The sequence below is a fragment of the Vibrio sp. Of14-4 genome (genome assembly GCF_022347625.1).
Classification (GTDB): domain Bacteria; phylum Pseudomonadota; class Gammaproteobacteria; order Enterobacterales; family Vibrionaceae; genus Vibrio; species Vibrio pristinus.
In genome coordinates this window covers 115,343-173,013 of record NZ_JAKRGI010000006.1, presented here as the reverse complement: position 1 = coordinate 173,013, position 57,671 = coordinate 115,343, and the positions used below count along the sequence as shown (strand labels likewise).

Sequence of the window (57,671 nt, the reverse complement as noted above, 5' to 3'; positions counted from 1 at the left end):
GCATTTTGTCTAAGGCTAAGCTTCAGTCAAATATGCTAAAACTCTCTGGTGGGGTTGACTTCACACGTTTTAATCACACCGACATAGTGGTTGAGGCGGTATTTGAAGATTTGGAATTAAAGCAGCAAATGGTGGCTGATGTTGAGGCGAATGCCAAGGATAGCACCATCTTTGCTACTAATACTTCGTCTTTACCTATCCATAAGATTGCTGAAAAGGCTCAGCGTCCAGAGAAGGTGGTAGGCCTACATTATTTTAGCCCTGTTGAAAAAATGCCATTGGTGGAAATTATCCCTCATCAAAGCACCTCAGATGAGACTATCTCCACCGTGGTTGAATTTGCTCGCAAGCAAGGCAAAACGCCTATCGTTGTCAAAGACTGCGCTGGCTTTTATGTCAACCGTATTCTTGCTCCTTACATGAATGAATCGGCTCAAGTTTTGATGTCTGGCGAGCCGATAGAGCATTTGGATAAAGCCCTATTGAACTTTGGATTCCCGGTTGGTCCTATCACCTTACTCGATGAAGTCGGTATTGATATTGGCGCTAAAATTATGCCTATTTTAGTTGGTGAGCTAGGCGAGCGATTCAGAGGACCGGATGTGTTTGATACTTTGCTTGATGACAATCGCAAAGGGAGAAAGAGTGGTAAAGGATTTTATACCTATAAGGGTAAGAAGAAAGAGGTAGATAAATCCGTCTATAAGCTGTTGAGTTTGACCCCCGATGCCAAATCAGGCGAGAAAGACATTGCTCTGCGCTGCGTATTACCCATGCTAAATGAAGCGGTTCGATGCCTTGAAGAGGGTATCATTCGCAGCCCTCGCGATGGTGATATTGGTGCTATTTTTGGTATAGGATTCCCTCCATTCTTGGGTGGACCTTTCCGATATATGGACCAGCTTGGTTTAGAGAAAGTAATAGAGCTGATGAACCAACATGCACAGAAGTATGGCGATCGCTTCGCTCCGTGTGATGGTCTATTGACTCGCGCAGGTTTGAACAAACCATTCTACGAATAATTGTTTACGAGTGTAAAAAGGCGAGCGGTAACGTTCGCCTTTTTTGTCACCTAAGGTTATGATCGGCTCACATCAGAACTCACTAGGAATTTCAAATGGATGCTTTAGATCTGCTGCTTAATCGCCGTTCAATCGCCAAGTTGTCTCAACCCGCTCCAGAGGGCCAGGCTCTTGAGAATATCATTCGATCTGGCCTCAGAGCCCCTGATCATGCGGGTCTCACGCCTTGGCGATTTGTCATTTCTCAAGGCGAAGGACTGACGAAATTGGCGGATATTTTGGTTGCGGCGGCAAAAGCAGAAAATAGTGATGAAAGCGTGCTGGAAAAGCTGAAAAACGCTCCATTTCGAGCGCCTATGGTAATTACTGTCATTGCTAAAGTGACTCCGCATGAGAAAGTGCCAGCGTTAGAGCAGCACCTTTCTGCTGGGTGTGCAGTACATGCAATGCAGATGGCCGCAGTTGCACAAGGCTTTCAGGGTTTTTGGCGCTCTGGTAAGTGGATGTTCCATGACAGTGTTCACCGTGCGTTTGGCCTAGAAGGTGAAGATGAGATTGTTGGTTTTCTGTATCTTGGAACGCCGGGCTGCACTCCAATGAAAGTGCCTGAGCGTGACTTGAGTAAATTTGTGGAATACTTGTGATCTCAGCCCCAAAGCTTAAAGTCAGCTTTGGGGCTAAGTTTTTGTCATCATTGTATGTGTGACAAATTAGCTATCTTTATATTCAATCACAAAGTCTATCAATAGACGGACTTTTTCAGGCAGATGGTCCTTGTGATTGTATAGCATGTAAATATCACGAGGGTTCGCGCTCCATTCTTGTAAAATCCGGGTAAGGCTTCCATCCTCAATATGTTCCTTAAGCATAACGTCCGGCATCAGTGTGATCCCCAAACCATCTGAGCATGCGCTTCGGACAACATCTAGCGCATTGGCTTGGAAACGACCTTTATCATTATTAATCACTGTCTCGCCGCTACTATTGGTGATTTGCCACTTTAATAGTGGAGCGCCTTTCAAAAGAGAGTGATTTTGAAGATCTTCTGCATGCTTTGGCTCTGGATGACTGGCGAGATAGTCGGGGCTCGCCACTAAAATATCTTCAACTGAGCCGATTTTGCGTGCAATCAGGCTTGAATCTCTTTGCGGCCCAACGCGAAAAATAACATCCCATTCCGTTGGATCGAGCTGATCAGCATGATTACTGGTTGTCAGTTCAAGGTTGATATCCGGAAACTTGGTCATGAATGCGCTGAGTATTGGCATCATCATGCGTTTGGTAAGGTTTGAGGGAGCAGATACACGAATTTTGCCCGCCGCTCCTCGGCACTCATCGGTAATTTCTTCTGCTGCTATTGTCAGTCGGTTCAGTAGGGGAGAACACTCACTGTAAAACCTTTCGCCCGCTTCTGTAAGAGAAAGTTTACGTGCATGACGGTTGAGCAGTCTGAGGTTAAGAGCTTCTTCCAACGCTTGTATGCGTCGGGTAATTGTCGCAACCGGAATCATAGTTTTGCGAGATGTCGCAGTATAGCTTCCGTTTTCAACAACGAGCCTAAAAAGGTTGAGATCGTCTAATTTCATTATTTCCGACACATTTTCTGCAAATTGGGTGAACTTATACAAATATCAGATGCCAAAGCCTGAGTATTATCAACAAGCTTTATGATCTTTAACTCTAGCTACATATAGTATTCAACATGCGCGAAAAGTGGAAGATTTGTATAAATACACTTTCGCGGCTATTTTTAAATGAGTGTTTGAAACCGTTTACAATTACAAAAATAATACTAACAGTTGTACGTTTATAGTTGTGTGAGGCCAAGGTGTATGCATAAATCTTATGAAGTGGCGACAACGCCCTCAACCCAGCCGGCTACTGGGACAAAGCTTATCATGATCGTTGATGACGATCCTGTGTTTCGAAAGCTCACAGGTGGGTTTATTGAAGCGCAAGGTCATGAGGTCGTGGAAGCAGAGAATGGACTAGAAGGCCTCAAAAAGCTCAGAGAAACTGAGCCAGACCTAATTCTGTGTGACCTCTCAATGCCTGTACTTGACGGCATAGAGTTTGTCGAAGAAGTGAGTCTGGAGTATCCCTCTCTCCCGTTGATTGTTGTATCAGCAACTGATGAGATGGCTGATGTGGCGCAAGCGCTGCGCTTTGGCATCAAAGATTTCCTCCCCAAACCGATCACCAATCCAGATCATTTGGCCAGTGCCATAGAAAATACCTTGTATGATTCCGATAACCACTTGTGTGATCAGCGAGATTTTGCCAGTCAGTGGTTCAGAATTGACAGCGGCGATATGCCAGAAGAGCAAGAATTGCATTGGCATTTAGAGTATTTGCAGGATAATCCCAGCGCTGCCAAAGATTTGCTGCATGCTCTGTTGCCCGATAAAGACACATCGCAAGGTGACTGGAAATGCAGTTACCGTTTATTGCAATCAACCGATGTCATGCCTTTAGTCTACGATTATGCCTGGCTGATGAATGGTCAGTTTGCTTTCTATATCGTTGATTCGGCCAGTGAAGGACAACATGGTGCGGCAACAACCTTACTGGTTCGAGCGTTATTCCATGATTACTTGCGTAATTTAAAGAGCTTTAATGCCGATTTGAAAGATATTGCCGATTTACTTGAAAAGGGCATGGAGTGCGCAGAATGCGCCAGCCCCGTAAAAGCAATGTTTGGAATCGCTGATGTGTCTGAAGGAACCTTATCACTGCTACCAGCTGGCCTTGATGCTCAATGGTCAAATGGGTACTTCTCCCAACATATTGCAGCAGGAACCAAACTCGGTGAACACTGTATTAAAAACTTTATAACGCCTGACTTGCCCATTCAGGCAGCGTGTCAGCTAACACTAGGCTGTTTGGGTTCAAGCAGCTTTAGTTTGGATATATTCCGTGGCGGTAGTGCTTAGCTCAGAGTAACATTAAATAACCTTATGTTTTTACGGTGTTTGTTGTGACTTTTTTGAGTTATAGTCCGCCACACAAAAATGTTCCAATACGTTAACGAAAGATTAACGAAGGATAAAATACACTGTATTAACACAAGAGAAGCAATCCTATGGCAGACGAAAATTTTAAAGAGCCGTATAATATCTTTTATTTTTTGGGATTTATTGCGGTTCTCCTCATTCCCACCCTTCCTGCAACCCTTACTTGGATTCGAGTATTTAACGGATATACAGGTTTTTAAACATTAACCGGAGCGCATCATAGATATTCGAAGATTGGGTTTAAATATTGTCGGTAGTGTGAGTTTGGTGCTCGGCTTTTTTGGAATTTTCTTGCCCCTGCTTCCGACAACACCGTTTGTTCTTCTCGCCAGCGCTTGTTTTATGCGCAGTAGTCCAAGGTTTCATCGTTGGTTACACGAACATAAAACCTTTGGCCCTATTCTTGATAACTGGCATCAACACCGAGCGGTGACCAGCAAAATTAAAGTGCGTGGCGCCCTGTGCATGGTGGCCAGCTTTTCCTTTTCTATTTGGATTGTTTCTCAAGTCTGGTTAAAGGTTGCCCTTATGGTGATGCTGATGACTTTATTGACTTGGTTTATTCGTTTACCCGTGATTGATCACCTTGCTGATAGGCAAGAAAATCACTAAGATTGCATACACGTGTCCTGCTGCTTTAGCAGGTGATTATTAGTTGCATAGCGCGAATGAGTTTAGCAACATCGTTAAACAGTATTCGCGTTAAAGCCGTTGCTGATGCTTGTTGTTAAATACTTTGTAAATAATAAGCTTAGCCAATCTAAGAAATGAATTATGACAACTGAAACCATTACCCTAATCAAGTCAAGCATCAAAAGCATTCCTGATTATCCTAAACCTGACATTGTATTCCGTGACGTGACAAGCCTAATGGAAAATGCGGCGGCTTATAAGGCGGCAATTCAGGTGCTAGTCGAAAAGTACCAAGGTATGGGCTTTACCAAGGTTGTTGGCACTGAAGCTCGCGGTTTTTTGTTTGGTGCGCCACTGGCTTTAGAGCTTGGCATTGGTTTTGTACCTGTGCGCAAGCCGGGTAAGCTGCCGCGTCAAACGATCGCCCAATCTTACCAACTTGAATACGGCACGGATACGCTTGAAATTCATACTGATGCGATATCCCAAGGGGATAAGGTTTTGGTTGTCGACGATTTGCTTGCCACAGGTGGAACGATCGAGGCGACCACTCAACTTATTCGCCAGCTCGGTGGTGAGGTTGAACACGCTGCGTTTGTTATCAATCTGCCAGAAATCGGTGGAGATGCACGTCTCGAGAAACTTGGCCTCAAGGTCTACAGTATTTGTGAGTTTGATGGCCACTAATTGGATACAGTCATGAGTTATTTAGCACTGGCTAGAAAATGGCGGCCTGCACAATTTAATCAAGTGGTCGGCCAAAGCCATGTTCTGACCGCGTTGGAAAATGCACTGGCGAATAATCGGCTCCATCATGCTTATCTATTCAGCGGAACTCGCGGAGTCGGAAAGACCACCATAGGTCGTTTGTTTGCCAAAGGATTAAACTGCGAGACAGGTATAACCGCCACGCCTTGTGGCCAGTGCGATACCTGCCAAGAAATCGATCAAGGGCGCTTTGTTGATTTATTAGAAATTGACGCAGCGTCAAGAACCAAGGTCGAAGACACCAGAGAGCTGTTGGATAATGTGCAATACAAACCAGCCCGAGGTCGCTTCAAAGTTTATCTTATCGATGAAGTGCATATGCTCTCAAGACATAGTTTTAATGCTTTGCTTAAAACCTTGGAAGAGCCGCCTGAATATGTGAAGTTTCTTCTTGCCACCACGGATCCACAAAAGTTACCTGTCACCATATTATCGCGTTGTTTGCAGTTCCATTTAAAGCCTATCAGCGTTGATAACATCCATCAGCAACTCGATTATATTTTACAGCAAGAGAAGGTTTCATCTCAGCCCCGAGCTTTGGGCATGATTGCTCATGCTGCCGATGGCAGTATGCGTGATGCATTAAGTTTGACCGATCAGGCGATTGCTTTAGGTAATGGTCAAGTGGTGACGGACAGCGTCGCTCATATGCTGGGAACCTTAGATACGGATCAGGCATTACATTTACTTGAAGCTATTGGGTCAAAACAGCCTCAAGCGGCGATGGATTGTCTTACAGGTCTAGCTCAAAACGGCGTTGATTGGGATGGTTTACTCTCTCAGCTTTCTGCTCAGCTGCATCGCCTTGCTATGTATCAAGCGCTCCCTGAAACGCTAGATAAATCCTTACCCGATGCCGAAAAAGTGGTGTTGTTAAGTCGAGTGCTTTCGCCGCAAGATATCCAGCTTTACTATCAAATTGCGCTGAAAGGGCGGCAAGACCTAGCACTGGCCCCGTCTGAGCAAATCGGTGTTGAGATGGTCGTGCTACGAATGATGGCATTTCGTCCCGTGGCTCAGCCTCAAGCGAATGTGATCACCAATCAGGTTATTCAGCCAGAGCCTGCTCCCTCAACGAGTGTGCCTCCTGCTCCTATTCAGAGTGCATCGATGCCAGAAGCTCAGCCTGCACCACAGCCACCTGTGCCTGAACAGCCACCTGTGCCTGAACAGCCATCTGTACCTGAACAACCACCACAAATGGACATGGAGCCTGCTCAAGCTCAGATGCCAGAGGCTCCAGAGCAACAAGCCAATGCTCAAATTCAGGAGCAGCCTCAATCACAGGTATCTCCTGTAAGAGGTCTAAGACACCAGCTTCGTTCTCAACGCACTGGCAAGAGTCAGGCTAGCACGCCAAAAAAGACTAATGCGACATCTGCTCAACCATCATCGGTTCTCGATCGCGTTGCACAGCGCAACATGGGAACTATGCAGGTGTCGCCAGTGTCCAACTCAGTGGATGTAGCAACGCCTGAAGATGATAAAGCAGAGCCTTATCAATGGCGTCCAACGTTGCCGCAAGAAAAAACAGTAGCGCAAAATCATGCACTCACGCCTTCTCAAATAAAGAAAGTGCTGGAGCATGAAAAAACGCCGGATATGGCGAAAAAGCTTACTCAAGAGTGTTTGCAGCAGAGCCAGTGGGCTCGTTTGATTGAACAGCTGGATGTGGCAAAAATGACCCAGCAGCTGGCGCTTAATTCACATTATGAGCAGCGAGAGGGTTTTATTGTACTCACGCTTCGCAGCGAGCAAGCTCATCTTAATAGTGATAGAGCTCGTCATGAACTTATCACTGCGCTTAACTCAGTGTTAGGAGAGCAATTCGAGCTAAGTGTTGAGGTTGGTGAGTCTGGTGAAACCCCCTTAGAGTTGAGAGAGAAACTCTATCAGGAAAAGTTACAGCAGGCGTTTACCAGCCTTGAAAACGACAGCAATGTTCAGTTTATTGAGCAGCGATTTGCAGCTGAGCTAGACAGTGATAGTGTCAGGCCTATATGAATCAAATTTGGGGTTGAAAAAACACACTTTGACCTCAATCTATTAACAAAACTAGCTAGACAACCAGAGAGAAAAACATGTTTGGTAAAGGCGGAATGGGCAACTTAATGAAGCAAGCCCAGCAAATGCAAGAGCGTATGCAAAAGCTTCAAGAAGAAATTGCGAATATGGAAGTCACTGGCGAGTCTGGTGCTGGCTTGGTAAAAGTGACGATTACCGGAAGCCACAGCGTTCGTAAAGTAGAGATCGACGAAAGCTTGATGGAAGATGACAAAGAAATGCTTGAAGACTTGATTGCTGCTGCATTTAATGATGCGTCACGCCGCGTTGAAGAAACACAAAAAGAAAAAATGGAATCAGTGACTGGGGGGATGCAACTTCCACCTGGCATGAAAATGCCTTTCTAACAAAGGGCTAGCGAATGCGCACCAGTCATATGCTGGAGCAATTGATGGAGGCCTTACGTTGTCTGCCTGGGGTTGGCCCCAAGTCAGCTCAGCGTATGGCCTTTCATTTGTTACAGCGCGATAGAAAAGGCGGTTTACAGTTGGCTGACTCACTTAGCCAAGCAATGACAGAGATAGGTCATTGCAATGAGTGCCGCACTTTTACTGAACAAGAAACTTGTCACATCTGCACTAACCCTAAGCGTCAGGAAAATGGTCAAATCTGCGTGGTTGAAAGCCCTGCAGACATCGCTGCGGTGGAATCAACTGGTCAATATTCAGGTCGATACTTTGTGCTTATGGGTCATCTATCCCCTTTAGATGGCATTGGCCCAAGTGATATTGGCCTTGATGTGCTGGATTACCGTCTACGTCGCGGGGATGTGACAGAAGTTATTTTAGCCACTAACCCAACCGTTGAGGGTGAAGCGACCGCTCACTATATCGCAGAGCTTTGCCGCGAGCATAAGGTACAGGCAAGCCGGATTGCACACGGTGTGCCTGTAGGAGGTGAGCTTGAGCTTGTCGATGGCACCACACTTTCCCATTCATTACTTGGCCGGCAAAAACTATAGTTGCTAGATAGTGCCACTCGATTGAGTGAATGTTGTTTGGACAAGCAATGTCCATCATCCCAAAATGACATAGAGCTGTGACAGAAAGGACCTAAGGTGAAAACCTTGGGTCCTTTTTTTATTTGGGTGTTATCCTTTTTGAATTTTAATAGACTTTTCAATATATATACGATTTGTGATAATAGGTTTGAAAACCGCGCATACGCACTAATAAAATGGACATAAAACGCTTGGCTTGTGCTCTTTCGTCGCTAATTTAATCCAAGCATTTTTCCGTTTCTTAGGCGGGAGTTATAAGCTAGGAGGATGTTTCAAATGGAATACATCATCAGATCTGCTTCAGAATCGGATGCTGCTGGTATTAATAAAGTCTCAGAACACCTTAAATGCGGAGTTAGGCAAACTCAGGGCTTAGTCATTGAGGTATAAGTAAGTATGGGAAATTCGCTTAAACATATTGGAATCGTTGGATGTTCTGCTGAAGGGGCCGCACTTTGTTACAAAACGATATGTACTGAAAGCCCAAAAACCTTAGGTCAGCATGTTCATCCTGAAATATCTATGCACACTCATTCACTAGCCGATTATGTGGATTGCTTGAACTCAAATGATATAATCGGAATTGGTGAGTTAATGCTTTCTTCGGCCCAAAAACTGAAGAACCAAGGTGCAGAGTTTCTCATTTGTCCAGACAATACAATCCACCAGGCTTTCAAATATGTTGAAGAACGCTCCCCCCTGCCTTGGCTTCATATCGCTCAGGTTGTCGTAGAAAGTGCAAAACATCAAGACTTTAGAAAACTAGGGATTTTGGGAACGAAGTGGTTAGTTGAAAGCAATGTCTATCCAGAAAAAATAGCAGCTATGGGGCTTGCTTGGGAGCGCCCATCGAATGAAGAAAGTGATGAGATTGGGCGCATAATCATGGCACAATTGGTTTATGGTATCTTCAAGACAGAATCAGTAACCTATTTTCAGAAGGTGATACGGAGATTAAAGGATAAAGGCTGTGATGCAATTATTCTTGGATGTACAGAAATACCATTAATTATCGATGACTCAAATTCAGTGCTCCCAACACTAGATTCAAATCGTTTGTTGGCAGAGGCTGCGATTAGGTTGGCATCTGAGCATACAAGCGTTTAATAAAAATATAGGGTCATTTGCCTACCCTAATCTTATCTATAAGCTTGTCGATGGCACCATGCTACTTGGCCGACAAAAAGTATAGTTGCTAGACAATACCACTCAGCTCGTTTTTGCCCCATTTCGTGCTGGCAACTAGAAAGAAACACTTTTCAGTTGCTTTCCAACTCATAAGTATTATTCGCAGTTGAACTGTTACTATATTTACAATAGTTGCCTGAACGATGAAAAATTCAATTGCTGTAAATTTTACAACAACTCCCACCGGCTCCGATTTTGGAAGTAGCTTATTGCACCATTTGTCTAAACACTTATGCCGTAAAACGTGTTGGCATCGATCATTATGCATATTTTAGTGAACTGTTTTGCATTATTGGAACTGCGGTAAAACAGTAAGTAATATTTAACTCTGTTCGCATTGTACTGGCTATTAAATTGATCTCTTCAAAAACGAGCATGAAAAACGAAGCTGTATACCTAAAAAATTAAAACAGATTCACTATGCTTGGCACTTTGGGGCGTAAAGCTATTTGCAAGGAGGCTAAGTCACACCAACAATATTAACTAATATGTATATAAACACATTGCATATTATCGTGGGAGTTTATAAAATACTCAGATTGCTCATGTAGTTTATAGTTTTTTTGAGGATTAAATGGAAGTTTTTGATATTGCAATCATTGGTTTCGGTGCCAGCGGTGTTGGTTTATTAAATGAAATACAGAATGAGGTTTTTACAAAACGTCACCTAAAATCAAATATCGCCATATTCAATAATCAAAATAGTTTTGCTAAAGGAAAAGCATTTGGAGATGCATCGCCAGTACATATAGTTAACACACCACCAGAGTTAATGTCACCGTCAGTTGTAGAACCTACTGGGTTTTGGCATTGGTTACGTGAGCAAAAGACAATGGATTCAAAGTGGCCTACCAGGGGCACGTTTGCTAAATACCTAGAGTCTGTTTACAAAGATATCCAAGCGGCTGAATTACTCAATATCCACGAGTTTCAGCAAGATTTGCTTTCTTTAGAATACGTTAATGGTTCGTTTGAACTAGCTCTTAAAAATGAAGAATTGGTTAAAGCTCGTGAGGTAGTTTTATGCATGGGTGCTCTCAATTCTTCCAATTTCTCCGATCTAGAGGAGTTATCAGGTTTTATCAATCATTACACCCAGTATAATCAGCCAGTTCATGGACCCATTCTAATAGCGGGCACTGGTCTTACTGCAGTAGATGCATTCAAGCATATTGACAGGTCAAAGAACGCGAAGGCAAAAATGTTTTCAAGAAATGGATTGGCGCCAACTTGTTTGAGTGAGAAACATCAATATGTACCAAAATACTTAACTTGGAGATCCCTAATTAGAGAAAGTCAGTTATCTCCGCTAAAAGCCTTTAAAAAATTACTTTTGAAAGAACATAATTCACTTAAAAATGAAAGTGAATTCAAGACATCGAACCAATTGTTGCGCGCTGGAAAACAAAAAGAATACTTCAGGTATTTGGAGGATCGAGCTTCTAATGCCGACTTACCTTGGCAAGATGTATTAGTCTCCACAAGGTACTGGTTCCATAAATTTTGGAAAGCGATGTCAATAACAGAAAAACATGAATTTATCTCCAGTTTTGGCTCTTTATGGGCAGCGTGGCGTCATCCAATTCCGATGAGTTCTTTTGTTCAGTTAGGTAGTGCTGTTGGCGAGGGAAGACTCGAGTTCTGTATGTCAACATCTAAACCAACTTATGAGAATGGTGTATTTCGGGTTTCTACGACAGGAGGTACTTTGGAGTCACGAATCCTCTGGGATGGGACTGGCGGCAGTCCCATAATAAACAATTCACGCAGTCCTTTGTTAAAACAGTTGATTAACGAAGGATATGTTGAACCGCACCCATGTGGCGGTATTTTTATAAATCCTAAAACCTTCGAAATCTCTTCCAGTCGCAAAGAGGTCAATGGTTTGTATTGTATTGGCCCATTAAACAAGGGAGTTTTATTCTCCACGAATGCCTTTTGGTTTAACGCTCAATGTTCAGAAAAATGGGCTTATCAGTGGGCGAAGCGAGTTGAAGCAAGAGAAGGTGAGCATAGAGTGGTAGTTAGCTAATGGAGATTTTACTCCCTTTTGTCTATTTGATTTTTGGCATTCTTGTCGGAAAAAAGCAGTTAAAAGTCAAAACATTTTCATCGTTTGTTCTTACTAAAATGGTGATACCTTTAATTATCATCTGGAATATTTCCCTCAATTCTGAGGAAATGGTTTTGGTTATCGTATTAGCGATGATATTTATGTTGTCGATATTTTTTTTTCGGCACTGGATGGAAAGAGATGTAATTAATAACTTATGTTTTTGCTATCTAAATATAGGTTGGCTGGGTTTGCCAATTGCTCATGCTTTGCTAGGGGATACAGCAGCTAGGTTCGTGTTGGGCGCGTATATTGGAAGTTCAATTGTTGGTAATTCTATTGGTGCAAACTATTTAAAGAAAGAGGTTTTTTCAATTAAAAATATTCTGACTTCGCCTCCTGTGATTGCTTTTATTATTGGTTGTTTATTAATTCCATTTGAGAGGAGTGTTGAAGTATTTGGACACCATATATATATGATATCCAAATTCTTAATGAGCTTTCTGGGTATGATGATACTTGGTATCTGGCTGTCTGAAACCAGTTTAGATAAAAGCGACTTTTTTGTTTATGCTAAGTCTTATGCATTTAGAATTTTGATGTTGAGTACAATTGTTCTCATCGCTTTTGTCATCAGCCAAATATTAAACTCAGAGTTTGTGTATCAGCAATTACCGTGGCTATTTTTAATCTGTGTGCTACCTCCCGCAGCTAACATTATCGTTCTAGAAACTTCCTATCTTGGCACAGGAATGACAGCATCAAAAATTTCCGTAGAAACCATTTTAAGTATTGCAGTGATTGTGGTTTACGGCATCGTAATACACTCGTTGAGCTTATAATGAAACATTTGATGAACGTACCAAAATAAATAATTGTGAGATTTGTTACTAATACTGTAATCTGTCTAAAGCCAAATTACAGTATTAGTAGTGGCATTGATATGAATGTAAAGGAACCATAGAGTAAATCCCTTATTATAAGGTTTTTGATTATATAACTACCGTACTAATCATGTTGAATCCTGCTTTTAACACATGAGCGACAGCCACACCCATGATAATGTTAAAGAGTATTTTTGATATCGATTCTGTTCCAACTCTTAATAGGTACGTAAATATTGTTGAATAGTCTCATCTTTTCCTGTTTTTGATAGTCGAAATAGGGTAAAAGCCTAAGTGGTTTCTGTCACATATAAGTGTGTATAAGAAAAATATAGGTTTGAGAATTTTGAAATTTTAGATACTGAAACCGAGACATTAAATATGTGTGATTGTTTGATTGATGAGTACTCGGAGTTTAGTGAATACTTAGTTGAAAAAATGAACTTACCTTAAACACACTTAAAAAACCTCACCGAATGACAAAGGTATCAAAAAAGTTTATGAAGATGATGAAAAATTTGTGGGTCTGGTTAGTTATATTTTTTTCAGTTTCTGTGAATGCAAAGAGTTTGGATAACACCCAGCTATACACGGTTCCTTCAGGTAAAGTATGGGTTGTCAACGATATTCAGAGAAACCTCTGCGATGTTTGTACTTCCGATGTTTATGTCCAAAAAGGAAGTGTGCAGCTCAACGAAGTTTGGGTTTCTGGCTCTTTTGACTTTTCACTAATGCCAAACACTAAAGTCTCGTTCGAAAGTAATAAAGTCTTGGCTTTAGGGGATGTGGTCAAGAGTATTAATGTAGATGTCATAAACTAATGAAAATAAATTGAATTTACAGTAAGTTAATAGTGCTTTCATTATTAATTCAGATCGCACCAAAAGTGCTGGTGATATGGAAATTATTAATATGAAATTTCACATCTAACCAGTCAGCGCAGGCAGGAACTTCTGATAGTTGGCTGAGTTCCGCTTCGCTTCACATTGTAGCCATCAAGGAATGTATGAGACTAATCTATCTAACCCTTATATTTATTTCTTCGTATTCTTTTGCGAACACGAATAGCTTTACGTTTTTTTCAGGGACCATCAATGAAGAAGTAACCCTTCAAGTATCTTTACCAGATACATACGAACATTCTAATAGTTTTAAATACCCTGTATTGGTCGTTTTGGATGGTTCGACTCAATTTGAGTATATAGCGGGAAGTGTCCGGTTTTTAAGTACTTATGCAATCATTCCAGAGATGATTGTAGTGGGTGTAAGTACCCCTTATGAACGACTAAAGTTTTATACTCATACCGAGTCCGAAAAGTATCGAAACCATTCAGGGCAAGCTGAGTTATACAAGAAATTTTTACAAGATGAACTGTTAAATAAGATAAGAGAGGATTATCGTTTAGCACCCTATCAAATCATTTCTGGACATTCATTATCGGGTTTATTCACCAGTTACTTAGCTTTAAGTGAAGGGTCGGAATTTAATGCTGCGATTTCAATAAGTCCGAGTTTGTGGTGGGACAAGGCTACGCTTATGAATGAGTATTCACAATATCAAAACTTAGAGAGAAAAAAGCCGATAAAGTGGTTTTTGAGCTTAGCAAATGAACCTGATGAAATGGAAGATTCATTTAATTCAATGATAGAATTACTTAACAAAAAGTCGCCAAACAATGTAACTTGGTCTTATTCAAAGTTCCCGAATGAAACTCATGACAGTACTCCCTTGATAGGTAATAGCCATGCACTCAAGGCTATTTTTTCTGGATGGAATGCTGTACCAGAGCTAGACGTGATGTCATTAGAGAAATTGGAAGATTTTTATTTGGCGAAATCAACCGAGTATGGCTACACATTTCCTATGTCTGTTCACCAATTTAATGTCTATGGATTAAAGGCAGCTTATGAAAACAAAGTTGATTGGGGAATAGCGATATTAGAGCGAGGAGTAAAGACCTTTGAAGGATCTGAAATTCTTTGGGATAGTTTGGCGACAGCATACTCACTTAATAATGAGTTTCAAAAAGCATTTGATTCATCTGAGAAGGCATTGCTTCTTGCACAACATAATAAATCCCGGTTTCTTAGTGAAATTGTCTCTCAACACAAAGTGTTGAAGGCTAAAGTGGCTGACAAAACCTCAAATTCGGGTTCGTAACTATTGACTCAATTTTGCTTAGCTTCACATTTAGGTCAACTGCTACTCAAGGCTTAAGGAGGGCGTTATGCCTATGACTAAACAATTGAGCTCTGAAGACTGCGAAATATGTATTCGCTATTTTCTGGATAGGTCTGAAGATGCAAATACTCGAGTTGCTGCTGCAGAAAGGCTAATGTACTGCATTGGGCAAACTCCAAAAGATGCACTTTTTAAAGTGCTGGTAGATGACTCAGAGCCTGATTATATACGGGAAGAAGCGGCTGGTTCACTAGGATCTCTGTGGGCTGAGTCAGAGGTAGAATATGAGCGTCTTATCCAAATTCAACCTCCGCTTTTAGATGAGGTTCTATGTGATTTTGACTTGTATGAAGTCAAACTTAACAAGTCTAGACTGGGCAAGTCACTAGATTTATTTATGGAGCGCTATTTTACTCGTAGCTTTATGGCATGACAAAGCTGTTTACTCTAATAGCATTTCTTCATTGCAATTTATATTAAACTGGCTTGAAAATGTTAAATCTAAAAGGATATCAAGCGTAGTCAATACGTATGATTTTCAAACATAAAAAATCCCCATCAACATAGTTGATGGGGATAATCAGTTTACCGGTTCTATTGCTCTAAACGATGAGCTTCACTCGTTACTTTTTCTTGGTGTGGAACTGCTCACAGGCAAGCATGGTGTTCTCGATCAGGCTCGCAACCGTCATAGGGCCGACGCCGCCAGGGACTGGGGTAATAAAGCTTGCTCGCTCTTTGGCGTTGTCGTAATCCACATCACCAATTAACTTGCCCGAATCTAAGCGATTGATGCCGACATCAATCACCACGGCACCTTCTTTAATCCATTGTCCCGGAATAAAGTTAGGCTTGCCTACTGCAACGACCACAATGTCTGCTTGTCGAACATGGCTTTCAAGATCTTTAGTGAATCTGTGGCATGTGGTTGTGGTGCAGCCAGCAAGCAATAATTCAAGCGTCATTGGGCGGCCGACAATATTAGAGGCACCTACAACAACCGCGTGTAGACCACGTAAATTAATGTTGTAGCGATCAAGTAATGTGATGATCCCTTTTGGTGTACATGAGCGTAACTTAGGAATTCTCTGAGCTAGGCGGCCGACATTATAAGGATGAAATCCATCGACATCTTTTTCAGGGTGAATACGCTCAAGAACATGAGTAGCATCAATACCAGCTGGTAAAGGCAGTTGGACAAGGATACCGTCTATTTGATCATCATTGTTAAGTTCATCAACCAGAGCCAGCAGCTCTTGCTCGGTTGCCGCTGTGGGGAGATCATATGACTTAGATACAAAGCCAACTTCCTCACAAGCGCGGCGCTTACTCCCAACATATACTTGTGATGCTGGGTCTTCACCAACCAATATTACCGCGAGACCAGGTGCTCTCAAGCCTGCATTAAGGCGTGCTTTTACGCGCGCAGCGACTTCTGAACGGACAGTTTGAGAAATAAGAGTTCCATCAATATTTTGAGCGGTCATGACGTTCCTTTAAAACAGAATGGCTATTTTGCTGGGCGCATTGTCGCAAATTATCCAACGAACATCTATAGGCAAACGTTTGCTTTGAGTTGTTTTTAATCAAAACTCAACCTGGTGGGCTTTTTTTAGTCATTCAGTTCATAATGTTACGAAAAGGTCTTGTGTTAAGACGCTGAACTCGTATAATCCTTTCCCTGTAGCGCGCCCTTAGCTCAGTTGGATAGAGCACGTGCCTTCTAAGCATGTGGTCGCAGGTTCGAATCCTGCAGGGCGTGCCATTTATTTAGAAAACCCCAGCATCACCTGATGTTGGGGTTTTTGCTTTTCGGGCCGCAGTCTTAATTCTAACTGACATGCATCTTCTCTCTCATCACACTAGGCGATACGGAAAAAAACTCTTTAAAACATCGACTAAAATGGGTGGTTGAAGAAAAGCCTGTCGATGCTGCTATGGTTGAGATGGAATCCTCTGACTGGAGCAGTAATTGCCTTGCATAGGTTAATCTCAGTTCTAAATAGTACTTAGAAGGCGAGGTTTGAATATGCGTCTTAAACAGTCTTTCTAATTTTCTGCGCGATATCTTGAGGTAACGGGCTATGTCTTCGACATGGAGCGGCTCGTCAAGATTACTAACCATTAATAGATTGGCTTCTTTCACAATCGCTGGCGCAGAGTCTGGTAGGCAAGTGTGAAGCTGTGGCGTTGAATTTTGGGGAATTGAACGGTCACAAGAAAGGATTTCTCGCACCGCATTAGAATTGGGCTGATTGGTGATTTTTTGCACTAGCGCTAACATCATATCGAGAGTGCTACTTGCTCCAGAGGAAGTGAAGATATTTTCGTGTTCAACGTAGGAGCTTGAGGATAAAAGGCTGCGGGGGAATCTTTCTTTTGCATAGGCATGATTGTCTGGATGAAGGGCATAGTGGTTTCCATCAAGAACCCCTGCATGGGCTAGAAAAATAGCCCCATTCCAAATCCCCCCAAGAATGGTGCTGCACTTACTACTTAATGCAATCAGCTTTGACAACTGAGGGTGTTCATTCAGGCTAGTTCGATAGCCTCCGCAAACGACCACAGCATCGATATCTTGTAATGCCTTTACTTCGTCTAATGAGTGATCAGGCGTAAGGCCAATACCAAGATCGCTGAGCACCTCGCCATTGCCTAATCCAACCGTAGCAAAGGTGAATCGCATCGAACCTTCCACCAAATTTGACGTCACTAAACAATCGACCGCACAAGTAAATGACATTAGGGAAAAATGCTCAAGCACAACAAATAGCACTGAGGTTTGTTTACATGTGGTTTTTTCTTTCGCGATAAAACATTGGTTGGTATCTCTCATTGGAGCTGAGAATTTTCTTATTATTTTCATCACCATGCCTTGAGGTTTGAGTGCCATGGCAGTGTCTCAGGTAAGCGACTTGTTACAAGTATTCTCAATATAAATTTATTACTCACATCACATTATTTTCAATATCCAACGCAATGATTCGGTGATTTGTCGCAAAAGCAACAGTTCTTGACGCACACAGTCGGTCATTGAACAGGGATGCAGGATATTTTGTTAACACTATTGTTACATTAATGTGCTGAAGGAGAGACGCGTGTTCTACCAAAATGACACCATTGAAGGGTTTGATGATGAATTGCTTAGTGCAATTAACAGTGAAGATACCCGTCAGCAAGAGCATATCGAATTAATTGCCTCTGAAAACTATACCAGCAAGAGAGTGATGCAAGCGCAGGGAACACAGTTGACCAATAAGTATGCAGAGGGCTACCCAGCTAAGCGATACTATGGGGGGTGTGAACATGTTGATACTATCGAGCGGCTTGCTATTTCACGCGCAAAGAGCTTGTTTGGTGCCGATTATGCGAATGTGCAGCCTCATTCCGGTTCACAGGCGAATGCGGCCGTTTTCATGGCTTTACTCAACCCCGGTGATACGGTTTTGGGAATGAGCCTTGCCCATGGTGGTCACCTAACTCATGGCGCTAAAGTCAGCTTTTCAGGAAAAATCTATCATTCTGTCCAGTACGGTTTAAATGAGGAAACTGGTGAAATCGATTACGATCAAGTCGAGGAACTGGCCAAACAGCATCAGCCCAAAATGATCATTGCTGGCTTTTCTGCTTATTCTCGTGTGGTTGATTGGCAGAAGTTTAGAGATATCGCTGATTCGGTCAATGCCTATTTGTTTGTTGATATGGCACATGTCGCCGGACTGGTCGCTTCTGGTCATTATCCAAACCCACTTCCTTATGCGGACGTTGTCACGACCACAACCCATAAAACACTCAGGGGACCACGAGGTGGCCTTATCCTCGCCAAATCTAATCAAGAGCTTGAGAAAAAACTAGACTCAGCGGTTTTTCCCGCTGGTCAAGGTGGACCACTCATGCATGTCATTGCGGCTAAAGCCGTAGCATTTAAAGAGGCTTCATTGGCAGAATTTACTGAGTATCAAGCTCAGGTTGTGAAAAATGCCCAAGTGATGGCAAAAGGATTTATTGAACGTGGCTATGAGGTTGTATCTGGTGGAACGGACAATCATCTGTTCTTAGTGAGTCTGATAAAGCAGGGTATCACCGGAAAAGATGCGGACTTGGCCTTAGGTAAAGCTTGCATCACAGTCAATAAAAACTCTGTGCCTAATGATCCTAGGTCGCCCTTTGTCACCAGTGGGCTTCGAATTGGTACGCCCGCTATCACCACTAGAGGTTTTAAAGAAACCGAGTCAGCCATGCTTACCGATTGGATTTGCGACATTTTAGATGACTTAGACAATGAAGAGAAGATCAAGTCTGTGCAAGCCAAGGTAGCTGCATTGTGCGCAGAGTTTCCCGTTTATCGATGATCTCAGCCAATAGGCGCTTAACAATACTCAATTAAAAATCGATGCGCCTATGACAAGACGCTTGGACTTTAACGTTTTTTGGAAGGTAAACAATGAAGGATTACTCAGGGTTTGGTCTATTTAAGCATGCCTTAACCTATCACGAAAACTGGCAGCGAATTTGGCGAAATCCCACACCCAAGAAGCACTATGACGTAGTCATTATAGGTGGTGGCGGACACGGCCTAGCCACTGCCTATTATCTGGCGAAAGAGCATGGTATTACCAATATTGCTGTGGTTGAAAAAGGCTATCTAGGTGGTGGCAATACTGCGAGAAACACCACCATAGTGCGCTCCAATTACTTATGGGATGAGGCTGCTCATCTCTACGAGCACTCAATGAAATTGTGGGAAGGTTTGTCTCAAGAGCTCAATTATAACCTTATGTTTAGTCAAAGAGGCGTGTTAAACCTCGGCCACACATTACAAGACATGAGGGATATAGAAAGGCGAGTGAATGCAAATCGGCTCAATGGAATAGATAGCGAGGTGCTGAGCACCAAAGAAGTACAAGACTTAGTGCCAATATTAAATTGCTCGCCAAATGCCAGGTATCCAGTGTTGGGAGCAAGCTGGCAACAGCGCGGTGGAACTGCCCGTCATGATGCTGTGGCTTGGGGTTATGCGCGAGCAGCCGATAAGTTAGGTGTTGATCTTATTCAGCAAAATGAAGTGACTGGTATTCGAGTAGAAAAGGGTTCAGTGGTTGGTGTCGAGACCAAGAAGGGCTTTATTGGAGCAAGTAAAGTGGCTTGTGTTGCCTCAGGCAACTCTGGTGAGCTAGCCAAGATGGTCAATATGAGCCTACCATTAGAATCTCATCCGCTACAAGCTATGGTTTCTGAGCCTTTAAAACCCTGTCTAGATACCGTGGTGATGTCCAACCATGTCCACGGATACATGAGCCAATCTGATAAAGGCGATTTGGTGATTGGAGCCGGTATTGATGGCTACCTTGGCTATGGACAAAGAGGCTCTTTTCCAGTCATTGAACATACCATAGCAGCCATTATTGAGATGTTTCCCATCGTTAGCCGAGTCAGGCTCAATCGCCACTGGGGAGGTATTGTTGATACCACGCCTGATGCTTGTCCAATCATCAGTAAAACTCATATTAAGGGTTTGTATTTTAACTGTGGCTGGGGAACAGGAGGCTTTAAAGCAACACCAGGATCTGGTCATGTATTTGCGCACACCATTGCTAACGATCACCCACACCCTCTCGCTGATGCCTTTAACCTCAATCGATTTGTGACTGGGCATTTAATTGATGAACACGGCGCAGCTGGCGTTGCACACTAGTTCTAGGAGAAAGAGTAATGCTGCAAATCTATTGTCCGTATTGCGATGAAATACGAGAAGAAGATGAGTTTCACTACGCTGGAGAGGCGCATATTGTGAGGCCTCTTGAACCAGAGGCAGTGACCGATGAAGAATGGGGTAACTATCTGTTTCACCGAAAAAATAACAAAGGCTCGCATCAGGAAATGTGGTCGCACAGTGCGGGGTGTCGTAAGTTTTTTAATGTTGTCCGCAATACAGTGACTTACCAGATAGAAGAGGTGTACAAAATGGGCAGTAGCTCTGCTTTATTGAACAAAGAGGAGCAGCGAAATGACTGAGCTTAACAGGCTTGAGAAAGGCGGTCGTATAGAGCGAGCACAAAGTATCACATTCTCATTCAATGGTAAGCGCTACACGGGCTGCAAAGGCGATACTATTGCGTCGGCCTTGCTAGCCAATGGCGTTGATGTAGTGGGAAGAAGTTTTAAATATTCTCGTCCAAGAGGAATTTTGGCAGCTGGAGCAGAAGAGCCCAATGCCATTTTACAAGTAGGCAGTAGCCCATCGACCACTATTCCCAACATTCGTGCTACTCAGGCTGAGTTATATCAAGGCCTGACGGCGATTTCCGTCGCGGGTTGGCCAAGTGTGGAATTGGATGTGATGGCAGGGGTTGGGAAGGTAGGTGGTGCCATGATGCCGCCTGGCTTTTACTACAAAACTTTCATGCAACCTGAAAGCCTTTGGCCAACTTATGAGAAATACATCAGAAAGGCCGCAGGTTTAGGTAAAGTTCCAGCAGATCAAGACCCAGATCAGTACGATAAGCTTAATCATCATGCCGATGTGCTGATTATTGGTGCAGGGCCCGCTGGACTTGCGGCCGCAAAAACCTTGGTCGGTTCTGGCCTGCGTGTGATTATTCTAGATGAGCAAAACGAATTTGGTGGCTCGCTACTGTCTAGTACTGAAAAGCTTGATGGTAAACCTTGCATGGACTGGGTAGCTGAGATTTTGGGACTTTTGTATTCAGATCCTAACTTCACCTTGTTGGCGAGAACGACGGCTTTTGGTTACTACGACCATAATTTTGTCGGAGCGGTTGAAAGGCGCAGCGATCATTTAGGCGAAAACGTATCGGGAATTCGCCAGCGTTTGCATCGCATTCGCGCTAAGAAAGTTATCTTGGCGACGGGGGCTTTGGAAAGACCACTGGTTTTTGCCAATAACGACGTGCCAGGGTGTATGTTAGCGTCTGCGGTCTCTACTTACATTAATCGCTACGCCGTAGCTCCCGGAAGTAAGCTTGTGTTGATGACCACCAATGATCACGCGTACCAAACGGCGATTGATTGGCATAATGCAGGACGGGAAGTCGTGGCTGTGGTTGATACTCGGCAGGAATCAAACGGCGATCTTGTTTCAAAAGCGCGCAGCTTGGGCATCAAGATACTAACGGGTAAAGCTGTCATAGAGGCTTCTGGTAGCAAGCGAGTGACAGGGGTTAAAGTCGCTGCCCTTAACTCTGACGGTAGTGAAGTTATCGGCAAAGCAACCCAGCTGACTTGTGATACTGTCGCAAGCTCTGGTGGCTGGAGTCCTGTTGTTCACTTATCCTGCCACACGGGGAGCAAGCCTATCTGGAACCCAGATATCGCAGGCTTTGTTCCAGGTCCTGCCTCTCTAAACCAACTGTTTGTTGGCGGAGCAGTGGGAACCTACTCATTAGGCACCGCTCTAGAACAAGGTGCTGGGGCAGGGCTAGTCAGTGGTGAAGAATTGGGTGGATCGCTAATCGAGGACAACTTCATTACCCCTAAAGCTCATAAATACAATGAGTCACAGCCAATGGCGCTATACCATATTCCTCATATTAAACCGACCAGTCGAGCGCCTAAGCAATTTGTTGATTTTCAAAATGATGTAACCGCTGCGGGTATCGAGCTTGCCACAAGAGAAGGCTTTGAGTCGATTGAGCATGTAAAACGTTATACCGCGATGGGATTTGGTACCGATCAAGGGAAAACGTCCAATATCAATGGTATGGCTATTGTAGCCAAAGCGTTAAATCAAACCATCCAAGAGACAGGCACAACCATTTTTCGCCCTATGTATACACCAGTAACCTTTGGTGCGTTAGCTGGAAGAGATACGGGCAAATTGTTTGACCCTGCAAGGTTTACCGCAATTCATGAGTGGCATGTTGCTCACGGGGCAAAGTTTGAAGATGTGGGGCAATGGAAGCGGCCTTGGTATTTTCCTAAGCAGGGTGAGAGCATGCAGGAAACACTCACGCGAGAGTGCATGGCAACTCGCCAAAGCATAGGTATTTTAGATGCTTCTACGCTTGGAAAAATTGATATTCAAGGTAAGGATGCAAGAGAGTTTCTCAACCGAATTTATACCAACCCTTGGTCAAAACTCGCTCCGGGCCGCTGCCGATACGGCGTTATGTGTAAAGAAGATGGCATGATCTTCGATGATGGCGTGACTTCTTGTATCAATGACAATCACTTTATTATGACCACCACGTCAGGCGGAGCTGCGGCTGTACTCGAATGGTTAGAACTATGGCATCAAACAGAATGGCCAGAGCTAGAAGTGTATTTCGCCAGTGTGACAGATCATTGGGCAACGATGACAATATCTGGTCCGAATAGCCGTTTTTTGCTCGAAAAGTTGGTGGATGGTCATGATGTGTCAAATGACGCGTTTCCCTATATGAGTTGGCAGTCATTTAAGGTAGCTGGCGTAGATGCGCGAGTATTTCGGATCAGTTTTACTGGTGAGCTGTCTTTTGAAATTAACGTGCCAGCCAATTATGGCTTATATGTTTGGGAACAAGTCATGGCTGCTGGTGAGGAGTTTGGTATCACGCCTTATGGCACCGAAACTATGCACATTCTTCGAGCCGAAAAAGGCTTTATTATTGCAGGGCAGGACACAGATGGTTCGGTATCTCCGCAAGATATGGATATGAACTGGATCGTCGGTAAAAACAAGACGTTTAGTTATATCGGTAAGCGCTCATGGGAGCGTGAAGACAACCAGCGGCAAGATAGAAAACAGTTTGTTGGATTGCTAACTAAAGATCCAAGTGTCGTGTTACCTGAAGGTGCCCAAGCGGTCTTTGACCCAAGTGAGCCAATCCCAATGACAATGGTTGGGCATGTCACATCAAGTTATTACAGCCCACTATTAGATCGTTCTATTGCATTGGGCGTTATCAAAGGCGGTTTGTCTCGGGTGGGCGAAAAGGTGTATTTCCCGCTACCTGATGGAGCATCGGTAGAAGCTGAAATTACCACATCTGTATTTTATGATCCAAAAGGAGAGCGCCAAAATGTCTGATATCACTCTTGAAGCTAGGGCTGACAATAACGTTGCCTCTCCCAGCCCTAAAGAGCAATGGATGCCCCGAGAGGCTTCACCTCTCGCCCATGTTGAATTTATAACACCTGACCAATTATATCAGGAGACGAGCGTCGACATCCGTGAGATAAAAGGTTTAAGCCATTTTATCTTGAGGGGAAAAGCAGAGAATCCCGCTTTTACTTCAGGGGTTGAAAAGGCGCTTGGCGTAGCGCTTCCAATGGCACCGAGAACGTCCGTTCAAACCGATAGTCTGCGTGTTTTCTGGCAATCTCCTGATGAATGGTTGATTATTGGAGAGCCTAACTCAGCGACGGCAATCGAATCGGCATTGCATCAGCATCTAGAGGGGCATTATGCGGTCACTGAAGTGAGCAGTGCTCAGACTCTTTTGACGTTGAGCGGGGCAAATGCTGAAAATGTAATAAAAAAATCAACCTTGTATGATGTCCATATTCGTCAGTTTCCGATAGGCCATGTGGCTGGAACCACGTTTGCCAAATCACAAGTTCAAATTCGGCGTATTGGTGAGCAGGCATTTGAGCTTGTGGTTCGTCGAAGTTTCGCCGACTACCTATGGATGTGGCTAATGGATGCAGGGCGTGAGTATGGTGTGGTCTTTCATAAAGACTAGCCAGGCAACCAGTCGCCAAACCGATTTGGTATTGGCGACTTATAATAACAGTCTTAAGGTGACTTAATGAATCAATCAAATTCCAACTACATTTTAACCGCAAGCTGTCCAAGCCGTATTGGGACAGTGGATGTAGTGACCCGCTTTTTATGTGAATCTGGATGTTATATCTCTGAGTTAAACTCTTTTGATGATGAGTTGAACCAGCGCTTTTTTATCCGAGTCGAGTTTGCTCAAGAGGGCAGTGGAAAGTTTGATGAGAAAGCGTTTAAGCAAGGCTTTGGTGAACGCAGCAAAGCCTTTGATATGGAATGGGAGTTGACCGATAAGAGTTACAGGCCATCTGTGGTGATCATGGTGTCTAAATATGATCACTGTTTGAACGATTTACTCTATCGCTATCGCACCCATAATCTGCCTGTTGATATCAAAGCCGTGATTTCGAATCATGAAGATCTGAGGTCATTGGCACAATGGCATGATATTCCTTACCACTGCTTTCCTATTTCTCATGAGACCAAGTCACAACAAGAAGCACAGGTGCAAAAAATATTGGATGATGTCGGTTGCGAGTTATTGATTCTTGCCCGATACATGCAAGTTTTGTCCGATTCAATGTGCGAACAATGGTCACGAAAAGCCATCAACATTCATCACTCTTTGTTACCCGGTTTTAAAGGCGCAAAACCTTATCACCAAGCTTATGATAAAGGCGTGAAGCTCGTTGGAGCCACTGCGCATTACGTCAGTAGCGATCTAGATGAAGGGCCCATTATTACTCAAGGTATGGCAAACGTTAATCATACCTATTACCCCAAAGATCTGATCAAAAAAGGTAAGGATATTGAAGCGCTAACGCTCGCCAAAGCCATTCAATATCATATTGAAAAGCGCGTATTTTTATTTAACGACAAAACGGTAGTTTTTGAACGTTCCTAACTTGTTTTATCGTCTATTCGGCTAAGGCCGGTATTTTCGCACTGTAAGTTCAAGAAAAACTAAAGCAAACGATAGCTCGACCTGTCATCTCAGTGACAACAAAAGTCGAGCTAGGCTTTTTGCACCCAAAATTTCGCATTCAAACGAGAAATAAGGAAGATTCGGTATGACGAAAATAGATAAAACCTCTAAGCCTAGCTTAGCCATGGCGATAGCACCTATCGCCATTACTCTTTGTATTTTGGCGATACAACTTTTTGTTTTTAATGATTTTACGCCTCATATACCACTGATTGTTGGTATTAGCGTTACCGCTTTTCTGGCTTGGTTTAGAGGTTATCGTTGGCATGATATTGAAGATGGCATTTTGCATACGGTTCGTCTTGCAATGCAATCTCTCGCTATCTTAATGCTGGTCGGTATGATCGTTGGTATTTGGATTGCCAGTGGCACAGTGCCTTTATTGATACAATATGGTCTGACTATGCTTAATCCGCAGATATTTTTGGCAGCAAGTATGGTGTTGTGCTCTATCGTTTCTTTGTCTCTTGGCACCTCTTGGGGGACGGTCAGTACAGTTGGATTAGCCTTGGTGGGTATTGGCGCTGGCTTTGATATTCCGATTTATTGGACGGCTGGAGCGGTTGTTTCAGGTGCGTTTTTTGGCGACAAAATGTCTCCCTTATCGGACACAACGAATTTAGCCCCTGCTGTAATAGGCGTAGACCTCTTTCAACATATAAAAAACATGTTGCCCACCACAGTTCCTGCCATGTTAATTGCATTTGGTATTTATCTATTCGTTGGTCTCAATAACGGTCCTTTGGGGGACGATGCATTAAGTCAGATACACCTGATTAACACCAATATTGAAGCCAATTTCAATTTATCTGCTTGGCTTTTAATTCCGCCTTTTTTAGTGCTCGCATGTTCTTTCTTTAAGCTACCTACATTACCTTCTTTGTTTGCTGGTGTGGTGAGCGGCGCTGTCATTGCACATTTTATGCAGAACGTGTCTTTGCATGAGTTATTTCAATATGCACAGAGCGGATATCAAATACAAACTGGGGTGTCAGAGCTTGATAGTCTGCTTGCAAGAGGGGGCATTCAGTCAATGGCATGGGTGATCACTTTGATCATGATATCGCTTGGTTTTGGTGGTGCACTGGAAAGAACCCGCTGCTTGGAAACTATCGTTGAGGCGATACTGAGCAAAAGCTGTTCGTTCTTTCGTCTCCAAGCCTCAGCATTGGGTACATCAGTAGCAACCAATTTAGTGGCTGGTGATCCATATTTATCCATTAGTTTGCCTGGACGGATGTTTGTGCCTGTGTATGAAGCAAAAGGTTACTCCAAGCTTAATTTATCTCGAGCTGTGGAAGAAGGAGGAACGCTTATTTCGCCGCTTGTCCCTTGGAATGCTGGTGGCGCTGTGGTGATCAGCGCATTAGGGCTTGGGGTTGCTGAGGGGAATATAGAAAACTTACTCTACATACCTCTCGCGTTTGCTTGCTGGGTATCGCCAGTCATTAGCCTGATATACGCTTCGACGGAGCGATTTGTTATGCGAGAAACAAGTTATAGCTGAGTTTATTTAGCTCTACTTCTAATTACTTTGATCTATTTTTACTATTAAGGTGCTTGACCTTACCCTTAGGGCAAGGTCTATCCTCAACCTTCAAACCGAAGGGATACTATGCAGCACACACTTAAACACACATTGATTACGTTACTCAGTATCTTAGCAATGCTGATGACAAGTTATGTGTCTAGTACAATGGCAGCAAATAGTATGTCTTCTGCTTTGATACCACCGAGTGATATGCCTTGTCATACTCAAAAAGCTGGTTCTTTGGACACATCAACCGAAATCAATCAACTAAGTCCAAATGAAGACTGTCATTCGATGGCTAGCTCGTCATTTGGTAGCCCTGATAAATCAGTCTCAGATATCCTGTCTCATTGTCAGGAGGCAAACTCATGTATTGATAGCTGTTGCCCTTCTGTTAGTTCCAGCGTGCCATACCCAATAGATACGCTCAGCTCGCTGGGTATAGTGCCTATCTCGTTAGCTCTTCATCAATCACTGAAATTAGATCTGGCTGTCGCACATATCGATGGCTTACTGCGCCCACCTTCCTTGTAGTTCAATCCTCATCTTTGTTCGTACGTAAACTCACGCGCTCTGCTGTTCAGATATTAGCGTGCATGACATCACATATATACATATTCCAAAAAGGAAAAATAATGAAAAAGACATCTATTTCACTACTTTTATTGGCTTTAACAAGTTCGGTTCAAGCAGACACTGGCCACTCTCAGGCTGGTGCGAAGGACATGTCACAAGTTGGTATGCCTGCAAAGGGAGCTCAGCCAGACAAAGTCATTCATGTTGTGCTGAATGATGACATGACGATTCAATTTAAAAAAGAGGTCAATATAGATCCTAATGATGTGGTCCAGTTTGTGGTGATGAATGTTGGAAAAATTGACCACGAGTTCACTATTGGCTCAGCGAAAGAGCAGTTAGAGCATAGAGAAATGATGAAGTCCATGCCTCACCACATGCATGATTCAGGCAGCGCTGTGACTGTTAAGCCAGGAGAAGCAAAACAGCTACTTTGGCACTTTCATGGGGACAATAAGGTGGAATTTGCTTGTAATATTCCAGGGCATGCTGAGGCGGGTATGGTGAAAAAGTTGACCTTGTAGGTCATGTCAATGACTGAGTAGCGTCGTAACGTTTGAGTTACTGGTTTACTCTTTAATACATGATTCAAAGTGAAACAGTACTTGTTTAAATGCGCTATAGCCGATGATGCTATAGCGCTAATTAAGCTAAAACATTAGTCTAGCTTTTTCCATTGTTGCTCGACCCAAGTAGGATCGGCAGCCACGCCCGGTGCATATGTTGAGTCAGAGCAATTTGCTGCCCAAGCTCCGTAGCATTGCCAAATACCTTCTGTACCAAAATCAACTATGGTTCCTTCGGTATAGTTTTCCAGTCCTTCTGGATAAACGTAATCGACGTCACTGTTACCACCGCCATTACCACTGTCTAGATCGTGTACGTTTATGACCATAGAACTACGATTACTTTCTCCCTCAGAATCGGTTACTTCAAGAGTGACTGTTAAATTGGTATCTTCATCAACATCAGGGGCAATAAAATGGATAGAGTGCCCATTGTCGATCTCTTGGAATTCAACGCCCTCCGATACACTCCAGTTATAAACAACTTGGCTGTTATCACCATCTGGATCATTCACTTCAGAATTGACAGTAACCTCACCCTGCTCGTCAACGGAGTCTTGTGATGTTGACAGGCTTACTTCTGGGGGAAGATTATCACCGCCATCACCGCCATCACCGCCATCACCGCCATCACCGCCATCACCGCCATCACCGCCACCAGTGCCATCCAATTTCACCGGTTCGTGGCTATATTGTTCAATCTTGTCTGCCATCCAGTCACCATCGCCAGAATTGGTGGAGATCGGTGAGACAGAGGTCGTTGAGCCGCCACCCCATAAAATTGCAAAAATATTATGGCTAGGGAGGGTGTTGATCATCGGCTCTGACCAATCATGTATATCCGCGCTGAGAAACTGTTCGACGTTGGATGAGTTACCATAGTAATAACTGGCGTCCATTGGTTTATTAAGTAATGATGAATCAATAACGGAAATATCAGTTCCAATACGGGAGTCACCCATAAAATATGGACCTGATGAGGATTGTTGGTTTTCACTTATTAGAGCGCTGCCCTCATCTTTGGTCGGCATATGGCCTGCTGATATTTGCCACAACATTGCAGGTACTTGTGCATCACTGCTGATATATTCAACATACTTGAGGTATCTATCCCAGTTGGTAGCATTGGCAGCATGCAACAAATCAATGGTTTGTACCTGATCAAACCCATCTCTCTCCCATTTATCAAAGACAATATAGTCGGGTTTGTAGTCACCATTATAAACTTTAAGTTCTTTTAAAAAGTCATTAACAATATCGGCTTTCTCTTGAGAAAGATCATTATCAGCTTGTAGCCACAATGCAGAATCACCTGCCCAGATATTCATTTGCCAACCATAACTGATATTTGGTGCAAAGAGTTCCATGATAAAGTTAATCGATGCGATATAACCGATAATATTATTTTCAAATATAGGTTGTGAGGGGATGGTAACGTTGGGATAAGTAGTTCGAATATAGTCGATTGCTTGTGTCAATTGTGTATTAACATGAACGCTACCTTCTTCTTTGAGAGAGTCTTGATCCCAATATTTTTGAAATTCTCCTAAGAAATCTGGGTTAAGAATAAATGACATTGGTGTCGATTGACCATCACTATAGTCTTGTGCAGCTACGGCTTGAGTAATGAAGGTAGCATAATGTTTATACAGTGCTTCATCGTTTTGCAGATCCTGTAACGTTCCTGACCCGTCTGCACATTCGCCGCTCGCACCGATATAGCCCATCCCGCCGCTACCATTCGCCGTATAGACGACCATAACCGGTAGTACCTCTTTTCCTGAGGCGTTGGAAATATTTTGGGCGTTGATTATGGTGTCATGTAAGGGCAGTTCGTCGTAAGCCAATATTTGGCATGGGTCACCATTACCTCCAAACCCAGCATATTTAAAAACCGAGTCAACTTGAGTGTCAACAGCAATATTGGCTTGGTTATCCGTTATCGTTCCGTGTGAAACATAATCGGGAAAACCCGCTACCGTTAAGTTATCGACTGATGCGAAAGAAAGAGAAGATACACTACAAAGTGCGCATGCGATCAATGTTGGTTTTAAGTTTGGTTTTATGTCCTTCATTACTTAATCACTTATCCATTAGTTTATTTAAAATAAAAACACAAACTAACATTATTTAAGATATGATTTATAATATGTATTTGTTTTATAAAAGCATTAACTTAAATTGTTATTCTATGAATTCCAAAAATAATACTAATACTTTATCCCCTTTCTCTTTGTGAACTTTCTGTTAATTTGATATTTATAGTTTTTCATGATAAATCTTGTTAAGATTCAATGAATATATCAATTAATACCATTGAATATACATTTGAATAATATTTATTTTTTGTATTGATGGATTTATTTAAAAATAATTTTTTTGAATTTAACTATCGAATTTATACTTTATTTTTCCTGTTTTTTAACTCTACTAAATATCAACCAGAAAAGTGAGTGGTAGAGGCTGAGCCGTTATTTAGGTATTTTCAAAATGACCACATAGTAAAGATGGGCTGTCATATGCCATATCATGCTGAGGAAGGTATGGTGAAAAAATCACATTATATCAAAAGCAAACCAGCTTTCAGCAACACCAATGATGTAAGTCAACGAATAGCAGTGTTATTGCCAGTTACAATGGAAAACGGTTCGCAGTGTGAGTACCAAAATCTATTTAGGTAATGGTGACTCGGGCTGTCTATTCCCATTATTAGTCCAAACTTGAAGTTGTGATATGTACTGGCGAAAAAGGGCAAAAAAGTATGATGTGTGGCTAAGGCAGCGATTGATAACCTTAGCGGCGCTATGGTTTGACTACCGGAGTGTTTTACACGCCCTTAGAACGACAACAGCATGTGTGATTGCTTTTTGTATTACCCGCCTTTTTGATATTCCTCATTCGAGTTGGGCATTGGTCACTATCATTGTGGTGATGGGGCCTGCTTCTTATTTTCGAACCACGCTTTCGAAGGCAAACCAGCGTTTAGTCGGGACCATAATTGGAGCGCTCGCAGGTTTATCACTTCATCTTATCCCAGCCGAAAATACCGCAACTCATGGAACACTGCTAATAGGGTTACTGGCTCTTGCATCCTATTTCTTCTGGAGCCGCTATTCCTACACCGCTATTTTGGCAGCGGTGACTCTTGCCATTGTTTCGGATGTTGCAATTGGTGATCTCTCTGCTCTAGAGTGGAGAGTGTTTAATGTAATCCTAGGTACGAGCATTATATGGGTTTGTAGCAGGTTTGTGTTTCCTGAACGTGCTTTGAACCATTTCCAAATGATGGTTTCTGAGTTTTTACAGCTTATAGCAGATTACTATTTACTGCACTTGCCCGAGCATCACAGTGATAGTTCTAACCTCAATTTGAGTATGGACGTGTTGAGTCAAAACCTAGCCCAGCAAAGGGCAATTGCGACTCATGTAAAAACCGAGTCAAACGGACAAGCAGACAAAATCTCTGAAATATTGACTTTAGAGCATCGTATAATAGGTTTGGTTGAAAGTTTGTTAACCGAAAAATGGCCACAATCAATGCCAACTATGTCGGATCATAGTCATCAACTGTTTGAATCCATGAATCTTCTCAGTTTGGAGCTAGCTGAAGGGCGGGTCAGCCGCTATCCACATTTCAACTTTCTTCAGCATTATCAAAATCTAGATCTGCAATATTTAAACCAGTGCACTTATGTATGGCTTAATCACCAACTCAGTCAGCAGATAAGCTGCTTATCTGTCGCACTAGGGCAAATATACGATAACGCTGATTGAAGATCTGACTCACGACAAGGCATTAATTATCTATATATTGAATGGAAGAGACCCTTGTTCAGAGAAAAGCTGTGATACGCAACCTTTTTTCTAACTGTACATAAGCTGCGCTTTTCGGTAGCATGTCGCTCCTTCTTAATTTCCCTAACTGACAAGGCTTGGACGGCATATAAACGTTCGGACATCATGCGTAGTATTCACACCAACATAAAACCCGAGTTTGAGCCTTTATTGTCTGAGTTAGCGATACACGCTTTACTTCATCTAAGAACCAATTACAGTGCTAAAGCATTAGCGCACAAATCTCGCTCTGAAATTAATGATATTCTCTCTGCTTGGCTAAATAAGGCAGGGAATAGCAAGAAATACAAACCCTTTAAGAAGAAAATACGTTCTCTAGTGACTCATGCTCGTTCACAGCGCTTAGATATGGAGTCGATGCTAGATAATTTATTATCACCTTTGTACGGTGATGAACTTCCTCATTTGGATAGTTTCCTTCTGCTTATTAATATGCTTGAAAAAGAACTCAATACGACGGTATTGGTATCAAGCCCAGAGAGTGTTGATTTATCCTATAACTCAACGAGCTGTTTACTTTGTGTTTTGTCACCAGATCTTAATGTGCATTTTGATAACAGAAATCACTTAGTCAAGGGTATTTCAATGTTATTTCGTGGTTCTAGAGGGGAGAAACACGCCATATTACGTATCATATACGCATCTTCGATATTTGAGCATAACGTCGATTATGAAGATGATAACTTTCTACGCTTCTGTCTAACCCTTAAGTAACCTATTGTTGCTATTACATAATCTAATGTGAAAAATAGTGTGTTTTTGTGCGCCGAAAAAGCGATTGTTTGTTTTGATCTGGCTCGCCTAACTACGGATACCTTTCTTTAAGTGATAAATAAAACAATAGAGTCTATGCTTGTTATATCGGCATGGAGTATTTTGTTTAATCCATGTTTGCGCTTGGGAATGAAAGGCAGTTCTGTCTCCTTTATGACTTTCACTTCCCACCTTATAAAACGGCAGCCGTTAGCTGCCGTTTGTTTTGCTCAATTATGTAGCGATTTTGGTAAGTGTTAATTCCCCCATAGTCTCTTTACCCTTCAAATTTCCACCCATTTATTAACTTTTGTGTAACTAGATGTGGTTTTTGCTCATTTGTCGCACTAAAGAGACAGTAATTGTTATCTGCTCGGACCACTTTTTGTTTATTTTCGTATCTAATACCACGTCCTTAACAAATTGTTGACATCAATCTGATTGGGGCGCTCAGAGGCGTTTAATCCTTCTAGAGAGCAATATAATTATAGTTTTGTTACTAGTGTGACTATTTCCTATTGAATCCATCATTTTGATAATAAATCTTGAGGTGATTAAGCGTAAAAACGCATCACCATATTATGTCTAACTCTATCCATAAAAAGAGGCAAGAATGAACACAAAGCAGTGCTCCTTGTTAGCAGTGTCCATCCTACTCGCCAGCCAAGCACACTCGGCAGGCTTTCAAGTGGCGGAGCATTCCGCATCCGGTTTAGGTCGAGCGTTTTCAGGCGAGGGCGCCATTGCCGATAACGCAAGCGTGTTGGCTCGCAATCCTGCAGCCATGATGAGGTTTGAGCAAGCAGCCTTTTCAGGCGCTATCTCCTTTATCGACCCAGAAATTGATGTCAAAGATGTCAGCAATAATGAGCAATCCAATGATATCGCGCCTTTTCAGGTGGTGCCTGCGAGCTACTACATCGCGCCAATTAATCAAAGCTGGGCCTGGGGTCTTGGTTTATTTACCAATTATGGCGTTGCCACCGACTACCCAACTGATATCTCAGCGGGTGATATGGCGGGTAATACCTCGCTGCGTTCGGTCAACCTAAACCCTAATATTGCCTATCGTTTGAATGAATCTTGGAGCTTTGGCGCAGGTGTGAATTTGGTATATGCCGAAGCCGAACTAACCCGCTACAAAGGCGTGATGACATCTGCATTTAGTGGTAGTCCAAGCGATAAACTGATCAGTATGACAGGGGAAACCTTTGGTTATGGTTGGAATATCGGTACCTTATACGAGCTTGATGAGGATAACCGTTTTTCTTTGGCTTATCGCTCTGCGGTTAACCTAGATTTTGATGATGGTAAGTTCAAACCTTATGACACACCAATTGCCACAGAGCCTACCGTGACTGGGCGTCTTAAAGTTGAGTTACCAGCGATTATTGAGCTGTCCGGTTTTCATCAGTTGAACCCCCAATGGGCTGTGCACTATAGCTGGCAGCGTACGGATTGGAGCACATTTACTAAGCTTGAAGCCACTAGTACCAAATGTACTAATAACGGTGTTCAAGGTCAGTGCTTCTACAAGGCAGAAGACTATAACGATAACGACCGTTTATCGCTTGGCGCAACATACCAACTCAATAAAGAGTGGACTTTAAGAGCAGGTTACGCTTTTGATGAGCAGGCTGGTAAAGCGACATTGAGCATCCCAGACAGTGACCGTCATTGGTATAGTACAGGTTTCACCTATCAATGGAGCCCAGCGTTATCCTTAGATGCAGGTTTTGCGCTGGTATTAAGTGATGATGGTTCGTTTAAAGAAACCAGCTCTTCAGGTGACGAGTTCGCTTTTGAATCTCAAGGCCGCGCCTTTATTTCCTCGATACAAATCAATTATCTATTTAACTAAGGTCAGTGGAATGATAAGTAAGAAAAATATTCTTAGCTTGGCTGTGCTGTTGGCGACAGCCGCTCTAACTGCTTGTGGTGATGGCAAAGGCAGCTCTGGAACAGAGCCAGAAGCGTATATTGCAGAATCACTATCTCGTAGCACCAGTATTCGAACCGTGTTGTCCGGTCCAAAGGCACATGTCGCCCTGAACAATAATCTGCTTTTTGATCCGAACACAGGTAGGTTAAATATTCCAGTCCCCGAAGATGAAGACCAGAGTATTCTCAATCCTAAAGTAGCGATGAACTATGCCGATGGGTTTTCTACGTCTATGCCTATATACATAGCTGTTGATGGCAGAGGTTTTGGCGCGGGAGTACCTGTAATAGAGGGAGTTAGCTTATTTAATGTTAACACTTCTAGCAAACTAACTTACGGCGTTGATTTCGTAGCTTCAACTTTGAAGGATCAAATTATCATCGTTCCGCGTAAGCCTTTTGAACCCAGTTCAAACTATGTTTTGGTGCTAACTAATCAAATCAAAGATATGCAAAATGAGCCGATTGGTATGTCTGGCTCTTATGCTGGGTTAAAGTCTCATACTTATACTCAGGGTAAGTTAGCTCAAGCTCAGCAACTAATGCAAAAACAAGAGCAGGTTGCTCAAGCTGGCGGTATTGATCCTCAAACCATCGTTTATTCATCTATGTTTACCACTGGCTCAGTGGGCAATGTGATGACTGAAACCGCGAAAGAGCTGTTAAAGTTAAAAACTGCCGACACGGCTAACTTTAGGGCTAACCCAGATAATTTAGATCTCACAGATGCTTATTCGCTGACACTAACAGGAGATAGTGATGGTAAGAATGTGCAACCATTTAGTGTTGGCTTGGAAGCTGTAGAGGCTTTTAAAAAGCCTGCCAAAGAGGGTAATTCAGATAAGAGTAATGAAGTTAATGCAGTCACGACTGAGGAGACCAGTATTGCATCTGATTCCAAAAAAGATAAGAAACCGCACCAAGGAGAGTTATTCAAAGCTGCATTTAAACATTATTATGACCGCACCGATTCTACTACAGATCTAGAGCGAGTTAATGTCACTAAAGGTACAGTCAAGCTGCCTTACTTTTTGGAAACAGGTGCTAATTTCAACACAACACCGTTTGAGCCTGCCAATCCAGAGGCTTCAGCGGTTACTCGCTATAGCCCGCTTCCTAAAATCAAATCCTTGCAAGAGGTGAAATTTATTCTCTTCACGCCTAAACAAGATGTACTTAATGGTTTAGACGGCGGCAATCTTAAAGGTTTGGTGATTTATCAGCATGGGGTCACCTCGATAAAAGAAGATGCCTATTCTTTTGCTGCTGACCTTGTAAATAAAGGGTTAGCCGTTATTGCTATTGACCACCCTATTCATGGCGAAAGAATGGTTAATGGCGCGGTGAAAGCTCATACGGATGATGCTACGCCTTACCTTAATCTAGCCGCACTGCCCGTAGCCAGAGATAATATGAGGCAAAGTGTTCTTGATATTCTTGGTCTGCGTTTAGCTTTGGAAGGACAGTATCTTGACATATTGCCTGATGGAGTAGTCCTTAGTTCAGGCGATAATGTTAATACCGATAGCGCTCTAAAACTTGAGTCTGCCAGCATTAAGTTTCTAGGCCACTCATTGGGCGGTATTTTGGGTAATACGGCGATGGCTATTGCCAATAAGACAGGTGCCTCAGAATATCAGTTTGGCTCAGCGGTATTTGCCAAATCGGGTGGGCATATTGCTGAATTGTTATTTGCTTCAGAAACGTTTGGTCCCCTTATTAAGCACAACTTAAATAAATCAAACCTTGGTTACCAAGATTATGTTAGTGGTGTTTGTGAGAAGGAGAAGCCTACTCCACTTAAAGAAGGAGAATGTTATAATCATTTTGCAACTGCAAACAAAGAAGCTGCTAAGTTGATTGAGAAAACACTTGTACCATATAAAATTATTGCTCAAACCTTAATTGATACCGTAGATCCTCATTCAGTGGTCAGTGCAGGTCTTTATCCAAATGATTTACCGACCCTTCTGATTCAAGTCGAGAATGATGATACTGTGCCAAACCATGGTTATAAGGATGATAGTAAAACGACAGTTAAAGCGGTGACAGCACACTTTATTGGGACGGAAGGTTTACGCAGTATTCTAGAAGGTCCAGATGTTAGTGCTAATAGCCGCTTCGCCGAGTATGCAACAGGAGATCATAAATCACTGTTAATTCCCGACATTGGGAAGAGGTGCCTAAATGTTGTGGGCGATGCAGAAAGTGGTTTTGACTTACAATGTGTAAGGAAGCAAGATGCCAATACAGGGTCAATGCGAAAATTAGTGGTGGATTTTCTATCGAATGATGGTAAAGAACTTAAAAATATAGATTCAGACCTTGTAACGTTGTCAGCCTTAAAGACGGGAAATAGCCCACTGACTTTAAGTGATTAACCACAGTGCAACTTGGCATTCACTCAATTGATCTATAATAACACTACAGGCGGCGGAAACGTCGCCTTATTTTTAGTCAATATATTGAGTGAGGCGGATATGGAAATGCACCAGCACTCGATGCCCGATTTGTTTATGCAGCTTGGACTCGAGAGCTCTGACGACAACATACGTGAGTTTGTGAAAACACACAGCGGCTTGGTGGTGGGCACTGCACTTCATGAAGCTTTTTTTTGGTCTCCTTCTCAGGCGGCGTTTCTGAGACAGGCCATAGATGAAGATGCCGACTGGGCAGAGCTTGTTGACCAGCTTGACGCCATGCTAAGAGCTTAGGCTAAGTTTAAAAGCTAGCTGGGCCTAAATCATTTGAGGCTTATTGCACTGTGTGATAAGCCTTTTTCAGTAGTTTACTTTGCGCTTTTCTGTGTTAAGTCTTGATATCAAACCCTAAATCTTTCCAATTGACCTTGGTTTTTCATATTAACCTTAAGGTGAAAAATCGGACTTAGATCGTATTTTGCCACTTCTTTAAGAAAATAATCGTCTCTGACTTGAAAAAGTGACTAAAGGCCCCATTTCAAATACTGTTGTCTGATTGACGTTTTTTTTAGCGGTTAGTGGAGTTTTTAGGTCAGAAGGCGAAGTGATGTTGGGTATAGGCTCGACAGTGACCGAACAGGTCGGTAGAATGCGGCGTCTGAATTTTATCCTGAGGCTAATCGGAGATAGCTTTTGAGATTAAATCGATAAAGATATCACTAATTAGTCCGGTGACTGACTCGTTTAGTTATCGATTCTCGATTTACAAGTAGTGCTCTTTGAGCACCAATAAAGATGAACTTTTTACTGGGTTCATATGCTCAGTTTCAATTCTGAGCCAGTTTTGAGGTTAATGAATAATGCAAGTTACTGTTGAAACGCTAGAAGGCCTAGAGCGCCGTCTTAACATTACTGTTCCAGCTGCCAACATCGAAGATGCTGTGACAGCTGAACTGCGCAACATCGCTAAAAACCGTCGTTTCGATGGTTTCCGTAAAGGTAAAGTGCCATTGAAAATGGTTGCTAAGATGTACGGCAAAGCGGTACGTCAGGACGTGATGGGTGAAGTGATGCAGCGTCACTTTATCGAAGCGATTGTTAAAGAAAAGATCAACCCAGCGGGTGCACCTGCGTTCGCACCTGTAGAAAATAAAGAAGGTGAAGATCTTGTTTTCAACGCAACTTTCGAAGTTTACCCAGAGGTTGAACTGAAAGGTCTAGAAAATATTTCAGTTGAAAAACCAACCACTGAAGTTCAAGACTCAGATGTTGAAGAAATGATCGAAACTCTTCGTAAGCAGCAAGCTGCTTGGGTTGAAGTTGAAGAAGCGGCTGAAGAAGGTAAGCGCGCGACTATCGACTTTGTTGGTTCTATCGACGGTGAAGAGTTTGAAGGTGGTAAAGCTGAGAACTTCCCACTAGAAATGGGCGCAGGTCGTATGATCCCTGGTTTTGAAGATGGTATCACAGGTAAAACTGCGGGTATGGAATTCGAAATCGACGTGACTTTCCCTGAAGACTATCACGCTGAAAACTTGAAAGGCAAAGCGGCTAAGTTTGCTATCAAAGTTATTAAAGTTGAAGGTCGTGAACTTCCTGAAGTTGATGACGAGTTTGTTGCTAAGTTCGGTGTTTCTGAGGGCGGCATTGATGCACTAAAAGCTGAAGTACGCAAGAACATGGAGCGTGAGCTTAAGCAAGCGGTCAAAAATCGCATCAAAGAGCAAGCTCTAGAAGGTCTAGTTCAAGAAAACGAAATCCAAGTGCCAGCAGCTCTGATCGACCAAGAAATTGGTACTTTACGCCAGCAAGCAGCACAGCGTTTTGGCGGTAACCCTGACGCAGCAGCTCAGCTTCCACGTGAACTGTTTGAAGACCAAGCTAAGCGCCGTGTAATGGTTGGCCTGCTGCTTGGTGAAGTGATCAAGTCTGAAGATCTAAAAGCTGACGATGACAAAGTCAAAGCCTTGATCGAAGAAATGGCGACAGCTTACGAAGATCCTTCAGAAGTGATTGCTTACTACGAGCAAAATACTCAGATGATGGATAACATGCGCAATGTTGCTCTTGAAGAGCAAGCGATTGACGCCATTATCTCTAAAGCTCAGGTGTCTGAAAAAGCAGTGAGCTTTAACGAGCTAATGAACCAACAGCAGCCTGCTTAATAAGCAATATCTTGCCTATAAGGTTGACGGAACGTTAACTCTTCTGCTAACAATGGTCCGTGTGGTATTTATCATCCGGACCATTTATTTTAGGGACATAACAATATGAGCTACCAAGAAAAAAATGCAATGTCACCCATTCTAGACGCACTGGTACCCATGGTGGTTGAACAGACCTCTCGTGGTGAGCGCTCTTACGATATTTATTCTCGCTTGTTAAAAGAGCGTGTGATTTTCCTAACAGGTCAAGTAGAAGACCACATGGCAAACCTTGTGGTGGCGCAGTTACTTTTCTTAGAATCAGAAAATCCTGACAAAGATATTTTCCTCTACATCAACTCGCCTGGTGGCAGTGTTACGGCTGGTATGTCTATCTATGATACTATGCAGTTTATCAAACCGAATGTGAGTACAGTATGTATGGGACAAGCATGTTCTATGGGCGCGTTTTTGCTCGCAGGCGGTGCACCTGGCAAACGTTATGTGTTGCCTAATTCACGAGTGATGATTCACCAGCCACTTGGCGGTTTCCAAGGGCAAGCATCCGATATTCAGATCCACGCTCAAGAAATATTGACTATCAAACAAAAGCTCAACAAGTTACTTGCTGAGCATACAGGTCAACCTCTTGATATTATTGAACGTGATACCGACCGAGATAACTTTATGGCAGCTGATCAAGCTGTTGATTACGGTTTGGTTGATGCTGTACTGACTCATCGCAGCGAGCAATAATTGCCAGAGCATTTTGGCTATAATTGATATACACTCAAATCATAATGAGTAAAGGCTAAGAGGTTAGCGAATGACAGATAAAAGCAAAGAGAGCGGTAGTAGTAAACTTCTTTACTGTTCTTTCTGCGGCAAAAGCCAGCACGAAGTTCGCAAGCTAATCGCCGGCCCATCCGTATACATCTGTGACGAATGTGTTGACTTGTGTAACGATATCATCCGAGAAGAAATTAAAGATGTGTTACCGAAGAAACAATCTGAAGCACTGCCTGTGCCGAGAGAAATTCGTGACCATCTCGATGATTATGTGATTGGCCAAGATTACGCTAAGAAAGTGCTTGCTGTGGCCGTATATAACCACTATAAGCGTTTACGTAATGGAGATACGACCAGTGAAGGAGTAGAGCTCGGTAAGAGTAATATTTTGCTTATTGGTCCTACTGGTAGCGGTAAGACTCTGCTGGCTGAAACGCTAGCTCGTTTCCTTGATGTACCGTTTACCATGGCTGATGCTACAACGCTTACTGAAGCAGGTTATGTCGGTGAAGATGTTGAAAACATCATCCAAAAACTGCTGCAAAAGTGTGATTACGACGTAGCGAAAGCCGAACGCGGCATTGTCTATATCGACGAAATCGACAAAATTTCACGCAAAGCTGAAAACCCTTCAATTACCCGAGATGTTTCCGGAGAAGGTGTTCAACAAGCATTACTGAAATTGATCGAGGGAACGGTGGCTTCTGTTCCACCTCAGGGTGGCCGTAAGCACCCTCAACAAGAGTTTCTTCAAGTAGACACCTCTAAGATCCTCTTCATCTGTGGCGGCGCGTTTGCCGGTTTAGATAAAGTGATCGAACAGCGTGTTGCTACAGGCACGGGCATTGGTTTTGGTGCTGAAGTCCGTTCTAAGGACGAAACGAAAACCGTTGGTGAACTATTTACTCAGGTCGAGCCAGAAGATTTGGTGAAATATGGCTTGATACCAGAGTTCATCGGTCGCTTGCCAGTGACAACAACATTAACAGAGTTGGATGAAGAAGCACTCATCCAAATCTTGTGTGAACCTAAAAATGCACTAACGAAACAATACGCAGCATTGTTTGAGTTAGAAGATTCTGAGTTAGAATTCCGTGAAGATGCACTGCGCGCCATAGCGAAAAAAGCGATGGAGCGTAAAACTGGTGCTCGCGGCTTACGTTCTATCTTGGAAGGGGTTTTACTTGAAACCATGTATGAACTGCCATCAATGACAGAAGTTAGTAAAGTTGTTATTGATGAGTCGGTTATCAATGGTGAGTCTGAGCCTCTATTGATTTACAGCAACGCTGACAATCAAGCAGCAGGTGCAGAATCTTAAGTGAGATTCACATAAATTTAGGATTAAATTGAGGAGGTAGTGATTTACCTCCTTTTTTTTGTTCTTTCGTTGAATCCAACCAATTAGCCCCCATATAATCCTCATAAGACTAAGCGGAAGAGAGAAGAAGAAGAATATGAACTTGGAACGTTCCGAACGTATCGAGATCCCTGTACTACCTCTAAGAGACGTAGTCGTTTACCCGCACATGGTAATTCCTTTGTTTGTTGGACGTGAAAAGTCAATCGCTTGCCTTGAAGCTGCGATGGATAACAACAAGCAAATACTGCTGGTTGCCCAGAAAAAAGCGGAAACTGATGAACCAACTAAAGATGATCTATTCAGCGTAGGCACGGTTGCGACCATTCTTCAATTACTCAAACTCCCTGACGGAACCGTTAAGGTGTTGGTTGAAGGCCAGCAACGCGCAAAAATACATAGATTTGCTGAGGAAGAGTTCTTTACAGCAGATGCAGAATATTTAATGACTTCTGAGCTTGATGAAAGGGAAGAAGAGGTCATTGTTCGTAGCGCGATCAATCAGTTTGAAGGTTTTATTAAACTGAATAAAAAGATCCCTCCAGAAGTATTGACATCACTCAATGGCATTGATGAAGCCGCTCGCCTTGCCGATACCATTGCAGCTCATATGCCTCTCAAACTTTCGGATAAACAAATTGTTCTAGAGACTCTTGATATTACAGAACGTTTAGAGTTTTTGATGGGGCAGATGGAATCTGAGATTGACTTACTGCAAGTTGAAAAGCGCATCCGTACTCGCGTGAAAAAGCAGATGGAGAAATCTCAGCGAGAGTACTACCTTAATGAGCAAATGAAGGCTATCCAGAAGGAACTTGGTGAAACTGAGGATGGCGTAGATGAGTTTGAAGCACTTAAGCAAAAAATCATTGACTCAAAAATGCCTCAGGAAGCCAGAGAGAAAACTGAGCAAGAACTGCAAAAGCTTAAGATGATGTCTCCAATGTCTGCCGAAGCGACAGTAGTACGCGGATACATTGATTGGATGTTAGGGGTTCCTTGGTTCAAACGTTCGAAAGTGAAAAAGAACCTTGCTAAAGCTGAAGAGGTTCTAAACGAAGACCATTATGGTCTTGAGCGAGTCAAAGAACGTATCCTTGAATACCTCGCTGTGCAAAACCGGATCAATAAACTAAAAGGGCCAATTCTTTGTTTGGTTGGCCCTCCGGGTGTGGGTAAAACCTCTCTAGGACGTTCTATTGCGGCTGCAACAGGTCGAAAGTACACACGCATGGCGTTAGGTGGAGTGCGTGATGAAGCTGAGATTCGCGGTCACCGTAGAACTTACATTGGTTCAATGCCAGGTAAGCTAGTGCAGAAAATGTCAAAAGTTGGGGTGAAAAACCCACTGTTTCTACTCGACGAAATTGATAAAATGTCTTCGGATATGCGTGGTGATCCGTCGTCAGCATTACTTGAAGTGCTTGATCCCGAGCAGAATAATGCATTCAATGATCATTATCTAGAAGTTGATTATGACCTATCAGATGTAATGTTTGTGGCAACCTCTAACTCCATGAACATTCCTGGGCCTCTACTAGACCGTATGGAAGTGATTCGTCTATCTGGTTATACAGAGGATGAAAAGCTCAATATCGCTAAGCGTCATCTTGTTGATAAGCAGATTAAACGTAACGGACTTAAGCCTGGTGAGCTAGAAATCGAAGACTCAGCCATTATTGGTATTATCCGCTACTACACCCGTGAAGCAGGCGTACGTAACCTAGAGCGAGAAATTTCAAAAGTCTGCCGTAAAGCAGTGAAAAATATTTTGCTCGACACCAGTTTGAAGACTGTCACAGTGACCATGGACAACCTAAAAGATTACTTGGGTGTTCAACGTCATGACTTTGGAAAAGCTGATGACAGTAATCGTATTGGACAAGTAACGGGGCTTGCTTGGACAGAAGTTGGTGGTGATTTACTGACGATCGAAACCGAAGCTATGCCAGGTAAGGGAAAACTCACGCAAACAGGTTCGCTAGGGGACGTGATGCAGGAGTCTATACAAGCTGCAATGACGGTTGTTCGCTCGCGAGCGAGTAGACTAGGCATCAATAATGACTTCTACGAGAAACGCGATATCCATGTTCATGTTCCTGAAGGTGCAACGCCTAAAGATGGTCCAAGCGCCGGTATTGCTATGTGCACAGCGCTAGTCTCAAGCTTGACAGGAAACCCTGTGAGAGCCGAAGTGGCAATGACAGGCGAGATCACTTTGCGGGGAGAAGTGTTACCTATTGGTGGTTTAAAGGAAAAGCTTCTAGCAGCACATAGAGGTGGCATCAAAACAGTGCTTATCCCGAAAGATAATGAGCGAGATTTGGAAGAAATCCCAGATAACGTCATTGCCGATCTCAGAGTTATACCTGTGCAATGGATTGATGATGTCCTTAAGGTTGCCTTAGAAAAAGACCCGTCAGGTGTCGAAATTGCTGCTGTAAAATAGTGATGTGCAGCAAAAATAAATAAAAGATTAGGCTGATAAGCACAAAAAGGCTTGTCAGCTTTTTTTTTGAGAGCTAACGTTACCCACATAGCCTCAGGCCTTGTTGGGTAAGGGATGAGGTTAGTTTTAAATTGGAATGGAACGAAAGCTGCCTTTAAAAATTACCATTGGTGGCGCAAAGGGGAATTACAGTGAATAAAACACAATTAGTAGAAAAAATTGCACAAAACGCTGACCTTTCAAAAGCGTCAGCAGGTCGCGCACTAGACGCGTTTATTGAAGCAGTGGGTGATACACTTCAATCCGGTGATCAGGTCGCTTTAGTGGGCTTTGGTACGTTTAGTGTACGTACTCGAGCGGCACGTACTGGTCGTAACCCAAAGACTGGTGAAGAAATTAAAATTGCGGCAGCTAACGTACCCGCTTTTAAAGCAGGTAAAGCGCTGAAAGATTCTTGCAACTAAAGCCTGCTGGTCTTTAATGCAGATTATTAGTTGAAAAATAGCCAATATCGGCAGTTCTATCGAACCTTTTTAAAATATGCGCATCATACTGATGCGCATTTCTTTTTCTGATATCATCGCGCTATCTGATTTTTATTTGTAACGTATGTCGTGATAGTTTTCGCTCTAACTAGAACGGACTGCACGTGGAGAGTGTTTAAATTATGATGGATCGATTACGCGAGGGCGCAAGCAGCATCGCGGTTAAAATTATCCTTGGGATTATTATCCTGTCTTTTGTGTTTGCCGGTGTAGGCAGCTATATCGTCGGTGGAGGTAACAACTCTGCTGCGAAAGTTGGTAATACTGAAATTGGTCGTGGTGAGTTTGAACAAGCTTACCAGAATGAGAGAAACCGCATGCAAGCTCAGCTTGGCGATTATTTCTCAAACTTGCTGGCCGATCCGAGCTATGTTGCGTCTTTCCGCAAGTCTGTGCTTGATCGTATGGTTAACGATTTGCTTCTAGAACAGCACGCTCAATCGTTAGGTTTACGTGTTAGTGACCAACAGGTTAGAAACATGATTGTGGATATGCCTCAATTTCAAGTTGAAGGAAAATTCGACCAAGAAGTGTATCAAGCTACTTTGCGCCGTGCTGGATTCAGCCCTGATAGCTTTGCTGAGTACTTACGTCGTGATTTAGTCAGAAACCAATTATTGAGCGCTATACAGGGCAGTGACTTTTCTCTAGAAGGTGAAGTGGAAGCTCAAAGTAAACTGCTGACCCAAACACGTGAGATTAAGAAAGTCACTCTGTCACTTGCAGACTTTGCTGCCAAAGCAGAATTGTCTGAAGACGAAATTAATGATTATTACACGCAAAACTCTGACAAATATACTCGTCCAGAGCAGGTTAAACTTTCTTATGTTGAGTTGTCAGCTCAGCAATTAAAAGACGCGATTGAGATTTCTGATCAGCAGGCAGAAGAATATTATCAGCTACATTTAGACAAGTATTCCTCAGAGGAACAACGCCGCGTAAGTCACATTTTAGTTGAAGGTGACGACAAAGCGAAAGCGCAGACAATTCTAGATAAGATAAACTCAGGTGGTGACTTTGCTGCATTGGCTGAAGAGAGTTCTGATGATATAGGCAGTGCTTCAGAAGGCGGCTCTTTAGGTTGGATTGAGCGTGATGTCATGGACCCAGCGTTTGAAAAAGCCGCATTTGCTATGAAAAAGGTTGGTGATGTAACGGGCTTGGTCAAATCAGACTTTGGTTACCACATCATAAAATTGGATGAGCTCAAGGGCTCTGTTACCAAGCCTTATAAAGAGGTTGCTAAAGACATAAAACAAGAGCTGCAAGATCAAGAAGCGATTGACCAATTTTATGCATTGCAGAGCAAATTGGAAAAAGTAGCTTTTGAATATCCAGATGCTCTTGATGATGCTGCTAAAACGATCAACGCCAAGATTCATACCACTGATTTTGTCTCTGAATCGGATGTTCCTGAATTATTGAAAGGGCCTGAGGTATTACAAGCAATTCAAAGTCCTGAAGTCAAAGAAGATGGCCTTAACTCAGAAGTTATTGAAGTAGCACCCGAACACGTGGTTGTGGTTCGTGTAGAAGATACACGTGAAGAAAAAGTGTTACCCCTAGATGAGGTTCGTGAACAAGTGGTAGCGTCTTTATCTAAAGTGAAAGGAGAGCAAAGCGCGATAGAGCTGGCTGATAGTCTTGTTGCTGACCTTAAGAAAGGCAGTCAAGACTTAATGAAGACGAATGGTCTTGCGTTTGGCGATTCAGAAAGTATTGATCGCAGCTCTCCTCTTGCTGAAGTTGTCTTCGCAATGAAGAAACCAGAACAAGGTAAAGCCGAGTTTGGTCAAGCAAAAGACTTTAATGGCGACATTATAGTCGTAGAGTTGACTGAGGTGAAATCTGATGTGGATGAGCAGTACAGTCAACAGATTGGCACTCAATTGACTCAGATGAATGCTCAGCAGGATTTATCCGGGCTGATCAGCATTCTTCGTAAAACAACAGACATCAAATATTATGCGGTTACCCAGTAACACTGCTGGATGAAATTGATAGTATTGATACCAAGGGCTGCTTTCGCAGCCCTTTTCAATTTTGTGGCATGCTCCTTTTGTCTAGTCTGATATGACTTATCGTATCTAGTGCTTGATTAAATTTAAGGAGAAAATTCTATGATACGTAACTTCACGACCACTATTTTAGTGATGTTGGCGTGCTACAGCTCAATAGTGTACTCGCAGAATGCGCCAGCAAATGAAAAATATTCACAGATAGAAATCACGGTAAATATCAATACCGCTCAAGCTGATGAATTGGCGACCCTTCTCACTGGCGTAGGCCTGAAAAAAGCGCAAGCAATTGTTAAGTACAGAGATGAAAATGGGCCATTTCAGCGGGTTGAGGACTTGGCTCAAGTTAAGGGGATAGGAGATTCTCTGGTAGACAAAAACCGAACTCGTATCCAGTTATGAGACACAGGAGCGCTTAGCGCTCCTTTTTAATTGAATTACCTTTATTACCTCTGGTACAGCTAGATGAGAACCACTATAATTTTACGCCAAATGATAAACTGCGCTGGTGCAGTTGCTTTCAATTAATGTGGAGTAATACATGTCGTCTCATACGCCAGTCGTCACTGTTGATGGACCAAGTGGTGCGGGTAAAGGTACTCTTTGTATGCTGTTGGCAAATAAGCTAGGTTTCCAACTACTAGACTCGGGAGCCATCTATCGAGTTTTAGCTCTAGCAGCAATTCACCATGGCGTTGATCTCGAATCAGAGGATGCATTGGTTCCCTTGGCTACTCATTTAGATGTTCAGTTTATTGCTGAGGGTGAGTTGGTGAAAGTAATTCTTGAAGGCGAAGATGTCTCTGGAGAGTTACGCAAAGAAGAGACAGGCATGGCTGCGTCAAAAGTCGCTGCTTTCCCAAGGGTTCGTGAAGCTTTACTTCGCCGTCAAAGGTCATTTGCCATTGGCGCAGGTCTAATTGCTGATGGCCGAGATATGGGGACTATCGTATTTCCGCACGCAGAAGCCAAGATATTCTTAGATGCGAGTGCTGAAGAGCGCGCACATCGCAGGCTTAAACAGTTGCAAGATAAAGGTATAAATGTTAAATTTGGCGACCTTTTGTGCGAAATACAAGAGCGTGATGACCGCGATCGCAATCGCCCTGTGGCGCCTTTGAGGCCTGCAGATGATGCGCTCTTACTTGATTCTACTACTATGAGTATCGACGAAGTAGTAGGAAAAGCGCTACAATATATCGAATCTAAGTTGGCAGTATAAATTGCCAAGTAAGGACGTTGGTCGCATGGATGATGATCAGCGAAGCTAATAACCCCATGTGGTAGGATACCCGTGGACGTTTAATTTATTGAAGATTAAATAAATGACTGAATCTTTTGCTCAACTCTTTGAAGAGTTTCTAAATGAAACCGAATTTCAACAAGGTACTATTGTTAAAGGTACTGTAGTCGCTATCGAGAACGGTTTCGTTCTTGTTGATGCTGGTCTTAAATCTGAGTCTGCAATCCCTGCAGAGCAGTTCAAGAATGCAGCTGGCGAACTAGAAGTAGAAGTTGGTTCTGAAGTAGATGTAGCGCTAGACGCTGTTGAAGACGGCTTTGGCGAAACTCAACTTTCTCGCGAGAAAGCTAAGCGTCACGAAGCGTGGATTGTTCTTGAGAAAGCTTACGAAGAAGCTGAAACTGTTGTTGGTATCATCAACGGTAAAGTTAAAGGTGGCTTCACTGTTGAACTAAACGGTATTCGTGCTTTCCTACCAGGTTCACTAGTAGACGTTCGTCCAATTCGCGACACAGCTCATTTAGAAAACAAAGAGCTAGAGTTCAAAGTTATCAAACTTGATCAGAAGCGTAACAACGTTGTTGTTTCTCGTCGTGCAGTTATTGAATCTGAGAACAGCGTTGAGCGTGATGAGCTTCTTGAATCACTACAAGAAGGTGCAGAAGTTAAAGGTATCGTTAAGAACCTAACTGACTACGGTGCATTCGTAGATCTAGGTGGTGTTGACGGTCTTCTACACATCACAGATATGGCTTGGAAGCGTGTTAAGCACCCTTCAGAGATCGTAAATGTTGGTGATGAAATCCAAGTTAAAGTTCTTAAGTTCGACCGTGACCGTACTCGCGTTTCTCTAGGTCTTAAGCAACTAGGCGAAGATCCATGGGTTGCAATTGCTAAGCGTTACCCAGAAGGTCACAAGCTATCTGGTCGTGTAACTAACCTAACAGACTACGGCTGCTTCGTTGAAATCGAAGAAGGTGTAGAAGGTCTAGTTCACGTTTCTGAAATGGATTGGACTAACAAGAATATCCACCCATCTAAAGTTGTTAATGTTGGTGATGAAGTTGAAGTTATGGTTCTTGAGATCGACGAAGAGCGTCGTCGTATTTCTCTAGGCCTAAAACAATGTAAAGCTAACCCATGGCAATCTTTCGCTGAAGCACAAGCTAAAGGCGATAAAGTGACTGGTAAGATCAAGTCTATCACTGACTTCGGTATCTTCATTGGTCTAGACGGTGGTATCGATGGTCTAGTTCACCTATCTGATATTTCATGGAATGTTGCTGGTGAAGAAGCAGTACGTGAATACAAGAAAGGCGACGAAATCTCAGCAGTTGTACTAGCGGTAGATGCAGAGCGTGAGCGTATTTCTCTAGGCGTTAAGCAAATGGAAAATGACCCATTCAATGCTTATGTTGCTGACAACAAGAAAGGTGCTCTAGTTAACGGTACTGTTACTGCAGTAGACGCTAAAGGTGCAACTATCGAGCTTGAAGAAGGTGTAGAAGGTTACATCCGTGCTTCTGAAGTTTCTCGTGACCGCGTAGAAGATGCTTCTCTAATCCTAAGTGTTGGCGATAGCGTTGAAGCGAAGTTTACTGGTGTAGACCGTAAGAATCGCGTAATCAACCTATCTGTTAAAGCGAAAGATGAAGCGGAAGAGCAAGAAGCGATGGCAACTCTAAACAAAGCAGATGAAGCTTCGTTTGGTAACGCAATGGCTGATGCTTTCAAAGCGGCTAAAGGTGAGTAATAACTCTCCTTTATGAAAAAGGGAGCCATTAGGCTCCTTTTTTATCAATTGAGCTAAAATAGTTTTAATACCAATCTCATCAAGTGACTCAAAAAATACGATTCTTCACTAAGCAAAGCGTCGTTTTTATGTCTAGAATAGTTACCAAGTGTTTGTTGGAATTGGTATTACTTACTATAATAAGTGATAAAATACTCTACGAGGGAAACTATGACAAAGTCTGAACTGATAGAAAGGCTCTGCGCCGAGCAAACCCATCTTTCAGCTAAAGAGATAGAAGATGCTGTGAAAGACATTTTGGAACACATGGCTTCGACACTAGAAACTGGCGATAGAATTGAAATCCGTGGATTTGGTAGTTTTTCTCTTCATTATCGTGAGCCTCGTGTAGGCCGTAACCCTAAAACTGGAGCAAAAGTCGAGCTAGATGGGAAACATGTTCCTCACTTTAAACCAGGTAAAGAACTGCGTGAACGAGTTAATATCGGCTAAACGCCCCCCTGTTTCTTGAAAGCGGCATACTAACGTATGCCGCTTTTTTATCTTAGTGGCTCCTGAATAAACAAATTTTATTATAGTGGCAACACACATTACACCTACTATCTTAATTTTTTCGCATATATGATTATTCAAGGAGGAAATTCCACAATAGGCATGGTTTGTTTACGGGATTTACTGCATAATCATATCGGCAGATACTCACCTAGGTGCTCCGATATGAAAATTGTAAAGATTATTATAATGCTGGCCTTGTTTCTTATTGCATTGGCTTTAGGTTCTCAAAACCAAGAAGTAGTTAACTTCAATTACTTAATTGCACAAGGCGATTTTCATCTTTCCACTCTATTAGGTGCCATTTTCGTGAGTGGTTTTGTGTTAGCATGGGCGATGTTTGGCGGTATTCATTTGCGTTCCCAACTACAGATACGTAAGCTAAAAAAGCAGGTGAAGAAACTATCACCTACAGATAATCAACCTGAACAGGTTAAAGCCAAATAAAGTTTACAGGTAAGCTTTTAACTCAATGTTAGAAATACTCTTCTTGCTTTTACCAATAGCCGCAGCATACGGTTGGTACATGGGTAATCGTAGTGCCCAGCAAGACAAGCAGAAACACTCAAATCAGATTTCTCGTCAATATGTGACGGGTCTGAACCTGCTTTTGTCCGATCAGTCTGACAAGGCGGTCGATCATTTTATTGAATTACTTCAAGTCGATAACGAAACGATTGATACACATTTAGCTTTGGGTAACTTGTTTCGCTCGAGAGGAGAGGTCGATCGCGCCATACGAATCCACCAAAATTTAATTTCACGATCCGGCTTAACCATAGAGCAAAAAAATATAGCCCTTCAACAGCTTGCTAAAGACTATATGGCATCGGGTTTTCTCGACCGTGCAGAGAAAATCTTTGAACAATTGGTTGATGAGCCTGAGCATAAAGAAGCAGCTTTGCAACAGTTGGTTGCAATTTATCAGCAAACAAGAGAATGGTCTAAAGCGATTCAATATGCATCTCAACTTGTTAAGCTTGGACGCAAGCGGATGCGAAGCAACATAGCCCATTTTTGGTGTGAGCTTGCCATGCAAGAGCAGGCCGAAGGTGACAGCAATCGTGCTATTTTACACTTTAAGCGTGCCTTATCTGAAGATCCTAAGTGTGCTAGGGCGAGTATTTCACTTGGCAAGTTGTACTTAGAAAGTGAAGATTACAAAAAGACCATCAAGTATATGGAAATGGTACTTGATCAAGACATAGATTTTGTAAGTGAAGTTCTGCCCACGCTGGCTGAATGCTACCATCACCTTGGACAAGAAGAAGAGTTATTGGATTTCTTGCGCCAGTGTATAGCAGCCAAAGCAGGTGTTTCGGCTGAGTTAATGCTTGCCCAAATGGTCGCTCAACATGAAGACTCTGGTTCGGCGCAAGAACTTCTTACACGCCAATTGGTTAAGAACCCGACCATGAAGGGTTTTTATCGTTTGATGGATTACCATTTGAGTGAAGCGGAGGAAGGGCGAGCTAAGGCCAGTCTTCAAACGTTACAAAAGTTGGTGGGAGAGCAGTTAAAGATCAAGCCTCACTACAGATGCCGTAAATGCGGATTTTCAACGCATTCTATGTATTGGCACTGTCCTTCTTGTAAAGGCTGGGGGACGATTAAGCCAATCCGAGGATTGGATGGAGAATGATATAAATGCAGCTATCAGAGTTATCTGTTAGCTGCATTTTTTTGGTAACAAGAAAAACGAGTTAGGAGATGAAATGATCGACCAGAAAGTAATTGTCGCACTGGATTATGATAACCAAGCTGATGCGCTTGAGTTTGTAGACAGAATTGATCCTGCGTCATGTCGCCTCAAAGTTGGTAAGGAGATGTTTACGCTCTTTGGTCCTGATTTTGTCAAGCTGCTGCATCAAAGAGGTTTTTCGGTTTTCTTGGACCTAAAGTTTCATGATATACCGAATACTTGTTCTAAAGCGGTACGCGCTGCGGCGGAACTTGGAGTGTGGATGGTGAATGTGCATGCAAGTGGTGGCGAGCGTATGATGCAGGCTTCAAGAGATATTCTTGAACCATACGGAAAGGAGCGTCCACTACTAATAGGTGTCACTGTGTTAACCAGTATGGAGCAACGCGATCTATCGGGAATTGGTGTTGATGTTGTACCGCAAGAGCATGTTGTTCGCCTAGCTACTCTTGCGAAAAATTCGGGTTTAGACGGCGTAGTGTGTTCTGCTCAAGAATCTTGTATGCTCAAAAGTACATTAGGTCAGTCTTTTAACTTAGTAACACCCGGCATTCGCCCGGTAGGATCAGAGGTTGGCGATCAGAAGCGCATTATGACGCCGGTTGATGCGATAGAAGCGGGGTCTGACTATTTGGTTATTGGTCGCCCCATAACTCAGTCTCCGCACCCCGCTGAAGTTCTGGCAGAGATAAATCGAACGTTAGGATATTAAGCTTCTTGTTTAGCGTGCTAACGGCGCACCACTGTGAAATTTAAAGTCATTATCGGGGCTGGAAATCAAATCGGCCTCTAATTGACCAAAATATGCGACTCTTTGTGTAATATCTTCTCCAGCGATATCCTCAGCTAAGGTTAGGTAATCTTGGTAATGACGAGCTTCTGAACGTAGCAATGAGATGTAAAACTTTGCAATATCCTCTTCCATGTGGGGAGCAAGTTTGGCAAAGCGTTCACAAGAACGAGCCTCAATGTAGGCACCAATGATTAACTTATCGGTTAACGCTTGGGGCTCATGAGTAGCCATGTGAGAAAGTAGCCCTTTAGCGTAGCGGCTGGCTTGGACTGGCTCATAAGCAATATTGCGTTGATCCATAATTTCAAGAACTTGATAAAAGTGGTGCAGCTCTTCTTTGATTAGCATGACCATTTTATCAATCAGATCTTGGCTATAGGGTGACGTTGATTTTGCTATGATGGCTTTGGAAATACTGCTCTTACCTTTAAGCGTTTCGAGGTTGCCGATTTTTCGGTAGGCAAAGTCTTCATAAGGCTTGAACCAATCGAGTAAGTTTTGGGTACTTTGCGTGTCTACTGCATATCTTCGAATTAGATACATAGCTGATTGCCCAGCTTTAAGCTCGCACATTAGGTGATCGATTAATATGGTATTTAGGTTCTCAGGTCTCTTGGCTTCATCTATCCACGACTCAGGGGTAGGGCACTTAAGAAACCCATATATAGGTTCCAGTAAATCATTGTAGCTATTTAAATCGGTCATCACTTTTTCAAAAATAAAAAGGCCGCTTAAGCGACCTTCGGTAAACTAAGTCTGGCAATTATATTACCATTTTTTCTTTTCTCCAAAGAGCTCATCCATGTCGCTTTTGCGTTCGTCTTCCATCTGGTGGAGATCTTCAGCGCTTTTAGACTGGCGTTTTTGCTCTAGGTCGTCATGCATTTGTTGAAGCTTTTCACGGGCTTGGTTGGAGTAATTGTCATTTTTTGTGCTCAGCGCATCTAAGCCCTTTTTCACTAATTGAAGGGCTGTGCCTGGTTGACCACGCACAATCGCATCGTTAGCCCGCTTAAGGACATTTTCAATGTTAATACGGACCTGGATTGTTTCTAAGCGGCCGTTTTCAGCGACATAGGCTTGGGTGTCAAAACGCCCTTTGTTGTGTTCACTTCGAATCGTGTCTCGTAAACGCTTGACCAGCTTTAACATCACTATGGCTTGTTTGTCGCTGCTCGGCGTTTTAAAAGCCGTACTTTCGCCACCACTCTTATCATTTTTCAGCTGGGTGATTTGCTGTTTAACGTGAACGAGTCTCTGCTCTAGCTGTTTATTTTTGGGGTCTAGTTCGTACATGCTTTGGACCGAATCTAGTATTCGGGTGTTGAGACAAACCAATAGGTCTTTACTGTACGGTAAGTGGTTTGCGTGACCGATGAGCTCTTCTGTCGCATCTATGATTGCTAAATATCTCACGCTTTCCTGCTTTTTGGCCGATTCAACTTTGACTTTGTACTGAAGCATGATGTTATAGCCAAGTACTAAGACCAATAAGATGGCGACTAAAGCTATGATTAACCCAATATTCATAAATTCCGTATCTTTTGTTGGCTAGCATTTAAGGATACACGATTCTTATGAACCACTGCATCTATTTTATATTATTACGTTTCTTAGTCTAATTATTAACGAAAACTCTGATCTATGGGTGATTTTTGAGTTATCGATTGCAAAAAAATTCGTCCAATTCAGAAATTGCTCATTAGAAGCCGTCCAAATGCCTTCTTGGGCTATCAATTTATATCAAGAGGCGTTATAACTAAATATTATAATCTATGTTTGTCCATTGTGTGGCATTGGGTAAGGGATTACAGGAATAAAAATGAAGTTACAGCAACTGAAGTATATTGTTGAAGTCGTTAACCATAATCTGAATGTATCGGCAACTGCAGAAAGCTTATACACCTCTCAGCCAGGTATTAGTAAGCAAGTACGCTTGTTAGAAGATGAATTGGGGATTCAGATATTTGAACGTAGTGGTAAGCACTTAACTCAGGTAACTTCAGCTGGAGAAGATATCATACGTATTTCGCAAGAGATCCTTGCTCGTGTAGAAAGTATCAAGGCGGTAGCGGGTGAACATACCCATCCTGAGATGGGAACGTTAAATATTTCGACGACTCATACCCAAGCGCGTTACGCACTGCCGGAAGTTATCAAGGGATTTACCGCTCGCTATCCCAAAGTATCTTTACATATGCATCAAGGCACACCTTCGCAAATGTCCGAAGCTATTGCCAAGGGCACCGCGAACTTTGCGATTGCAACAGAAGCACTCCACTTGTATCAAGATGCAATTATGCTGCCTTGCTACCATTGGAACCGATCTATAGTGGTACCCAAAGATCATTTGTTAGCGCAAAAGGCGAAGATAACCATTGAGGATTTGGCTTCTTACCCGCTTGTTACCTATGTGTTTGGATTCACTGGCCGCTCTGAATTGGACACAGCTTTTAACAAGGTCGGACTGACTCCTAAAGTTGTGTTTACTGCTACGGATGCTGATGTTATCAAAACCTATGTCCGGATGGGAATTGGAGTTGGAGTGATTGCCAGTATGGCTATGGATAATGACCAAGATGAAGATTTAGTGGCGATCGATGCGAGTCACTTATTTGGTGCGAGTACCACTAGCATAGGGTTTAGAAGGGGAACTTTTCTTCGTACTTATATGTACGACTTCATGGAGCGCTTTGCGCCTCATCTGACGCGTCCTGTTGTGGAGCAAGCTTTATCTCTTAAATCTAATTCTGAGATTGAAGAGATGTTTCAAGGTATACAATTACCGATTCGATAATTTGGAAGTTTCTTTCTTCCCGCTAGTCCTCTCTATAGTTTAAGGTGAGTTGGTAAAGTATGCACGCAAGGTTTTTACAACTAGATTCATTTCTTACCACTCACCAAGAGTTTTGGCGATTTGAACCATTTTTAGTCAGTTGCTATGGGGTATCTCTATGGCATGAAAAGCATTCTAAACTTTCATGTTTTCTTGAAGATTTAACCGATGCGCAAGTAGAAGAGCTTAAATCTGATCCACAGCAATTAAATCAATGCTTGAGTGACTTTATCCCCAAGTTGGACTGTGCATTTAAACTGAATCAATTAAAGAGGACCCAGCTTGAAGGTCTTAAATTGGATCGTTCGGTTACAAATGGAGTCCCTGGCAGAAAGTTAGTTCAAATAGCATCTATGGGAGAGGCTGCACTTAAGTGCCACAGTGGTAGTGAATGGCTAGAATGGTGTTCGGGAAAGGGATTTTTAGGCAGAGTACTGGCTGATCATAGTGGTCAGCCAGTGACAAGCTTTGAATATCAGAGAACACTCTGTGATGTAGGACAAAGAGAGGCGGATAACCTCAAGTTGCCAATGACCTTTGTTCAAGGTGATGCTTTATCCAGTGAGGCTAAATTTATATTAACTAAAAATCAACATGCTGTTGCGTTACATGCATGTGGTGATTTGCACGTTTCTTTGATTGAAAAAGCCGTTGCTGCTGGTTTGCCAGCGCTGACATTGTCACCTTGTTGTTATCACCTTACTCAAGATGACAAGTATCAAGCCTTGTCTTCATACGGTCAGTCATCTGAGCTTAAACTCTCACGATCTGAGCTGCGAATTGCGTTACAGGAGACGGTAACAGGTGGAGAAAGAGTGAAAAGACATCGCTTTCTTGAGATGAGTTACCGACTAGGGTTGGATTTAATATTAAGAGAAGTCTTAGGCCATAAAGATTATGTGCCGATTCCTAGTATCAAAAAATCTATGCTCTCGGAGGGATTTGAAATCTTTTGCCAATGGGCGGCCGATAAAAAACAGCTGCCACTACCGCAAGCGCTTGCCTATGATGATTATTATTCTCGAGGGGTTAAGCGATACTGGCAGATGGAGCGCTTGAACTTGGTTCAGCAGCCTTTTCGTCGAAGTTTAGAAATGTGGCTGGTGCATGATAAAGCTCTCTATCTTGAAGAACATGGTTACCAAGTATCACTTGCGACTTTTTGTTCTGAGGAAGTCACCCCCAGAAATATTTTAATTCAAGCGGTTAAACCATAATTTACTGTCATTGAAATTAATTGCTGCAATTGTTATCTCAATCTTTTAATTTTTCTAACTTATTGCCAATAATGAATGATGTGTATAACTCGCTATGAGTTGTAACACACACCAAGTTGGCAATGCTTAGATCAAGGAGCAGAGATGAAAGCAGCAAAGGTCATATCTAGTGTATTAGTATTAGGTGCAACACTAACCCTTCCCATAAACAGTATGGCAAAGACAGCAAAAGTCGCTGTATCTCAAATCGTTGAACACCCAGCACTAGATTCAGCACGTCAGGGCTTGTTGGATGGGCTTAAAGCAAAGGGTTATATACAAGGGAAAAACCTAGAATTTGACTATAAAACCGCTCAGGGCAACCCAGCAATAGCTGTTCAAATCGCACGTCAGTATGTGGGAGAAAAGCCAGATGTATTGGTGGGAATTGCCACGCCGACTGCTCAGGCTTTGGTGGCTGCGACTCGCTCTATCCCCGTCGTATTTACTGCAGTTACGGATCCCGTTGGCGCTAAATTGGTCAAAAGTATGGTTCAGCCAGGAAAAAATGTAACTGGACTTTCTGATCTTTCTCCTGTTAATCAGCATGTGGCGCTGATCAAAGAAATTATGCCAGATGTAAAGTCTATTGGTGTGATATTTAATCCTGGTGAAGCTAACGCTGTCACCTTGGTTAATTTGCTAAAAGAAGACGCTAAGGCGCAAGGAATTAGTGTATTTGAAGCGACCGCTTTGAAAAGTGCTGATGTCCAATCTGCCACCCAAGCGATTGCCGAGAAATCAGATATTCTCTATGCACCGACGGATAATACGGTCGCTAGTGCGATTGAAGGTATGCTGGTTGCAGCAAATCAAGCCAATACGCCCGTATTTGGCGGTGCGACTTCCTATGTGGATAAAGGCGCGATTGCGAGTATTGGTTTTGATTACTATCAGATTGGTATTCAAACAGCAGAGTATGTTGCTGCAATATTGGAAGGTGCCGAACCTGGAGTACTGGATGTGAAAGTTGCTAATGGTTCGGATTTAGTTGTGAATACCGCTTCGGCAAAACGGTTAGGTATTAGTATCCCTGATTCTGTTATGGAGCGTGCTACTCAAGTTAAGCAATAAAATA

50 protein-coding genes and 1 tRNA gene (1 of these 51 cut by a window edge) are annotated in these 57,671 nt (G+C 42.8%); 45 read left to right on the top strand and 6 right to left on the bottom strand.

All coding sequences use genetic code 11. From position 1 onward, the window contains the following. Both fadJ and MHN79_RS08430 read left to right on the top strand, forming a co-directional pair. Positions 1 to 1,022: the final stretch of a fatty acid oxidation complex subunit alpha FadJ gene (gene fadJ / locus MHN79_RS08435; RefSeq protein ID WP_239172520.1), read on the top strand. The gene continues 1,102 nt to the left of window position 1, outside the view; 1,022 of the gene's 2,124 nt are visible here — the last part of the coding sequence; its start codon lies beyond the left edge, outside the window; its stop codon occupies positions 1,020 to 1,022. 95 nt (positions 1,023 to 1,117) lie between these two features. Then, a complete protein-coding gene (locus tag MHN79_RS08430) occupies positions 1,118 to 1,666 on the top strand; it encodes an NAD(P)H nitroreductase (protein ID WP_239172519.1) in 549 nt (182 codons plus the stop codon). A gap of 66 nt (positions 1,667 to 1,732) precedes the next feature. Here the strand turns inward: MHN79_RS08430 and MHN79_RS08425 are convergent, their stop codons facing one another. Then, the gene (locus MHN79_RS08425) at positions 1,733 to 2,608 is read right to left on the bottom strand and encodes a LysR family transcriptional regulator (protein WP_239172518.1); all 876 of its coding nucleotides are present in this window, start codon (positions 2,606 to 2,608) and stop codon (positions 1,733 to 1,735) included. 246 nt (positions 2,609 to 2,854) lie between these two features. On the opposite strand from MHN79_RS08425, the gene MHN79_RS08420 reads away from it, so the two are divergent. The 12 genes from MHN79_RS08420 (at position 2,855) to MHN79_RS08365 (ending at position 15,241) form a co-directional block, all read left to right on the top strand. Next, entirely contained in the window at positions 2,855 to 3,955 is a 1,101-nt protein-coding gene (locus MHN79_RS08420; protein ID WP_239172517.1) for a response regulator, read from the top strand. Positions 3,956 to 4,282: 327 nt separating this feature from the next. Beyond that, positions 4,283 to 4,648, top strand: a complete 366-nt coding sequence (locus MHN79_RS08415; protein ID WP_114787303.1) for a YbaN family protein — start codon at positions 4,283 to 4,285, stop codon at positions 4,646 to 4,648. 162 nt (positions 4,649 to 4,810) lie between these two features. Then, positions 4,811 to 5,356: an adenine phosphoribosyltransferase gene (gene apt / locus MHN79_RS08410; protein WP_239172516.1), complete on the top strand. Its 546-nt coding sequence runs from the start codon at positions 4,811 to 4,813 to the stop codon at positions 5,354 to 5,356. 12 nt (positions 5,357 to 5,368) lie between these two features. Beyond that, positions 5,369 to 7,441 (top strand): DNA polymerase III subunit gamma/tau, encoded by a 2,073-nt coding sequence (gene dnaX / locus MHN79_RS08405; protein ID WP_239172515.1) that lies wholly within the window; start codon positions 5,369 to 5,371, stop codon positions 7,439 to 7,441. A gap of 77 nt (positions 7,442 to 7,518) precedes the next feature. Then, positions 7,519 to 7,848 carry a YbaB/EbfC family nucleoid-associated protein gene (locus MHN79_RS08400; RefSeq protein ID WP_114787189.1) on the top strand — a complete coding sequence of 110 codons (330 nt, stop codon included), beginning with the start codon at positions 7,519 to 7,521 and terminating at the stop codon, positions 7,846 to 7,848. 14 nt (positions 7,849 to 7,862) lie between these two features. Then, positions 7,863 to 8,462, top strand: a complete 600-nt coding sequence (recR, locus tag MHN79_RS08395; protein WP_114787190.1) for a recombination mediator RecR — start codon at positions 7,863 to 7,865, stop codon at positions 8,460 to 8,462. Between the two features lie 435 nt (positions 8,463 to 8,897). Then, complete coding sequence (locus tag MHN79_RS08390) at positions 8,898 to 9,608, top strand: amino acid racemase (RefSeq protein WP_239172514.1); 711 nt, start codon at positions 8,898 to 8,900, stop codon at positions 9,606 to 9,608. A gap of 655 nt (positions 9,609 to 10,263) precedes the next feature. Further along, entirely contained in the window at positions 10,264 to 11,721 is a 1,458-nt protein-coding gene (locus MHN79_RS08385) for an FAD/NAD(P)-binding protein (RefSeq protein WP_239172513.1), read from the top strand. After that, entirely contained in the window at positions 11,721 to 12,584 is an 864-nt protein-coding gene (locus tag MHN79_RS08380) for a permease (protein ID WP_239172512.1), read from the top strand. The genes MHN79_RS08385 and MHN79_RS08380 overlap by 1 nt, the downstream gene beginning before the upstream one ends. Before the next feature lie 548 nt (positions 12,585 to 13,132). Beyond that, complete coding sequence (locus MHN79_RS08375) at positions 13,133 to 13,447, top strand: hypothetical protein (RefSeq protein WP_239172511.1); 315 nt, start codon at positions 13,133 to 13,135, stop codon at positions 13,445 to 13,447. 185 nt (positions 13,448 to 13,632) lie between these two features. Beyond that, positions 13,633 to 14,787 (top strand): alpha/beta hydrolase-fold protein, encoded by a 1,155-nt coding sequence (locus MHN79_RS08370; RefSeq protein ID WP_239172510.1) that lies wholly within the window; start codon positions 13,633 to 13,635, stop codon positions 14,785 to 14,787. Between the two features lie 67 nt (positions 14,788 to 14,854). Continuing rightward, entirely contained in the window at positions 14,855 to 15,241 is a 387-nt protein-coding gene (locus tag MHN79_RS08365; protein WP_239172509.1) for a hypothetical protein, read from the top strand. A 190-nt stretch (positions 15,242 to 15,431) separates the two neighbouring features. Here the strand turns inward: MHN79_RS08365 and folD are convergent, their stop codons facing one another. After that, a complete protein-coding gene (gene folD / locus MHN79_RS08360; RefSeq protein WP_239172508.1) occupies positions 15,432 to 16,295 on the bottom strand; it encodes a bifunctional methylenetetrahydrofolate dehydrogenase/methenyltetrahydrofolate cyclohydrolase FolD in 864 nt (287 codons plus the stop codon). Positions 16,296 to 16,496: 201 nt separating this feature from the next. Here folD and MHN79_RS08355 point away from each other — a divergent pair. Continuing rightward, a tRNA-Arg gene (locus MHN79_RS08355) sits at positions 16,497 to 16,573 on the top strand. A 66-nt stretch (positions 16,574 to 16,639) separates the two neighbouring features. On the opposite strand, the gene MHN79_RS08350 is transcribed toward MHN79_RS08355, so the two are convergent. Beyond that, entirely contained in the window at positions 16,640 to 17,701 is a 1,062-nt protein-coding gene (locus MHN79_RS08350) for a helix-turn-helix domain-containing protein (RefSeq protein WP_239172507.1), read from the bottom strand. A 205-nt stretch (positions 17,702 to 17,906) separates the two neighbouring features. On the opposite strand from MHN79_RS08350, the gene glyA reads away from it, so the two are divergent. The 9 genes from glyA (at position 17,907) to MHN79_RS08305 (ending at position 28,142) form a co-directional block, all read left to right on the top strand. Then, positions 17,907 to 19,160, top strand: a complete 1,254-nt coding sequence (gene glyA / locus MHN79_RS08345) for a serine hydroxymethyltransferase (protein WP_343283925.1) — start codon at positions 17,907 to 17,909, stop codon at positions 19,158 to 19,160. 92 nt (positions 19,161 to 19,252) lie between these two features. Next, complete coding sequence (locus MHN79_RS08340; RefSeq protein ID WP_239172506.1) at positions 19,253 to 20,503, top strand: sarcosine oxidase subunit beta family protein; 1,251 nt, start codon at positions 19,253 to 19,255, stop codon at positions 20,501 to 20,503. A gap of 17 nt (positions 20,504 to 20,520) precedes the next feature. Then, entirely contained in the window at positions 20,521 to 20,823 is a 303-nt protein-coding gene (locus tag MHN79_RS08335) for a sarcosine oxidase subunit delta (RefSeq protein WP_239172505.1), read from the top strand. Then, the gene (locus MHN79_RS08330) at positions 20,816 to 23,836 is read left to right on the top strand and encodes a sarcosine oxidase subunit alpha (RefSeq protein ID WP_239172504.1); all 3,021 of its coding nucleotides are present in this window, start codon (positions 20,816 to 20,818) and stop codon (positions 23,834 to 23,836) included. Before MHN79_RS08335 ends, MHN79_RS08330 begins: the two co-directional genes overlap by 8 nt. After that, positions 23,829 to 24,491, top strand: coding sequence for a sarcosine oxidase subunit gamma family protein (soxG, locus tag MHN79_RS08325; RefSeq protein WP_239172503.1), 663 nt, complete (start codon positions 23,829 to 23,831; stop codon positions 24,489 to 24,491). Before MHN79_RS08330 ends, soxG begins: the two co-directional genes overlap by 8 nt. A 66-nt stretch (positions 24,492 to 24,557) precedes the next feature. After that, positions 24,558 to 25,430, top strand: coding sequence for a formyltetrahydrofolate deformylase (gene purU, locus MHN79_RS08320; RefSeq protein WP_239172502.1), 873 nt, complete (start codon positions 24,558 to 24,560; stop codon positions 25,428 to 25,430). Between the two features lie 166 nt (positions 25,431 to 25,596). Continuing rightward, complete coding sequence (nhaC, locus tag MHN79_RS08315) at positions 25,597 to 27,018, top strand: Na+/H+ antiporter NhaC (protein ID WP_239172501.1); 1,422 nt, start codon at positions 25,597 to 25,599, stop codon at positions 27,016 to 27,018. Positions 27,019 to 27,126: 108 nt separating this feature from the next. Beyond that, on the top strand, positions 27,127 to 27,576 hold the full coding sequence (locus MHN79_RS08310) for a hypothetical protein (RefSeq protein WP_239172500.1): 450 nt from the start codon (positions 27,127 to 27,129) through the stop codon (positions 27,574 to 27,576). 101 nt (positions 27,577 to 27,677) lie between these two features. Then, positions 27,678 to 28,142 (top strand): cupredoxin family protein, encoded by a 465-nt coding sequence (locus tag MHN79_RS08305; protein WP_239172499.1) that lies wholly within the window; start codon positions 27,678 to 27,680, stop codon positions 28,140 to 28,142. Between the two features lie 134 nt (positions 28,143 to 28,276). On the opposite strand, the gene MHN79_RS08300 is transcribed toward MHN79_RS08305, so the two are convergent. Continuing rightward, complete coding sequence (locus MHN79_RS08300; protein ID WP_239172498.1) at positions 28,277 to 30,259, bottom strand: hypothetical protein; 1,983 nt, start codon at positions 30,257 to 30,259, stop codon at positions 28,277 to 28,279. A gap of 658 nt (positions 30,260 to 30,917) precedes the next feature. On the opposite strand from MHN79_RS08300, the gene MHN79_RS08295 reads away from it, so the two are divergent. The 18 genes from MHN79_RS08295 to pyrF all read left to right on the top strand — a co-directional run bounded on the left by MHN79_RS08295 (position 30,918) and on the right by pyrF (position 52,420). Continuing rightward, complete coding sequence (locus MHN79_RS08295) at positions 30,918 to 31,958, top strand: FUSC family protein (protein WP_239172497.1); 1,041 nt, start codon at positions 30,918 to 30,920, stop codon at positions 31,956 to 31,958. A gap of 186 nt (positions 31,959 to 32,144) precedes the next feature. Continuing rightward, positions 32,145 to 32,753: a DUF2913 family protein gene (locus tag MHN79_RS08290; RefSeq protein WP_239172496.1), complete on the top strand. Its 609-nt coding sequence runs from the start codon at positions 32,145 to 32,147 to the stop codon at positions 32,751 to 32,753. Between the two features lie 652 nt (positions 32,754 to 33,405). Continuing rightward, on the top strand, positions 33,406 to 34,653 hold the full coding sequence (locus MHN79_RS08285; RefSeq protein ID WP_239172495.1) for an outer membrane protein transport protein: 1,248 nt from the start codon (positions 33,406 to 33,408) through the stop codon (positions 34,651 to 34,653). A gap of 10 nt (positions 34,654 to 34,663) precedes the next feature. Further along, a complete protein-coding gene (locus MHN79_RS08280; RefSeq protein ID WP_239172494.1) occupies positions 34,664 to 37,114 on the top strand; it encodes a lipase in 2,451 nt (816 codons plus the stop codon). Between the two features lie 99 nt (positions 37,115 to 37,213). Then, positions 37,214 to 37,447 carry a DUF2789 domain-containing protein gene (locus tag MHN79_RS08275; protein WP_152431711.1) on the top strand — a complete coding sequence of 78 codons (234 nt, stop codon included), beginning with the start codon at positions 37,214 to 37,216 and terminating at the stop codon, positions 37,445 to 37,447. A gap of 566 nt (positions 37,448 to 38,013) precedes the next feature. Then, positions 38,014 to 39,318: a trigger factor gene (gene tig / locus MHN79_RS08270; RefSeq protein ID WP_239172493.1), complete on the top strand. Its 1,305-nt coding sequence runs from the start codon at positions 38,014 to 38,016 to the stop codon at positions 39,316 to 39,318. Positions 39,319 to 39,423: 105 nt separating this feature from the next. Beyond that, positions 39,424 to 40,053 carry an ATP-dependent Clp endopeptidase proteolytic subunit ClpP gene (gene clpP / locus MHN79_RS08265; RefSeq protein ID WP_114787209.1) on the top strand — a complete coding sequence of 210 codons (630 nt, stop codon included), beginning with the start codon at positions 39,424 to 39,426 and terminating at the stop codon, positions 40,051 to 40,053. Between the two features lie 70 nt (positions 40,054 to 40,123). Then, positions 40,124 to 41,407, top strand: coding sequence for an ATP-dependent protease ATP-binding subunit ClpX (clpX, locus tag MHN79_RS08260; RefSeq protein WP_114787210.1), 1,284 nt, complete (start codon positions 40,124 to 40,126; stop codon positions 41,405 to 41,407). Between the two features lie 136 nt (positions 41,408 to 41,543). Then, complete coding sequence (lon, locus tag MHN79_RS08255; RefSeq protein ID WP_239172492.1) at positions 41,544 to 43,895, top strand: endopeptidase La; 2,352 nt, start codon at positions 41,544 to 41,546, stop codon at positions 43,893 to 43,895. 170 nt (positions 43,896 to 44,065) lie between these two features. Beyond that, on the top strand, positions 44,066 to 44,359 hold the full coding sequence (locus tag MHN79_RS08250) for an HU family DNA-binding protein (protein ID WP_308218903.1): 294 nt from the start codon (positions 44,066 to 44,068) through the stop codon (positions 44,357 to 44,359). A gap of 203 nt (positions 44,360 to 44,562) precedes the next feature. Continuing rightward, the gene (ppiD, locus tag MHN79_RS08245) at positions 44,563 to 46,422 is read left to right on the top strand and encodes a peptidylprolyl isomerase (RefSeq protein ID WP_239172491.1); all 1,860 of its coding nucleotides are present in this window, start codon (positions 44,563 to 44,565) and stop codon (positions 46,420 to 46,422) included. 138 nt (positions 46,423 to 46,560) lie between these two features. After that, positions 46,561 to 46,860, top strand: a complete 300-nt coding sequence (locus MHN79_RS08240) for a helix-hairpin-helix domain-containing protein (RefSeq protein WP_239172490.1) — start codon at positions 46,561 to 46,563, stop codon at positions 46,858 to 46,860. Positions 46,861 to 46,999: 139 nt separating this feature from the next. Further along, positions 47,000 to 47,680, top strand: a complete 681-nt coding sequence (gene cmk, locus MHN79_RS08235) for a (d)CMP kinase (RefSeq protein ID WP_239172489.1) — start codon at positions 47,000 to 47,002, stop codon at positions 47,678 to 47,680. 103 nt (positions 47,681 to 47,783) lie between these two features. After that, entirely contained in the window at positions 47,784 to 49,454 is a 1,671-nt protein-coding gene (gene rpsA / locus MHN79_RS08230) for a 30S ribosomal protein S1 (protein WP_160929975.1), read from the top strand. A gap of 186 nt (positions 49,455 to 49,640) precedes the next feature. Further along, positions 49,641 to 49,946, top strand: a complete 306-nt coding sequence (gene ihfB, locus MHN79_RS08225) for an integration host factor subunit beta (RefSeq protein ID WP_308218906.1) — start codon at positions 49,641 to 49,643, stop codon at positions 49,944 to 49,946. A gap of 225 nt (positions 49,947 to 50,171) precedes the next feature. After that, complete coding sequence (locus tag MHN79_RS08220) at positions 50,172 to 50,453, top strand: lipopolysaccharide assembly protein LapA domain-containing protein (RefSeq protein ID WP_239172488.1); 282 nt, start codon at positions 50,172 to 50,174, stop codon at positions 50,451 to 50,453. 25 nt (positions 50,454 to 50,478) lie between these two features. Continuing rightward, the gene (lapB, locus tag MHN79_RS08215) at positions 50,479 to 51,648 is read left to right on the top strand and encodes a lipopolysaccharide assembly protein LapB (RefSeq protein WP_239172487.1); all 1,170 of its coding nucleotides are present in this window, start codon (positions 50,479 to 50,481) and stop codon (positions 51,646 to 51,648) included. Between the two features lie 73 nt (positions 51,649 to 51,721). Further along, positions 51,722 to 52,420, top strand: a complete 699-nt coding sequence (gene pyrF, locus MHN79_RS08210; protein ID WP_239172486.1) for an orotidine-5'-phosphate decarboxylase — start codon at positions 51,722 to 51,724, stop codon at positions 52,418 to 52,420. A 9-nt stretch (positions 52,421 to 52,429) separates the two neighbouring features. Here the strand turns inward: pyrF and MHN79_RS08205 are convergent, their stop codons facing one another. Together MHN79_RS08205 and MHN79_RS08200 are read right to left on the bottom strand one after the other, a co-directional pair. Next, the gene (locus MHN79_RS08205) at positions 52,430 to 53,206 is read right to left on the bottom strand and encodes a tRNA isopentenyl-2-thiomethyl-A-37 hydroxylase MiaE (protein ID WP_239172485.1); all 777 of its coding nucleotides are present in this window, start codon (positions 53,204 to 53,206) and stop codon (positions 52,430 to 52,432) included. Positions 53,207 to 53,269: 63 nt separating this feature from the next. Further along, the gene (locus tag MHN79_RS08200) at positions 53,270 to 54,031 is read right to left on the bottom strand and encodes a DNA repair protein (protein ID WP_239172484.1); all 762 of its coding nucleotides are present in this window, start codon (positions 54,029 to 54,031) and stop codon (positions 53,270 to 53,272) included. 292 nt (positions 54,032 to 54,323) lie between these two features. On the opposite strand from MHN79_RS08200, the gene cysB reads away from it, so the two are divergent. From cysB to MHN79_RS08185, 3 genes are all read left to right on the top strand, one after another. Continuing rightward, a complete protein-coding gene (gene cysB, locus MHN79_RS08195) occupies positions 54,324 to 55,298 on the top strand; it encodes an HTH-type transcriptional regulator CysB (RefSeq protein ID WP_239172483.1) in 975 nt (324 codons plus the stop codon). A 59-nt stretch (positions 55,299 to 55,357) separates the two neighbouring features. Further along, the gene (locus MHN79_RS08190; RefSeq protein ID WP_239172482.1) at positions 55,358 to 56,554 is read left to right on the top strand and encodes a methyltransferase; all 1,197 of its coding nucleotides are present in this window, start codon (positions 55,358 to 55,360) and stop codon (positions 56,552 to 56,554) included. A 144-nt stretch (positions 56,555 to 56,698) separates the two neighbouring features. Beyond that, positions 56,699 to 57,667, top strand: coding sequence for an ABC transporter substrate-binding protein (locus MHN79_RS08185; RefSeq protein ID WP_239172481.1), 969 nt, complete (start codon positions 56,699 to 56,701; stop codon positions 57,665 to 57,667). Positions 57,668 to 57,671: the final 4 nt, after the last annotated feature.

Bases quoted from the DNA above. Each gene is read 5' to 3' on its own strand.
- MHN79_RS08430 (WP_239172519.1), top strand. From the start codon at position 1,118: ATGGATGCTTTAGATCTGCTGCTTAATCGCCGTTCAATCGCCAAGTTG.
- MHN79_RS08425 (WP_239172518.1), bottom strand. From the start codon at position 2,608: ATGAAATTAGACGATCTCAACCTTTTTAGGCTCGTTGTTGAAAACGGA.
- MHN79_RS08420 (WP_239172517.1), top strand. From the start codon at position 2,855: ATGCATAAATCTTATGAAGTGGCGACAACGCCCTCAACCCAGCCGGCT.
- apt (WP_239172516.1), top strand. From the start codon at position 4,811: ATGACAACTGAAACCATTACCCTAATCAAGTCAAGCATCAAAAGCATT.
- dnaX (WP_239172515.1), top strand. From the start codon at position 5,369: ATGAGTTATTTAGCACTGGCTAGAAAATGGCGGCCTGCACAATTTAAT.
- MHN79_RS08400 (WP_114787189.1), top strand. From the start codon at position 7,519: ATGTTTGGTAAAGGCGGAATGGGCAACTTAATGAAGCAAGCCCAGCAA.
- recR (WP_114787190.1), top strand. From the start codon at position 7,863: ATGCGCACCAGTCATATGCTGGAGCAATTGATGGAGGCCTTACGTTGT.
- MHN79_RS08390 (WP_239172514.1), top strand. From the start codon at position 8,898: ATGGGAAATTCGCTTAAACATATTGGAATCGTTGGATGTTCTGCTGAA.
- MHN79_RS08385 (WP_239172513.1), top strand. From the start codon at position 10,264: ATGGAAGTTTTTGATATTGCAATCATTGGTTTCGGTGCCAGCGGTGTT.
- MHN79_RS08380 (WP_239172512.1), top strand. From the start codon at position 11,721: ATGGAGATTTTACTCCCTTTTGTCTATTTGATTTTTGGCATTCTTGTC.
- MHN79_RS08375 (WP_239172511.1), top strand. From the start codon at position 13,133: ATGATGAAAAATTTGTGGGTCTGGTTAGTTATATTTTTTTCAGTTTCT.
- MHN79_RS08370 (WP_239172510.1), top strand. From the start codon at position 13,633: ATGAGACTAATCTATCTAACCCTTATATTTATTTCTTCGTATTCTTTT.
- MHN79_RS08365 (WP_239172509.1), top strand. From the start codon at position 14,855: ATGCCTATGACTAAACAATTGAGCTCTGAAGACTGCGAAATATGTATT.
- folD (WP_239172508.1), bottom strand. From the start codon at position 16,295: ATGACCGCTCAAAATATTGATGGAACTCTTATTTCTCAAACTGTCCGT.
- MHN79_RS08350 (WP_239172507.1), bottom strand. From the start codon at position 17,701: ATGGCACTCAAACCTCAAGGCATGGTGATGAAAATAATAAGAAAATTC.
- MHN79_RS08340 (WP_239172506.1), top strand. From the start codon at position 19,253: ATGAAGGATTACTCAGGGTTTGGTCTATTTAAGCATGCCTTAACCTAT.
- MHN79_RS08335 (WP_239172505.1), top strand. From the start codon at position 20,521: ATGCTGCAAATCTATTGTCCGTATTGCGATGAAATACGAGAAGAAGAT.
- MHN79_RS08330 (WP_239172504.1), top strand. From the start codon at position 20,816: ATGACTGAGCTTAACAGGCTTGAGAAAGGCGGTCGTATAGAGCGAGCA.
- soxG (WP_239172503.1), top strand. From the start codon at position 23,829: ATGTCTGATATCACTCTTGAAGCTAGGGCTGACAATAACGTTGCCTCT.
- purU (WP_239172502.1), top strand. From the start codon at position 24,558: ATGAATCAATCAAATTCCAACTACATTTTAACCGCAAGCTGTCCAAGC.
- nhaC (WP_239172501.1), top strand. From the start codon at position 25,597: ATGACGAAAATAGATAAAACCTCTAAGCCTAGCTTAGCCATGGCGATA.
- MHN79_RS08310 (WP_239172500.1), top strand. From the start codon at position 27,127: ATGCAGCACACACTTAAACACACATTGATTACGTTACTCAGTATCTTA.
- MHN79_RS08305 (WP_239172499.1), top strand. From the start codon at position 27,678: ATGAAAAAGACATCTATTTCACTACTTTTATTGGCTTTAACAAGTTCG.
- MHN79_RS08300 (WP_239172498.1), bottom strand. From the start codon at position 30,259: ATGAAGGACATAAAACCAAACTTAAAACCAACATTGATCGCATGCGCA.
- MHN79_RS08295 (WP_239172497.1), top strand. From the start codon at position 30,918: ATGTACTGGCGAAAAAGGGCAAAAAAGTATGATGTGTGGCTAAGGCAG.
- MHN79_RS08290 (WP_239172496.1), top strand. From the start codon at position 32,145: ATGCGTAGTATTCACACCAACATAAAACCCGAGTTTGAGCCTTTATTG.
- MHN79_RS08285 (WP_239172495.1), top strand. From the start codon at position 33,406: ATGAACACAAAGCAGTGCTCCTTGTTAGCAGTGTCCATCCTACTCGCC.
- MHN79_RS08280 (WP_239172494.1), top strand. From the start codon at position 34,664: ATGATAAGTAAGAAAAATATTCTTAGCTTGGCTGTGCTGTTGGCGACA.
- MHN79_RS08275 (WP_152431711.1), top strand. From the start codon at position 37,214: ATGGAAATGCACCAGCACTCGATGCCCGATTTGTTTATGCAGCTTGGA.
- tig (WP_239172493.1), top strand. From the start codon at position 38,014: ATGCAAGTTACTGTTGAAACGCTAGAAGGCCTAGAGCGCCGTCTTAAC.
- clpP (WP_114787209.1), top strand. From the start codon at position 39,424: ATGAGCTACCAAGAAAAAAATGCAATGTCACCCATTCTAGACGCACTG.
- clpX (WP_114787210.1), top strand. From the start codon at position 40,124: ATGACAGATAAAAGCAAAGAGAGCGGTAGTAGTAAACTTCTTTACTGT.
- lon (WP_239172492.1), top strand. From the start codon at position 41,544: ATGAACTTGGAACGTTCCGAACGTATCGAGATCCCTGTACTACCTCTA.
- ppiD (WP_239172491.1), top strand. From the start codon at position 44,563: ATGATGGATCGATTACGCGAGGGCGCAAGCAGCATCGCGGTTAAAATT.
- MHN79_RS08240 (WP_239172490.1), top strand. From the start codon at position 46,561: ATGATACGTAACTTCACGACCACTATTTTAGTGATGTTGGCGTGCTAC.
- cmk (WP_239172489.1), top strand. From the start codon at position 47,000: ATGTCGTCTCATACGCCAGTCGTCACTGTTGATGGACCAAGTGGTGCG.
- rpsA (WP_160929975.1), top strand. From the start codon at position 47,784: ATGACTGAATCTTTTGCTCAACTCTTTGAAGAGTTTCTAAATGAAACC.
- MHN79_RS08220 (WP_239172488.1), top strand. From the start codon at position 50,172: ATGAAAATTGTAAAGATTATTATAATGCTGGCCTTGTTTCTTATTGCA.
- lapB (WP_239172487.1), top strand. From the start codon at position 50,479: ATGTTAGAAATACTCTTCTTGCTTTTACCAATAGCCGCAGCATACGGT.
- pyrF (WP_239172486.1), top strand. From the start codon at position 51,722: ATGATCGACCAGAAAGTAATTGTCGCACTGGATTATGATAACCAAGCT.
- MHN79_RS08205 (WP_239172485.1), bottom strand. From the start codon at position 53,206: ATGACCGATTTAAATAGCTACAATGATTTACTGGAACCTATATATGGG.
- MHN79_RS08200 (WP_239172484.1), bottom strand. From the start codon at position 54,031: ATGAATATTGGGTTAATCATAGCTTTAGTCGCCATCTTATTGGTCTTA.
- cysB (WP_239172483.1), top strand. From the start codon at position 54,324: ATGAAGTTACAGCAACTGAAGTATATTGTTGAAGTCGTTAACCATAAT.
- MHN79_RS08190 (WP_239172482.1), top strand. From the start codon at position 55,358: ATGCACGCAAGGTTTTTACAACTAGATTCATTTCTTACCACTCACCAA.
- MHN79_RS08185 (WP_239172481.1), top strand. From the start codon at position 56,699: ATGAAAGCAGCAAAGGTCATATCTAGTGTATTAGTATTAGGTGCAACA.